Here is a 57,110-nt window from a genome sequence, read left to right on the forward strand (position 1 = left end):
TCGGTGAGCGTCATCGACATGACGTCCCGGCCGGTCTCCTCGTCCTTGTCCAGCCAGAACGGCCGGTCCACGGGGACGAAGAGCTTGCTCGACTCCATGTAGTGGGTGCGCTCGATCGCGGTCCAGTGGTCGATCGGGAACAGCGAGTCGTCGCAGGCGATCTTGGACAGCAGCATCCAGGACTGGGCGGTGAAGATGGCCGCCTGGTAGGTGCGGATGTCACCGTTCGCGTCGGTCACGGTGATCTGGTTGCCCGCGGTGCGGTGCAGCCGGGTCACGGCCGGGCGCGGCTCGCCGTCCATGTGCAGCGACTTCAGCGAGGTGCCGTACGGCCAGTGGACGATCTTCTCCGGCTCGCGCTCCCACAGGCGCAGCGGCAGCTGCTGGGAGCCGCCGACGATGCCGCGGTGGTGGTCGTCGGCCTCGGTGTAGACGACGCGCAGGATCTCCAGGATGGAGTTCGGGAAGTCGGTGTCCCAGCCGCCGGTGCCGAAGCCGACCTGACCGAAGATCTCCCGGTGCCGGAAGGACTTGAACGCCTCGGAGTCGCAGAGGAAGCCGTAGAAGGTCTGGTTGTCGAGCTTCTCGACCAGCTTCGCCCAGATCTCGCGGATCCGCGGGACGTCCCGCTCGCGCAGGGCGCGGTTCATGTCGGAGAAGTCGGCGCCCTCCTCGAGGCACCGGCCCCATGCCTCGGCGACGTCCCGGTACACCTGGGGCAGGTCGTCGATGGTCTCGGCGTAGTGCGACTCGCCCTTGAGGTCCACGACGGTCGACGGGGTCGCCTCGGCCAGGGGGTTCGGGAACGGCCTGGTCTCCAGGCCCACCATGTCGATGTAGTGCTGGAGGGCGGTGGAGGACGGCGGGAAGCGCATCGCTCCCATCTCGGCGGTCAGCGACTCGTCGCAGCCCTCGAAGCCGACCGTGCGGAGCCGGCCACCGATCTCGTCGGCCTCGTAGACGACGGGCTTGAGGCCCATCTTCATCAGCTCGTACGCGGCCACGATGCCGGACAGACCGCCGCCGATGATCGCGACCTCGGTGCCGTGCTCGGTCGCCGGGACCTGGCCGAGGCCCGCCGGGTGGGCGAGGAAGTCGTCGTAGGCGTAGGGGAAGTCCGGGCCGAACATGGTGATCGGCGGCTGCTGCTCGTCGGTGTGCTCGACGGCGTTGGGCACCGTGGACGTCATGGGGTACGGACTCCTTGCGCGGGGGTGGATCGGGGAAAGCTCGGGGGGATCAGACGAGGGACCCGTACAGGCCGGGGCGGCGGTCCTTCAGGTACGGGTTGGCCTCGCGGGAGGCGGCCAGGAAGGCGGGGTCGACATCGGCGACGACCAGCTCCCCGCCGCGGCCTGCGCGGGTGCGGGCGATCCCGTCGGGGCCGGCCAGGGCGGAGAGCCCGAAGAACTCGAACTCGCCCTCCGTGCCGACCCGGTTGACGTACGCGACGTACATCTGGTTCTCCCAGGCACGCACCGGCACCACGGACTCGGCGACGAACTGGAACGGGTGCATGTTCGCCGTCGGCACGACGAGCAGGTCGGTGCCGGCCAGTGCGTGGGCGCGGGCGTTCTCCGGGAACTCGACGTCGTAGCAGATCATGATGCCGACGGTCAGGCCGCCCAGCCGGGCCTGGACGAGCGACTGCTCGCCGGGGGTGAAGTGCTCCCGCTCGGCGCAGCCGAAGAGGTGGGTCTTGCGGTAGTTCGCGAGCCGGGTGCCGTCGGCGGAGATCAGCTGGGCGGAGTTGTGGACGGTCTCGCCGACGCGCTCCGGGTAGCCGTAGGCGATGGCCAGGCCGTGCCGGGTGGCGATCGCGGCGATCGCGTCGGCGGAGTCGCCGTCGGCGGGCTCGGCGAGGCGCGCGATGTCGTCGCCGATCGCGTACCCGGTGAGGAACATCTCCGGCGCGGCCAGCAGATCCGCGCCCGCGCCGGCGGCCCGGCCCGCGGCCTCGTCGAGGACCTTGAGGTTCTCGACGACGGAGCCGGGGCGGCCGGAGCTCTGGAGCAGGGCGGTGCGCATGCGGGATCCTCACCGGTACGGGGGTTTGGGGGGCCGATTAGACCGTACGGTCGGCGCGCTCGGCCGGACAAGAAGGAGCCGTTGCGCGCGGGTGCGCGGTTCATTGCGTGGAAAGGGATGCGGGCGGAGATTCGTTGCGCGCCCCCGGGCGAGGTGCGGGCGCCGTCCCGGGCGCGGTGCGCCGGAGCGCCCGCCCCGGGAGCGTGCCGATTCGTTCGGTGCACGCCCTCCACCTGCGCGAAGGACCGTCATGAAGCGCCGTACGAAGATCCCTGCCGAAGCCGCCGCTGCGCTGAATGGCCGGGGCGGCCGAAGCGCTGCCCGTCGCCGGCCGGTGCGGGGAGCGGCGCCCGGGGGAACTCGATGACCACCTTCCCGAAGGGACGGGCCGTCTCGTAGTACCGATAGGCGGCAGGGGCCTCCTCGAACGGGAACACACGGTCGATGACCGGACGCAGCCGGTGCGTGGCGATCACGTCGTTCATGGCGCTGAACTGGGCCCGGCTGCCCACGGCCACCGCCCGCAGGGTCGCCGCGGCACCGAACAGCAGCCGGGGGTCGACGGGCGCCCAGTCTCCGGAGACGGACCCGACGAGCGCGACGTGCCCGTCGACGGCGACCGCCCGCAGCGACTGCTCCAGCGTTCCGGCGGTGTCCACGACCCGGTCGACCCCGAGCCCGCCGGTCAGCTCGCGGGCGGCGGTGTGCCAGTCGGGCACGGCCCGGTAGTCGACGACCTCGTCGGCGCCCGCCTCCCGCAGCCGGCGCTCCTTGGCCCGGTCGCCGGTCGTGGCGATCACGCGCGCGCCCAGCAGCTTCGCGAACTGCACCGCGAACAGCGACACCCCGCCCGAGCCGGTGGCCAGCACGGTCTGGCCCGGCCGGACTCCGCGGCCGTCGCCGGTCAGTGCGTTCCACGCGGTGACGGCGGCGCAGGGCAGGGTCGCCGCCTCGGCATAGGAGAGGTGCTCGGGGACCGGCACGAGGGCGTCGGCGGGCAGGATGGCCAGCTCGGTCAGCATGCCGTCGAGCGAGCCGCCGAGCTGCGCCAGCCGGTCCGGTTCCAGCGGGCCGTCCAGCCACTGCGGGAACAGGGCGGCGCTGACACGGTCGCCCGGGCGGACCCGGTGCACGTCCGGTCCGACGGCGACGACCTCACCGGCGCCGTCGGAGACCGGGATGACGTCCGGTGCGACCGGCAGGACGTACTGACGGCGCAGGACGAGCAGTTCCCGGTAGCTCAGGGAGGCGGCGCGGACCGCGACCGCCACCTCGCCGGGGCCCGGGCGGCGCGGTGCGCGGGTGCGCAGCGACAGTCTCGCGATCCCGTCGCCGGCGCCGAGGTGATAGCTGCGCACCGTGGTGGGGAGGGTGGTCGGCATCGCGCTCACCCCTCGATGAACTGGTAGTCGCCGGTGATCCGTCCGTCAGGGCCGAGGAGGAGGATCTCCAGGCCCACGGCGGCGACCTCGCCGCCGTCCCGGGACGTCATCTCCCAGTGGAACTTGACGACGTCGTGCAGCCGGTCGGCGTCGCCGCACGACCTGAAGACGTAGTCGCCGGGCGCGACGAACTCCTCGTGGGCGCGCGTCACCCGGACGTCCAGTGCGTCGTGTCCGCGGGCCTCCAGGACGAGCCGGCCGAAGCCCAGTCCCCGGGCGGTTCGCCGCAGTTCCTCGGGGGGCTGCAGCGCGTGGACCGCGTCGGCGGACCACAGCTCCCGGACCGCGGCGCGGCGGCGCTCCTCGTCGCCTTCGTTCCACACGGCGACGTACCGGTCGGTGAGGTCCTGGAGGTCGACAGCAACGGTCATGATCGCTCTTCTCCGTTTCGTTCCTGGTCGGAATCCACGGCCATGACCCTGCTGTGCCGTCCGTCGCGCGGCAATTCCCCCCAGGGAATGGCCGGACGGCGGTCCCGCGGGTTACACAGGAGCAGTGATCAGCGAATCGCCCGTCCGAGGGCTCGGAACCGCGCTGCGCGACTGGCGCACCCGCCGACGCGTCAGCCAGCTGGAACTGGCCACGCGTGCGGGAACCACCCAGCGGCATGTGAGTTTCATCGAGAGCGGCCGGTCCTCCCCCGGCCGATCCATGATCATCAGGCTCGCCGAGACCCTGGAGGTTCCGATCCGCGAGCGCAACGAGCTGCTGCTCGCGGCCGGATTCGCCCCGGCGTACCCGCGGAGCAGCCTGGACGACCCACGGCTCGCCCCGATCCGCACCGCGCTCCAGCAGATCCTGGACGGCCATCTGCCCTGCCCGGCGGTGGTCGTCGACCGGCACGGCGACCTCGTCTCGGCCAACGCGGGCTTCCACGCGCTCACCGCCGGCGTCGCCCCGTGGCTGCTGGCCCCGCCCGTGAGCGTCCCCCGGGTACTGCTGCACCCCGACGGCCTCGCGCCGCGCATCGTGAACCTGCGCGAGTGGGCGTGGCACATCATCGACCGGGTGCGGGCCGAGAGCGTACGCAACCCGGACGAACGCCTGGCGCGCCTGGCCGCCGGCCTCACCGCGCTGGCACCGCAACGGCCGCGCGACTCACCGGACCACCTCGGTTTCGCCGTGCCCCTGCGGCTGCGGGCCGCCGGGCCGGACGACGACCGGGTGCTGACGCTCATCACCACGCTGACCCACTTCAGCACGGCCACCGATGTCACCGTGGCCGAGCTGCGGCTGGAGGCGTTCCTGCCGGCCGACGAACCGACCGCCGCGCTGCTGGCGGACCTGGTGCGCCGCTGACCGCCCCCCTGAGGGCCACCTGAGGACTACAGCTGTTTCAGCCGGGTCACGATCTCCCGGAGCAGTTCGGGGGCGGCGGGGCCCGCGACTGCCGTACGGCGGGGCGCGTCGATGCGGATCAGTCCGGCGTCGGCCAGATCGCCGAGCAGCACCCGTACGACGGTCAGCGGCAGGTCGGCGTCCGCGGCCAGCTCGACCACGGGGCGGGGGCCACGGCGGATCAGGTCGAGCAGGGCGGCGGGGGCATGGTCGAGGTCGGGGCCCGCCGTCCTGGCGAGGGCCGCCGCTCCCAGCACGGCCGCCGGTCGATCCGGGCCCGCCGGTTGGTCCGGGCCCGCCGGTTGGTCCACGCCTGCCTGGCGGTCGCGGTTCACCGGTCGATCCGGGGCTGCCTGGCGGTCGCAGTTCGCCGGTCGATCCGGGGCTGCCTGGCGGTCCCGGTTGGCCGGTTGATCCGGGGCTTCCTGCCGGTCCCGGTTGGCCGGTTGATCCGGGGCTTCCTGCCGGTCCGGGCCCCCACCCTCCTGCGGGCCCGCCGGATCGTTCGGGCGCACCGGCTCGTTCGGGTCCAGGGCGGTGACCCGGGACATCAGGTCGATGGCGTGCCGGCCCGCGGGGCGGGTACGGCCCCGGGTCACGGTGTAGGGGCGCACCATCGACCCGGTCTCGTCCTCGTACCAGTGCTCGTCGCTCACCGCGGGATCATGAGGTGCTACGGGCCGCGGCGTCCAGGTGGGTGCCGAGGCGGCGGACCAGGAGCGCCATCTCGTGGGCGAGCTGACCGACGTCGGTGCCGGCCTCACTGAGCACGGCGAGCCGGCTGCCGTGACCGGCCGGGCTGATGAAGAGGTACGCGTCGTCCAGCATCACCATCGTCTGCCGCACCTCGCCCGCGGCGAACCGTTCCCCCGCCGACCGGGCGAGGCCGTGGAAGCCGGAGCAGACGGCGGCCAGATGCTCGATGTCCCGCCGGCGCATGCCGTCCGAGCTGCTCAGCGGCAGACCGTCGGCGGTCAGCAGCACGGCCTGGCGGACATGCTCGGTACGGGCCACGAGGTCGTCCAGCAGCCAGCCGAGATCCGTACCGGGCGGTCCGGTGGGCGCTGCGGGTCGCAACGGGATCTGCTCGTTCTGCTCGTCACGGTGCATCGTCGGTGTCCGTCCCTTCGTCGGTGGGGGTGGTCGCGGCGTCGGCGCCCGCGGCACGAACGTGACGGGGCGCGGGCAGGGCCTGCCGGCCACGGTCCAGCGCGGACAAGCCCTCGCCGCCACGGTCCTGCGCGGGCAAGCCCTCGCCGCCACGGTCCTGCGCGGGCAAGCCCTTGCGGCCACGGTCCAGCGCGGACAAGCCCTCGCCACCACGGTCCAGCGCGGACAAGCCCTCGCCACCACGGTCCAGCGCGGACAAGCCCTCGCCGCCACGGTCCTGCGCGGGCAAGCCCTTGCGGCCACGGTCCAGGCCGCGCTGGAAGGCACCGAAGATCGCCCTCATCTCCTCGGCGTCGAGTTCACGCCCTGGGCCACACTCCGGCGGCTCCGGCGGATCGTCCCGCAGCTCCGGGGCGATTGATGCCTGCCGGGTACGGGTGGGCAGGGCGGGAACGGGCACAACGCCACGCACGGACAGGCCCCGCGCCGCACCGGACACCTCGCCCCGCACCTCCGCCGCACCCGCCACCTCGCCCACCGCACCCGCCGCATCGACCCGCGACCCCGCCGCCTCGCCCACCGCCCCCACCGCACCCGACACCTCGGCCCGCGACTCCGCCGCGCCCGACCCATCGGCCCGCGACCCCGCTGCGCCCGACCCATCGGCCCGCAGCGACACCTCGCCCCGCACCCCGGCCGCACCCGCCACCTCGACCACCGCACCCGACGCCCCGGCCGCATCCCGCGCCTGCGGCGTCCCGGTGTCCCGTGCGCCTACGCCTGTCCACGCCCGCTCCGACTCCGGCTCCGTCCGCATCCGCTCCGGCTCCCGCTCCGTCCGCGCCCGCTCCGACCCCGGCTCCGTCCGCATCCGCTCCGGCTCCCGCTCTGTCGGCGTGCGCTCCGGCTCGGGCTGCGCCAGCACGCCCGCCGGCAGCCGGACCACCGCCGTCGTACCCCCGTAGGGGGAGTCCCCGAGGCTGACCTCGATGCCGTGCCGGGCGGCGAGGCGGCCGACGACGTACAGGCCGAGCCGGTCGTGCCGGGTGGGGTCGAAGGCGTCCGGGTCGGTGAGGGTACGCAGGGCCGCGGCGCGCGCCTCGGCGTCGAGGCCGATCCCACGGTCGTCGATCTCCACCACGAACCCACCGCCGACCCGCCCGGTGCGCAGCGTGACCTGGGTGTGCGGCGGCGAGAACACCGTGGCGTTCTCCAGCAGTTCGGCGATCAGGTGGACGACGTCGGCGACCGCGTCCGCCGCCACCCCCACCTCGGGCATCGGCGGCACCACCACGCGCGCGTAGTCCTCGATCTCGCCGACGGCCGAGGCGATGACGTTCGCCACCGGCACGGGCCGGCGCCAACGGCGGCCGGGCGCGGCCCCGGAGAGGATGATCAGGCTCTCGGCGTGCCGCCGCATGCGCGTGGTCAGGTGGTCGATGCGGAACAGCTCGCGCAGCACGTCCGGGTCGTCGGTGCGCCGCTCCAGCGTGTCGACGAGCTTCAACTGCCGGTGCACCAACGCCTGGTTGCGGCGCGCGATGGTGAGCAGTACCGCGAACTGCCCCCGGCGCAGGGTCGCCTGCCGGACGGCGGCCTCCACGGCGGCCAGCCGCGCGGTGTTGAAGGACCGGCCCACCTGTCCGATCTCGTCGTCACGGACCTCGTCGGCGGCGAGCGGCGGCGCCTCGGTCACCGCGTCCACCTCCTCGCCCGCGCTCAGCCGTCGCATGACGTCGGGCAGCCGGCGCTTCGCCAGCAGGTCGGCGGCGTCCCGCAACGTCTCCAGTCGGCGCGAGATGCGCCGGGCGCCCCGGACGGCGAACCACAGGGACAGCCCCACGGCGGCCAGTCCGACGGCGCCCACGACGGCCGCCTCGGTGAGTTCCCGGTAGGCGAAGCTCCGCCCACGGGCCGCCGAGTTCTCCGCCGAGCGTGTGCACAGCCGCATGTACCGCTTGACGGCCCGGTCGGTGGTCGACCGCCAGGTGTCCGCCGCGACGGCCCTGCCGGCCCCGTCGGCCCCGGCCCGCAGCAGCGCGTCCTCACCCCGCACCAGCGAGCGGTGCAGCTCGTCGCGCCGGAACTCGTCGAACAGGGCGCGTGAGTCGGCGGGCAGGTCGGGCACATAGGTCCGCTCGAAGACGCGCCGGTCCTCGATGGTCGCGGTGAGGGCGTCGTACTGCCGGTCGGTCAGCGTGCCGGCCGCCCGCGCCCCGGCGACCAGGGCGTCCTCGCGGGAGACGAACTCGCGCACCCGGACCAGTTCGACGACGACCTGTGCCTCACGGGCGAGCTGCCCGGCCTGGAGGGCGGTCAGCGTGGACTGCACGTCGAAGCCGGGCTCCACGAGCGCGCTGTACTCGTCGACGGCCCGGTCCCAGGAGATGTGCCGGGCCAGCACGAGCGAGCGCAGCCTCTCCAGCTTGTCCGTCGCGCCGGCCATGGTGTCCAGGGCCTGCCGCTGCCGGTGGGTGAGCCGGTCCCGGTCGCCGTCCCGGATCGCCTGCCGCATCGCGTCGACGGCCCGGTCGGTGCGACGCTGCTGGCCGAGCAGGCCCCCGGCGGCGGCCGGGTCGGGGCGGGCGCCGAGGTAGGCGGCGGACATCCGGCGCTCGATCTGGATCTGCCCGACCGCGGTGTCCACGGGGGTGCCGAACTCCTCGTACACCCCCTGGAGCCGGACCAGCGCGCGCAGTTCGGCGGTGACGGACACCATGGCGAAGCTCCACAGGGCCATCAGGGTGAGCGCCGGGGCGAGCGCGAGCGCCACGATCCGCGCCCGAACGGTGGTGGGACGGCCGAGGGGCCAGCGCATGGGTACCTGCCGGTGTTACCAGTCGGTAGAGAGTGCGGGACAACCTACGGGACGGTCACCCCGTACCGCAATGGTGACCTGCGGTAACCCCGAGTCACGCAGGCAGGGTGAAGGTGGTGAGCACCGCCGCGTGGTCGGAGGGCCAGTCGTTGTCCGCCACGTCCGGCCAAGGCCGTGGGCTGCCGGTGACGAGGGTCCGCGCGTCCCGCACGGTCAGGCCCCGGTGCAGCACGTAGTCGATCCGGTCCTGCGGCTCGGGCCGTCCGCTGCCGTCCTCGTGCACGGGGTGGACCGGCGACCAGGTGTGCCCGGGCGCGGCGACCGGGTCGGGGTGGGCCTCGCGGTAGGAGTCCCGCAGGCCCGCCTCCTCGGCGGCCTTCGTCACCGGCCACTCGACGTCCGGCCGGTCCAGGTGCGAGGGGCAGTTGAAGTCGCCGACGAGGACGACCGGCACGCCCTCGCCCGAGACTTCGGCGAGCCGGTGCAGTGCGTCCCGCAGCTGCGCGAGCCGCACCTCCTCGTGGGCGATCAGCCCGGCCGCGGGCAGCCCGTCGAAGGCGGCTTCGTAGGGGCCGTACGGCGTGTGGTGCAGATGCGCGGTCCACACGTCGACCTCGCGGCCGGGTGCCGCCTCGATCCGCACGCCCGCGGCGCCGTAGAAGCCGACGTCCGGGTCGCCGAACCGGGCGGTGATCGGATGGCGGCTGAGCACGCCCAGGTTCTCGCCCGCCCGGTGGTGGTGCCAGCCGAGGGCCTCGGCCAGCTCCTGGGTGGCGGTGCCGGCGGTCTCCTGGAGTCCGACGACGTCGGCGCCGCTGTCCAGGATCACCTTGAGCTGCTTGGAGCGGTGGTCGTCCACCTGGCTGCCGCCGAGCCAGAGGTTCCAGCTCATGACCGTCAGTTCGGGCGCCACCATGCGGCTCAGCTCCTCGGCCGTGACCCCGGCCAGGCTCTCCCGCACGGTCCGGCCGGGAGCCGCACCGATCGGCGCGAGGGACGGTACGGCGAGTACGGCGCACCCGGCGGCCTCGGCGGAGGCCACCCCGGTCTCGGTGTCCTCGACGGCCACACACGCGGCCGGCTCGACGCCGAGGACGCGGCAGGCGGCGAGGTAGGGGTCGGGGGCGGGCTTGGTGCGGGCGGTGTCGTCGGCGGTGACGGAGGCCGCGAACCGTCCGGCGCCGAGTGCGTCGAGGACGACGTCGGCGACCGCGCGCGGGGACGCGGTGACCAGGGCGGTGGGGATGCCGGCGGCGGCCAGCGCGTCCAGCAGGTCCAGGGCGCCGGGGCGGGGCACGGTCCCGGTGCGGACGCGCTCGGCGAACTCGCGGTGCAGCCCGGCGGCGAGGTCCGCGGCCGGGCGGCCGGTGCGCGCGCCGAGCCAGGCGGCGGTGTGCTCGACCGGGCGGCCGAGCACGTCCGGCTGGTCGGCCTCGGTCAGCGGACGCCCGGCGACCTGCTCGACGGCCTCCCACCACAGGCGCTCGGTGTCCACGAGCGTGCCGTCCATGTCGAACAGCACGGCCTGGAGCGGACGGTGGGGGCGGTCGGGGGTGTGGGGGGCCACGTTCGTCTCGTTCCTCACTTCTGGATACGTTCGGCGACCAGCACGGGGCGCTCGGGCAGCGACACACTGACAGCCGCCCCGGCGCCGAGCCCGGCGGCCTCGTGCGCGGGCAGGTCGGCCTTGGCCTCGGTGCCGTCGGCGAGCCGTACGGTGACCCGGACGACCGCGCCGAGGAAGGCGGTGGCGACCACCCGGGCGCCGCCCTGGTCGTCGGCGCGCACCCGGACGGCCTCGGGCCGCACCAGCACGTCCACGGTCCCGTCCGGCACCTCGCCGTCGGCCGGCAGCCGCTGTCCGAGCACCTCGACCGTGCCGTCCTTCAGCGTGCCCGGGATCCGGCTCATGGTGCCGACGAACTCGGCGACGAAGGCGGTGGCGGGGCGGCCGTACAGCTCGGCCGGTTCGGCGCACTGTTCGAGGCGGCCGGCGCGCATCACGGCGACCCGGTCGGCGACGGACAGCGCCTCCTCCTGATCGTGGGTCACGAACAGGGTGGTGATGCCCAGTTCCTGCTGGAGCCTGCGGATCTCCTCGCGCAGGGTGAGCCGGACCTTGGCGTCCAGCGCGGACAGCGGCTCGTCGAGCAGGAGCACGCGCGGGCGCAGGGCGAGGGCGCGGGCCAGCGCGATGCGCTGCTGCTGTCCGCCGGAGAGCTGGTGCGGATACCGCTCGCCCTTGTCGCCAAGGCCGACCAGTTCCAGCAACTCGGCCGCCCGGGAGCGGCGTTCGGCCGTACGAACCTTGCGCATGCGCAGCCCGAAGGCGACGTTGTCGACGGCGTTCAGGTGCGGGAAGAGGCTGTACGACTGGAAGACCATGCCGGCGTCGCGGCGGTGGGCGGGGACGTGCGTGACGTCCTCGCCGTCCACCAGTACGGCGCCGGAGTCGGGGTGTTCGAACCCGGCGAGCATGCGCAGCGCGGTGGTCTTGCCGCAGCCGGAGGGGCCGAGCAGAGCCAGGAACTCGCCCGGGCGGACGGTCAGGTCGAGGCCGTCGAGCGCGACGGTGGAACCGAACTCCCGTCGCAGTGAACGGAACTCGGCGGTCGCGGCCTTTCGGTGGGTGGCCTTCTCGAGCGTGGTGGCGGTCATGGAGTCATCCCCGGGAGGAAGCGGTTCGGGCACGTCCGCCGGCACCGGCGAGCGCGAGGAGCAGGGCCCAGGTGACAAGCAGGCTGAGCACGGAGACGGCGACGGACATCTGGGCCTGCGAGCCGCCGATGGTGTAGATCCACACGGCGAAGGGCCGGAAACCGAGCAGCTGGGCGACGGTGAACTCGCCGAGGACCAGGGCCAGCGTGAGGAAGGCCGCGTTCAGCAGGGCGCCGCGCAGGTTGGGCAGCACGGCCCGGACGAGTGCCTGCGGCCAGGAGGCACCGCAGCTGCGGGCGGCCTCGACGAGGGTGCGCACGTCGACGGCGCGCAGTCCCGCGTCCAGGGCGCGGTGGACGAAGGGCAGGGCCATCACGACGTACGCCAGGACGAGCACGACGGGGAAGTTCTCGTCCTGGATCGCCACGAACGTCTGGAACAGCGGGGTCCGCGACAGGTGCTCCGGGCCCCACTTCAGGACGTTGACGATGCCGGCGACGAAGGCGATCGGCGGCACCACCAGCGGCAGCGAGCACACCACCTCCACCAGGGGCCGCATCCGGGGCGCGCCCAGCCTGAGCGCGACCACGGCGGGCACCATCAGCAGCAGCACGATCGCGATGGTGGCCACGGCCAGCTCCAGCGAGAGCAGCAGGCTGGGGACGAACCCTTCGGTGGAGAGGATCTCGCCGTAGGCGTCGAGGGTGATGCCCTGGCCGGGCACGTCGATGGTGAAGATCACGGAGGCGGCGAGCGGCACCAGGAAGTACAGGGCGGCGAGGCCGAGGACGACCCACCGCCACAGGGTCAGGCGTCGAGCCATCGGGCACTCCGGCGTTGCAGGGGCAGGTACACGGCCATCACCAGACCGGCCACGAGGACCATGTCGAGGCTGAGCGCGAGGGCGACGTTCTCCTGGCCGACCAGCACGTTGCCGGACAGGGCGTCGGCGATCTGGAGGGTGACCAGCGGAACGGCGCTGCCGACCATGGCGGCGGCGGTCGCGTAGGCGGCGAAGGCGCTGCCGAAGAGCAGGACCAGACCGCCGAGCAGGGACGGCGCGAGCACGGGCAGGGCCACGTGCCGCCAGTACTGGACACCGGTGGCGCCGTTGTTCAGCGCGGCCTCCCGCCACTGGGTGCGCAGACCGTCCAGCGCGGGGGTGATGGTGAGGACCATGAGCGGGATCAGGAAGTACAGGTAGACGAGGACCAGACCCCAGAAGCTGTAGAGGTCCCAGCCGCTGTCCCGCAGGCCCAGGTGCACGGTCAGGACACCCGCGTTGCCGAGGGTCGCGACGAAGGCGAAGGCGAGCGGCACCCCGCCGAAGTTGGCGAGCACCCCGGAGGCGGTCAGCACGGCCTCGCGCAGCGCGCGGGAGCGGGAGCCGGCCACGGCCTGGGCGAGCGGCAGTCCGAGCAGGGCGGCGAGCACGGCGGAGACCGCGGACAGCTTGACGCTGCCGAGCAGCGCGGTGAGGTACGGCCCCTGGAGCGAGGTCGTCAGATTGGCGCCGGTGTACGAGGTGGCGCCCGTGGTGGCGTCCTTGACCGTGACGGCGCCGTCCACGATGGCCGCGGCGGGCAGCCCGAAGGCGATCGCCGTGAACACCAGCAGCGGCACCACGGCCAGCCAGCCGGGGGCGCGGCGCCGCCGCTTCGCCGAAGCGACGGGCGCCACGTCCGCGCGCGTGAGGGCGGCGGTCATCCGGAGACGGCCTTCCCCCAGCCCTGCGCGAGGACCGTCTTGGCCTTGCTCTGCTGGTCCTCGCTCGGGAAGGCGGGGGTGCCGGTGACCTTCGGAAGCTTGCCGGCGGCGGTCTTGTCCAGGGTGCCGGCCTTGTCCATGGCGGTCATCAGGGCCGGGCGGGCGTAGCCCTTGAGCCACAGGTTCTGGCCCTCGGCGCTGTAGAGGTACTCCTGCCACAGGCGGGCGGCGGCCGGGTGCGAGGCATCCTTGTTGATGGCCTGGGAGTAGTACTGGGCGTACTTGCCGTCGGCCGGGATGGCGACCTTCCAGTCGACGCCCTTGGACTTGAACTCGTCGGCGTAGCCGGCGTTCAGGTAGTCCCAGTCGATCGAGATCGGCGTCTCGCCCTTCTCGACGGTGGCCGGGGTGGACTCGACCGGCGTGTAGTTGCCGTTCTTCTTCAGCTCGGCGAAGAAGTCGAGGCCGGGCTGGATGTCGTCGAAGGAGCCGCCGTTCGCGAGGGCCGCCGCGTAGACGCCGCCGAAGGCGGAGCCGGACTTGGTCGGGTTGCCGTTGAGGGCGACCTGGCCCTTGTACTGCGGCTTGAGGAGGTCCTTGAAGCTGGACGGGCAGGTCTTCACCCGCTCGGCGTCGCAGCCGATGGAGATGTAGCCGCCGTAGTCGTTGTACCAGCGGGCCCGCGGGTCCTTCTGGCCCTCGGGGATGTCGGCGAAGGCGGCCACCTTGTAGGGCGCGAGGAGGCCCTGCCGGGCGGCGCTCAGCGCGAACGAGCTGCCGAGGTCGAGCACGTCGGGGGCGCGGTCCTGGCCCTTGCGGGAGGTGACGGCGTTGATCTCGTCCTGGCTGGAGCCGTCGGGGCTCTCCACCTCGATCTTGATGCCGTACTTCTTCTGGAAACCGTCGATGAGGGCGCCGTAGTCGGCCCAGTCACGCGGCAGCGCGATCGCGTGCAGCGTGCCCTCCTTCTTGGCCGCCTCGACCAGGGCGTCGAGACCGCCGAGGTCGGCGGCCGACGTCGCGGTGGCGGCGCTCTTTCCGCCGTTGGTGGTGGCCGACGCGTTGTCGGGAGCGGCACCACAGGCGCTCAGCGCGAGCGCGGCGACGACGGCGAGGGAACCGCCGAGGACGGCGTTTCTCGGGGACACGGTCACGGTCTCTCCAGGGGGACACATGATGCGGGAGGGAGAACTTGTCTGAACAAGTTGGCCTCAGTACGCCCGGTCCCGGTGTCCCGTTCATGAACGGCGGCGAAACGCAGGCCCCTGTTTCCCTGCACACTTCCGGTTGACACGGATCACCCGGGGACGTGGATTACGCTGGTCACGCTGTGCACAGTCGCCTACGCAGAGGGGAAGCATGACGGCGCGACACGAGGAGATCGCCGGCGAGCTGCGGCGCGCGATCGACCGCGAGGAGTACACGGTCGGCAGCCGGCTGCCCTCGGAGTCGGAGCTGGCCGCGCACTACGGCGTCTCACGCGGCACGGTCCGCCAGGCCGTCGCGGCCCTGACCGCCGAGGGGCTCATCGGCTCCCGCCAGGGCGCCCGACGGGTCGTGCTCGCCAGCCGCCGCAGCCAGAGCTTCGCGGAACTGCGCAGCTTCGCCCAGTGGGCCCGCGCCATGGGTCGCGAGGCCACCGGCCATGTGGTGTCCCAGGAGCACCGCCCGGCGACTGCCGAGGACGCGGTACGCCTCCAACTGGCCGCGGGCACACCGGTGTTGCACGTCCTGCGAGTCCGCGGCCTGGACGGCGAGCCGGTGCTGCTGGAACGTACGGTGTACGCCGACTGGATCGCCCCGGCGGTGGAGTCCATCGAGTCCGACTGCCCGTCCGTCACCCAGCGCCTGTACGACATGACGGGCCTGGTCTTCGCGTACGGCGAGCATGTCATCGACGCGGTCGCCTGCGGTGCGCTGGACGCCGAGCTGCTCGGGGTGCGCCGGACGAGTCCGCTGCTGCGGGTGCGCCGGGTGACCACGACGCCCGAGGGCCGCCCGGTGGAGTGGTCGGACGACCGCTACCGCTCGGACGCGGTGAGCTTCAGTGTGCACAACTCGATCGGCAACAATCCGCTGGCGCGCAAGACCGCGGAATAGAACTCGGGGCGCCCTGTGGTCCGCCGGGTGCCGGCCGCATGTGGCTGACCGCGCAGTTCCCCGCGCCCCTTCGGGGCGCTCAGCCGCAGCGCCCCGAAGGGGCGCGGGGAACTGCGCGAGAAACCACGACGGACCCGCACCCGGCACACCGCACGGCGCCCTGACCCAAGCCCCCCGAAGGGGCGCGGGGAACTGCGCGAGAAACCACGACGGACCCGCACCCGGCACACCACACGGCGCCCTGACCCAAGCCCCCCGAAGGGGCGCGGGGAACTGCGCGAGAAACCACGACGGACCCGCAGCCGGCACACCGCACGGCGTCCCGAGCCGGGCTGCGTCCCTTACCCCGGCGCCCCGGAGGAGAAGCGCCGCAGCAGCGGGGACAGCACCAGCACGGACTTGGTCCGCTCCACGAACGGCTCGCCCGCGATCCGCTCCAGCACCCGCTCGAAGTGACGCATGTCGGAGGCGTAGACCTGGGCGATCGCGTCCGCGTCGCCGGTGACGGTCGACGCGGCCACGACCTCCTGGTACCGCTCAAGACCCCGCTGGATGGTGTCCGGCGAGGTGTTGCGCCGGCAGTAGATCTCGATGTATCCCTCGGTCTCCCAGCCGAGCGCCGCCGGATCCACCCGGACGGTGAATCCGGTGATGGCTCCGGTGGCCCGCAGCCGGTCCACGCGCCGCTTCACCGCGGGCGCGGACAGGCCGACCATCTGCCCGATGTCCGCGTAGGAGCGGCGGGCGTCCTCGGCGAGGGCGTGCACGATGCGTTCGTCGAGATCGTTCAGCACTGGGGGTGGTTCACTTCTTCGGTCCGGTCACTTCTCTGCCGTCACCGCGAGGTCCTCACCGGTCGCGAGACGGGAACGGCGATGGCCGTAGAGGAAGTAGAACACGAGCCCGGCGGCCATCCAGCATCCGAAGACGACCCAGGTGACGGTGTCGAGGCTGAACATGTTGTACGCGCAGAACAGGAAGCCCAGCACGGGCAGGACCGGGCCGAACGGCACCTTGAACGTGCGCTCCAGCTCCGGGCGCCGGTACCGCAGCACGACCACCGCGATGTTGACCAGGCCGAAGGCGAACAGCGTGCCGATGCTGGTGGCGTCGACGAGCTTGCCCAGCGGGATGAGGGCGGCGAGCACACCGCAGAAGAGGGACACGATCACCGTGTTGAGGCGGGGGGCGCCGGTCTTCTGGTGGACCTTGCCGAGCGCCTTGGGCACCAGGCCGTCGCGGGACATCGCGAAGAGGATGCGGGTCTGGCCGTAGAGCACGGTGAGGACCACGCTCGCGATGGAGATGACCGCGCCCAGCGCCAGCAGGGTGCCCCAGAAGGTCTGGCCGGTGACGTCGTCCATGATCGCGGCGAGGGTGGCCTCCGAGCCGTCGAACTTCTTCCAGTTCCAGGCGCCGACGGCGACGCCAGCGACGAGCACGTACAGCGCGGTCACGATGATCAGCGAGAGCATGATCGCCCGCGGCAGGTCCCGCTTGGGGTTCTTCGCCTCCTCGCCGGCGGTCGAGGCGGCGTCGAAGCCGATGTACGAGAAGAACAGCGTGGCACCGGCGGCGCTGACGCCCGACATGCCGAGCGGCATGAAGTCGCGGTAGTTGCCCGACTTGAAGCCCATGAAGCCGACCGTGCAGAACAGCACGAGGGCGGCGATCTTCACGCAGACCATGATCGTGTTGGCGCGGGCGGACTCCCGCGCACCACCGAGCAGGAACACCATCGCCAGCAGGACGACGATCAGGGCGGGCAGGTTGATGATGCCGCCCTCGCCCGGCGCCGAGGACAGGGCGGCGGGGATCGTGACTCCGATGGTGCCGTCGAGCAGCTCGTTCAGGTACTCGCCCCAGCCGACCGCGACGGCGGCCACCGACACGCCGTACTCCAGCACGAGGCACCAGCCGCAGACCCAGGCCACCAGCTCGCCCAGCGTTGCGTACGCATATGAGTAGGAGGAGCCGGCGACGGGGATGCTGCCCGCCAGTTCGGCGTACGACAGGGCCGAGAACAGCGCCGTGAGACCGGCGATCACGAAGGCCAGGGTGACCGCGGGGCCGGCCTCCGGCACAGCGTCACCGAGGACGACGAAGATACCGGTGCCGAGCGTGGCACCAATGCTGATCATGGTCAGCTGCCACAGCCCGAGAGAGCGCCGAAGCTGCCCTCCCTCGCCCTGGCCGCCCTCGGCGACCAGGTGTTCCACGGGCTTGCGACGCATCAGGCGCGCGGCGACGCCCGGGGACGCGGGGGCGGCCGGTATCTGGTTGTGCGGGGGTGCGCCTTGGTCGAGCACGCGCTGGCTCCTATCGCTGCCGGTCGGTTGTGGTCGTGGACCGGCATGACCGCCGGCCCATGTGGAGGGGGACCGGTGGACCTGCGAGGGCAGGAACCCACCGAGCGGGGTCCCCGCCACACCACGTACTAGCGCAGCACCCTATGAGGCGGGCCTTCACGGGCGTAATGCAGCAACCTTGCGCATCCCCGCATGATCATTGCGTTCATCGGGCCCGAATGACAAATCGTTGCGCCCGGGCTTTCGACCGTTGCACACGACCCTCACAGGACCCTGCCACGGGCGCTTGCCGGTCCTTTTCGGGCCCTTCACCGCACCCCCCGGGATCCGCGCGGGCCCGGCTCGGCGCGGACCTCCGGCCCGCGGTACGCCGACGGCCCCCGTTCTTCCCGGGTGCGGGAACAACGGGGGCCGTACGGGCGCGACGTGAGGGTCAGCTCCAGCTGGCGTGCAGCGGCTTGCCCTCGGCGTAGCCGGCGGCGCTCTGGATGCCGACGATCGCCTTCTCGGCGAACTCCTCCAGGGAGCCGGCACCGGCGTAGGTGCAGGAGGAGCGCACGCCCGCGATGATCGAGTCGATCAGGTCCTCGACGCCCGGGCGGGTCGGGTCGAGGAACATGCGGGAGGTGGAGATGCCCTCCTCGAACAGCGCCTTGCGGGCGCGGTCGTACGCCGACTCCTCCGACGTGCGGTTGGCCACCGCACGCGCGGACGCCATGCCGAAGGACTCCTTGTAGGCGCGCCCCTGGGCGTCGTGCTGGAGGTCGCCCGGCGACTCGTACGTCCCGGCGAACCACGAGCCGACCATCACGTTGGACGCACCGGCGGCGAGGGCCATCGCCACGTCACGCGGGTGCCGCACGCCGCCGTCGGCCCACACGTGCTTGCCGTACTTCTTCGCCTCGGCGGCGCACTCGAGGACGGCGGAGAACTGCGGGCGGCCCACGCCGGTCATCATGCGGGTGGTGCACATGGCACCGGGTCCGACACCGACCTTGATGATGTCCGCGCCGGCGTCGATGAGGTCCTTGACGCCCTCGGCGGAGACGATGTTGCCCGCGGCGATCGGCACCTGCGGGTCGAGGGCGCGCACCAGCTTGATGGCGCTGATCATCGACTCCTGGTGGCCGTGCGCGGTGTCGATGACGAGCGTGTCCACGCCCGCGTCGAGCAGCTGCTTGGCCTTGCCCGCCACATCGCCGTTGATGCCGACGGCGGCGGCGATCCGCAGCTTGCCCTGGGCGTCGACGGCCGGGGTGTACAGCGTGGCGCGCAGGGCGCCCTTGCGGGTCAGGATGCCGGCGAGCTTGCCGTCCTTGTCGACGGCCGGGGCGTAGCGGCGGTTGTGCTGGTCGAGGGTGTTGAACGCCTCGCGCGGGTCGATGTCGGCGTCCAGCAGGAGCAGGTCCTTGGACATGACCACTTCGAGCTGGGTGAAGCGGTCGACGCCGGAGAGGTCGGCGTCGGTGACGACACCGACGGGCCGCTGGTTCTCGTCCACGACCACACCGGCGTTGTGCGCCCGCTTGGGCAGCAGCGCCAGGGCGTCGGCGACGGTCTGGTGCGGGGCCAGCACGATCGGGGTGTCCAGCACCAGATGGCGGCTCTTCACCCAGGAGACCACGTCGGTGACGACGTCGATCGGGATGTCCTGCGGGATGACCACGAGGCCGCCGCGGCGGGCCATCGTCTCGGCCATGCGGCGGCCGGCGATGGCGGTCATGTTGGCGACGACGAGCGGGATGGTGGTGCCCGTGCCGTCCGGCGAGCTGAGGTCCACGCCCTGACGCGAGCCCACCGCGGAGCGGCTCGGCACCATGAACACGTCGTCGTACGTCAGGTCGTACGGGGGCTGGAGGTCATTGAGGAAACGCACGTGCCGCACATCCCAGTCGATCAGAGGTGACCCCCGGACAGGTGTGCCAGGGGGAAAGAGCACGTACTTCATTCTCCCATGTCGCCGCCGGTGCCCGGCCCTGACAGAACCTCCAGGGTGGCAGTCGATCACCTAGGATGATCCTCCAAGGGCGAGGACCACGGTGAGGGCGGGGGTCCGGTCCACCGCCTCGGCGAAGACCTCCTCGGCGGTCCGCCACTCGTCCGGCCGCGTCTCGGCGTACGGCCGCCAGCGCCGTACGACGATCAGCAGGCCCCGCTCCACCGCGCCCTCGGGCCAGACCGTGTGATCGGCGAGGGAATCGGCCAGCGCGTCCCAGTTCCGGCCGAACCAGTCGGGCAGCGCCAGCGCCCCGGAGACGCGCTCCATCAGCGCCGCCTTGCCCGTGACGCCGTCCAGGTCCAGGGTGACGGTGTACCGGCCGCCCAGGTCTTCCGTCATCTCAGCACCGCCCGGAACGATTCGTAGTGATCATCGGTGTAGTAGGTCTCGCCACCCTGTCCGGTGACGATGCGCCGGGCCCCGCGGTCGCGCGATCCGGGCGTCCGGACGGTGTACTCGTGGTAGTAGCCGCGCCGGTGCTCGGGCAGACGCCCCTCGAGGTTCCCGAAGACGACCCCGTCCCTGGCGTACGGGTACGGGCCGCCCCGGTCGATGAGGGTGAGCGTGCGGCGCGCCTCGGCGGGCAGCCGGGTCTCCCGGACGGTGCCCATGCCCTTGGCCCACGCCGGGGCGGACCCGCCGGGGGCGGGAGCGGTGCCCGTGCCGGACGAGCATCCCGTCAGCAGGACACAGAGACAGACCAGCAGTCCTACGAGCGCACGGGACACGGACGGTCCGGGCGGGACACGGAGGACGAACCGCAGCAGCATGCCACCGATGCTGCCACGGCCGTCCCGTCACGACGGTGCCGCGACCCGCGGTCAGACCCCGTCCGGGTCCGCGCGGCTGAGCGCCGGCTTCGGCGTCGGACCCGACGTCATCAGGTAGTCGGCGGCCGAGGTGTCCGTCACCAGGCTGGTGACCAGCCCGGAACGCAGCACCGCGTCGATCGCGGACGCCTTGCGCTGCCCGCCCGCGATGGCCACGACCTCCGGGATACGGCGCAGCTGGTCGGTCTTGACCGTGATGCACCGCTCCCCCAGGTCGCGTCCGATCCGGCGCCCGTCGGCGTCGAAGAGGTGCGCCGACATCTCGGCGGCGACACCGAGCGAGGCGTAGTGCGCGCGCTCCTCGTCGCTGAGCATGTCGTGCACGGTCGAGATGCCCGGCTCCCAGGAGCCGATGGAGACACACGCGACCGTGACCTTGTCGAAGTACTCGAAGGCCCGGGCGATACCGGTCTGGTGGCGCAGCGCCGCCGCGGTCGCCTCGTCCGGCAGCAGCATCGGCGCGTAGATCGGGTGCGCGTCCCCACCCGACACCTGGGCGGCCCGGCGGACCGCCTCCACCGAGCCGCGCTCGGCGGTCCCGGCGTCGTACACGCCGGTCAGCTGCACCACCGTGCACGGCGGCAGCCGGTCGAGCGCCGCCGCCATGTGAATGGTGGACCGGCCCCAGGCCAGTCCGAGCACATCCCCCTCGTTGACCAGCTCGCCGAGCAGGTCGGCGGCGACCTCGCCGAGGTTCTCCGGGTCGGGGGTCTCCTCGGCCTCGGCCGGGGACTCCACCACGACGGCGTGCCTCAGGCCGTACCGGGCGCGGAGCGCGTCGGAGCGCTCGGCGTCCAGCTCGGCCGGCACACGGATCTCGATGCGTACGAGATCCCGTTCGAGGGCCGTCTCCAGGACCCGGGCCACCTTGAAGCGGCTGACGCCGAACTCCTCGGCGATCTGGATCTTGGATTTGCCCTCGAGGTAGAAGCGGCGGGCCATGGCCGCCGCCTGCACCAGCTCAGCGGGTCCCATCCGCATGGCTGACCGGCCCGCCGACATACCCGACACGGCGATCTCCTCACTGCTGTTCACACTCTGGATTCGCCGTTCATCCTTGCAGATTCGGGGCGACTGATCCGCCCTGATGGGCGCCGTTCATTCAAGCGTTCACTTCGCCGTGGCTCAGTGGTCGCATGCCCAGGACGCCTGGGCGGTGGCCTTCTCCGCCTGGGCCCGCAGGGCACGCACCGCCTCGGCCGGGTCCTGCGCGCCGTAGACGGCCGAGCCGGCGACGAACACGTCCGCTCCCGCGTCCGCGCACCGCTCGATCGTCGAGGCCGAGACACCTCCGTCGACCTGCAGCCACAGCTGAAGACCGTGCTTGCCGATCAGCTCCCGGGTACGGCGGATCTTCGGCAGCATGATGTCGAGGAACGCCTGGCCGCCGAAGCCGGGCTCGACCGTCATGATCAGCAGCATGTCGAGTTCCGGCAGCAGGTCCTCGTACGGCTCGATCGGCGTGGCGGGCTTGAGCGCCATCGAGGCGCGAGCGCCCTTGGCGCGGATCTCCCGGGCGAGCCGCACCGGGGCTGCGGCGGCCTCCACATGGAAGGTGACCGACGACGCCCCCGCCTCCACGTACTGAGGCGCCCACCGGTCGGGGTCCTCGATCATCAGATGGCAGTCCAGCGGGGTGTCCGTCGCACGGGCCAGGGACTCCACGACCGGCACGCCGAGCGTGAGGTTCGGGACGAAGTGGTTGTCCATGACGTCGACATGGAGCCAGTCGGCGCCTTGCACCGCCTTGGCCTCCTCCGCGAGGCGGGCGAAGTCGGCGGACAAAATGCTGGGGTTGATCTGCACGGCCATGACCCAAGCCTGCCATGCCCGGGGCACTGATGTTCGCAACGGTCCGCAGCCAAGGCCGTTCATCCCATTGGTCGGACGATGTGCCCATCACCTGCGGGCACCGCCGCCCGCCGCCGCCCGGTCAGCCGGTACGCCGGATCAGGGCCAGGTACATCGCGTCCGTGCCGTGCACATGCGGCCACAGCTGCACATCCGGCCCCTCGCCCAGCGCGGGCACGCCGGGCAGCAGCGGGCGGGCGTCGATCAGCTCGGCCTCGGGGCGCTGCTTGAGCACGTCGGCCACCACCGCCCGGGTCTCGGCCAGGTGCGGGGAGCACGTCGCGTACCCGACGACACCGCCGACCCGTACCGAGTCCAGCGCGGTGCCCAGGAGCCCGCGCTGGAGGGGAGCGAAGTCGTCCAGGTCCTCGGGGCGCCGCCGCCAGCGGGCCTCGGGGCGCCGGCGCAGCGCGCCGAGCCCGGTGCACGGCACGTCCATCAGCACCCGGTCGAAGCTGCCCGGCCGCCACGGCGGCCGGGTCCCGTCTGCGGCGATGACCTGGTACGGCCCGGGGTTGCCGTGCAGTGCCCTGGCCACCAGTCCCGCCCGGTGCGGCTGCTTCTCGGAGGCGAGCAGCGCGGCCCCGCGCTCGGCGGCGAGAGCGGCCAGCAGCGCGGCCTTGCCACCCGGCCCGGCGCACCCGTCGAGCCACTTCTCGTCCGGCCCGTCCAGCGGGGCGTTCGCCAGCGCGAGGGCGACCAGCTGGCTGCCCTCGTCCTGCACGCCGGCCCGCCCCTCGCGCACGGCCTCGACCGCGCCCGGCTCACCGCCCTCGGTGAGCCGCACGGCGTACGGCGACCAACGGCCCGGTACGGCGGCGTCCTCGCGGAGCAGTTCGTCGGTGGTGGCCCGTCCGGGCCGGGCGACGAGCGTCACCTCGGGCCGCTCGTTGTCCGCCGCCAGCAGCTCCTCGATGCCTGCCCGGCCGCCGCCCAGGGAGTCCCAGAGCGCGGAGACGACCCAGCGCGGATGCGAGTGCACGACGGCCAGGTTGTCCTCGGGATCCTCGTCGTAGGGCGGCGCGACCTTCTCGATCCAGCCCTGGAGGTCGTCCTGCGCGATCTTGCGGAGCACGGCGTTGACGAACTTGGCCCGTCCGTCGCCGAGCACCACCCGCGCCAGCTCGACGGACGCGGAGACGGCGGCGTGCGTCGGGATGCGCGTACCGAGCAACTGGTGCGCGCCCAGGCTCAGCACGTCCAGTACCGGCGGGTCGACCTCGCGCAGCGGCCGGTCGACACAGGCGGCGATGACGGCGTCGTACGTGCCCTGCCGGCGCAGCGTGCCGTAGACCAGCTCCGTGGCGAGGGCGGCGTCCCTGGCGTCGAAGTCGCCCTTCTCGCGGGCCTTCCGCAGCAGCGGGGGCAGCACGAGGTTGGCGTACGCGTCCCGCTCGTCCACCGCGCGCAGCGCCTCGAAGGCCAGGAAGCGGACGGGGTCCTTCTGGGGACGGCGGTAGGGCTTGGCGGGCTTGCGGGGCCGCCGGGAGGGCTCGCTCACGAAAAAGGTGCTCCGGGTGTGAAGAATGAGGATGCGCCTCCAGCCTACGTCGGCGCGCCATCGCCCCCGCCGCCCGGGGCACCGGCCGGCACCGGGATCCGGCGCGCCGGCGGGCCGCCGTCGGGACACCGCCACCGCCGGGGCCGGCGCTCCAGTGGACCCACCGTCGAGACACCGGCCACCGCCGCGGTCGGGGCCGGCGCGTCGGTGACCGCGCCGTCGAGTCACCGGCCTTCGCCCCCGTCCGGGTCGGCGCGTCAGTGACCCCACCGTCGAGACACCGGCCCCGCCGCCGCACGGTGCGTCGGCGGCGCCGTCGTGCGGGCGTCAGCCGCCGAGCGTCTCGCCCTCCGTGATGCGCGTCCCGCGTGCCCAGTCGGCGGCGCGCATCGGCTTCTTGCCCTGGGCCTGCACCCACAGCAGCTCGACGGCGTACGAACCGGTGCCCACGTGCACGCTGTTCTTCCCCACGGCGAGCCGGCCCGGAGCCAGGTCCGTCCGCTCGGGCACCGGCGTGACCTGGATGAGCTTGAGCCGCTCACCGCGGAAGGTGGTCCAGGCGCCGGGCGCCGGAGTGCAGCCGCGCACGACCCGGTCGACGTGCAGCGCGGGCGTGGCCCAGTCCACCTGGGCGTCCTCGACCGTGATCTTCGGCGCCACGGTGATGCCCTCGGCGGGCTGCGGTACGGCCTTCAGGGTGCCGTCCTCGATGCCGTCCATGGTCGCGGCGAGCAGCCCTGCCCCGGCGAAGGCGAGCCGGGTCAGCAGGTCACCGCTGGTGTCGGTGGGGCGGATCCGCTCGGTCACGGTCCCGTAGACGGGCCCGGAGTCGAGTCCTTCCTCGATGAGGAAGGTGGAGGCGCCCGTGATCTCGTCGCCCGCCATGATGGAGTGCTGCACGGGCGCGGCGCCGCGCCAGGCGGGCAGCAGCGAGAAGTGCAGGTTGACCCAGCCGTGGGCCGGGATGTCCAGGGCGGACTTCGGCAGCAGGGCGCCGTAGGCGACGACCGGGCAGCAGTCCGGGGCGATCTGCCTGAGCCGCTCCTGGAACTCCGGGTCCCGCGGCTTCAGAGGCTTGAGCACCTCGATGCCGGCCTCCTCCGCCCGCTCGGCCACGGGCGACGCGACCAGCCTGCGTCCGCGCCCGGCCGGCGCGTCGGGCCGCGTGACGACGGCGGCCACCTCGTGCCGCCCGGAGGCGAGCAGAGCGTCCAGAGCGGGAACGGCGACCTCGGGGGTACCGGCGAAGACGAGCTTCATGGGCGGGATCGGGCCTCTCGGGCGGGGGCGGGCGAGCAGCGCACCAGTCTATGACCACGGGCGGCGCGGGGGCGGGCGGGCGGCGTACGCATATGCCCGTACGCCCCCACCCCGTGACCAGCGGAGCGCACACGCGTTGGTCAAGAAAGAGTTGACCACACAGGGCCGCCTACGCGGCCCGATTCCTTTCAACGCCGGTTCGAGAGGCTTGTTCATGGCCGACCACGCAACCCACGACGCCCAGGCCCGGGCCAGCCTGCACTTGCTGGTGCGGGACATCGAGCGGGTCCGCCGGCAGGTGGACGCGCTGCGTACGCTCACCGCCCAGTTGGGCAACGTCTACCGTCCGCGCCGCTCCGGCCCGTCCACGGGCTTCGTCGTCTACGGACGTGCCCCCGCCCCGACGGTGCGCCTCGCCCAGGAACTCCGGGACAGCGTCGAAACCCTGGTCACGGCCGCCGTGGACTTCGACCGCTCACTCGGCTTCTCGTGGGACGCGGTGGGCTCGGCGCTCGGGGTCACCAAGCAGGCGGTGCACCGCCGGTACGGCGCCCGCCGCGCCGCGACCCAGGCCGCCGCCGAGGCGGAGCGCGCGCCGGAGCCGACCGGCACCCGCACGCTCAACGTGACCACGACACTGCCCACGGTGCCGACGGTGCCCGCGGCCCGCTCCATGCCCACCCAGCCGACCGCGGGCAGCCCGACACTGCGCGACGACGCCTGGCCGGCGGCCTTTCCCGGTCCGCGCAACGGCTGACGGCACCGGCCCTGTTCGCTCTGTTCCCCACCCCGTTCCGCGCCGCTCCGTTCCGTGCCGCCCTCCCGGGCTGCCTCCGGGAGGGCAGCCGTATGCCGGGGCACCCATGAAAGCGGCTGTCTCCGGAGAGGACGCCCCAGGGCAATTCCCGGCGGCGACAGCAGTGCGGGGCACCCTCGACCACGACGTCTCAGCCGACGCCCGGCGGGCGGCGGGCCCCCGCGACGTCTCAACCGGGACCGGGCGGGTGACGGGCGCCCTCGACAGCGACGTCTCAAGCGGACGCCCGGCGAGCGGCGGGCCCGCTCGACAGCCACTTTTCCACCGATACCCGGCGGCGACAGCAGTGCGGGGCCCCTTCGGCAGGGACGTCTCAGCCGATGTCCGGCGGGTCGATCCGGACCCGCACCGCCTCACCGCTCCCCCGGGCCATGCGCGCGGCCTGCGCGGCCTTCAGTGCGGCCGCCAGCCCCGCGCCGCTGCCCGGCGGCACCCGGACGAGTGCCCGCTCCCAGTGCTCGCCGGGCGGGGGCGCGCCGGGCCTGCGCGGCCGGCCGGGCGGCGGGGGCGGCAGCGGTACCGGCCCCAGCACCTCGGCGTCCGGCGGCAGTTCGGCCGCGGCCAGGAACTCGGCCACGGCCGCCGGCGGACCGGACACGGCCGCCATCCGGGACACCGGCGGGAAACCCAGCTCGGCCCGCTCGGCCAGCTCCCGCACGGCATGCCCCACGGGGTCCCAGCGCACGAGGGCCTGCACGGGCCGCAGGGTCGGCTCGGCCACCACGACCACGGTCCCTCCCTCGGTCTGGGGCCGTACCAGCGCACCGGCCGCGATCCACCGGCGCAGCGCGTCCTCGCCGGCCCGCAGGTCGGGTCGTACGACCATGGCCCAGCCGTCCAGCAGCAGGGCCGCCGCGTATCCGCCCTCGGCCACCGGTTCGGCACCCGGGGTGCTGACGACCAGCGCGGGCGTGTCGGGGACGGTGTCCAGCACGTGCTCGCGCCCCGAGGTGCGCACCGGTACGGCGGGGAAGGCCCGCCCCAGCTCCTCGGCGGTGCGGCGCGCGCCGACGACCTGGGCGCGGAGCCGGAAACCTCCGCACTCAGGGCAGTGCCAGGCGCTCTCCTCCCGCCCGCACCACCCGCAGCGCAGGGCGCCCCCGTCCTGCCCTTCGAGGGGGCCGGAACAGTGCCGGCACCGGGCGGGCGCCCGGCACTGGGCGCAGGCCATCCGCGGGGCGTAACCGCGCCGGGGCACCTGCACCAGCACGGGACCGTGCCGCAGCCCCTCGCGGGCCGCCTGCCAGGCGAGCGTGGGCAGCCGGGCGGCGCGGGCGGCCTCGTCGCGCGCGAGGTCGTCGTCCCCGACCGTCCGGACGAGGGGCGCGGTGCGGCGCACCTGCTCCCGCCCGGCGACCAGCGGCCGGGCCCAGCCGCTCTCGACGAGCTGGGCGGCCTCCACGGTGCAGCCCCAACTGCCCAGCAGAAAGGCGCACTTGTCCAGTGCGGCCCGCAGCAGGAGCACATCGCGGGTGTGCGGCTGCGGGGCGTGCTGCTCGCTGTGGCTGTCGTCCCCGTCGTCCCAGACGGCGACGAGCCCCAGATCCTGTACGGGTGCGAACATCGCCGCCCGCGTCCCGACGACGGCACGCACGGAACCGCGCCGCACCGCCAGCCACTGCGCGTACCGCTTCTCGGGGCCCGCGTCGGCGGTGAGCAGCGCGTGCCGGCCGGTGCCGAGCAGCGCGGTCAGCGCGGCGTCCACGCGCGCGGCGGCCCGTCCGTCCGGTACGACGACGAGGGCGCCGCGCCCGGAGGCGAGAGTGGCGGCGACGGCCCGGGCCAGCTCCTCGCTCCACAGGGGTCCGGGCAGCGCGTTCCACACGGCTCGGGGCGTCCCGTCGGAGGCCAGCGCGTCGAGGAAGGCACCCCCGTGCTCGTACCGCGTCCAGGAACCGGGTTCCGGCGCCCTCGGCGGGGGCAGCGGCTCGGGGGACGGCCGCCGCTCGGCGCGCGCGTTGCGCGGCGGGACGGCCAGCTGCAGCACGTCGGCGAGGCTGCCCGCATACCGGTCGGCGACGGCCCGGGCGAGACCGAGCAGTTCCTCGCTCAGCACCCGCTCCGGCGACACGACCTGGGCGAGCGCGGCCAGTGGTCCGGAGTAGTCGGAGTCGGCCAGCCGCTCGACGAGGAAGCCGTCGATGAGACCGCCGCCCTCCCGGCGCCCCTCGCGCACCCGGTGCCGCCCGGCCCCGAACCGCACCCGCACCCGCACGCCGGGCTGCGCCTCCGCGTCCAGCTCCTCGGGCACGGCGTAGTCGAAGTACCGGTCGAGGTGCAGGACACCCTTGTCGACCAGCACCCGCGCGACGGGCAGCTCCTTGGCGAGCGCGGCGCCCCGCCAGGTCCGCGGCTTGGCGCGGGGCACCTTGGCCTTGCGCACGCTCTCCCGGATGAGCGCGAGCTGCTCCGGCGGCGCCTCCTCGGCCCCGCCGTCCCCTTCTCCCCGGGGCGCCCCGTTCTCGCTGCTCACGCTTGCATTCTTACCAAACGTGACTGACAACGCCGCCAGTCACCCGGCACCCACCGAACCTGCGCCCCCTGCGACCCGGCCCGGGACGTGTGGCGGCCGGTTCCGCCCGGCGCCGGCCGGCCGCCCCGGACACGCCGAGGCCCGGCACCCCGGAGGGGAAGCCGGGCCTCGGCGAGAAAGAGGTGCGGGGCTTACAGGCCCACGGCGGCGCGCAGGGCGTCCACGCGGTCCGTGCGCTCCCAGGTGAAGTCGGGCAGCTCACGGCCGAAGTGGCCGTACGCCGCGGTCTGGGCGTAGATCGGGCGGAGCAGGTCGAGGTCGCGGATGATCGCGGCCGGGCGGAGGTCGAAGACCTCGTCGATCGCCCTCTCGATCTTCTCGGCGTCGACCTTGGCGGTGCCGAAGGTCTCCACGAACAGGCCGACCGGCTCGGCCTTGCCGATCGCGTAGGCGACCTGGACCTCGCAGCGGGAGGCCAGGCCGGCCGCCACGACGTTCTTGGCGACCCAGCGCATCGCGTACGCCGCCGAGCGGTCCACCTTGGACGGGTCCTTGCCGGAGAAGGCGCCGCCGCCGTGACGGGCCATGCCGCCGTAGGTGTCGATGATGATCTTGCGGCCGGTCAGGCCGGCGTCGCCCATCGGGCCGCCGATCTCGAAGCGGCCGGTCGGGTTGACCAGCAGGCGGTAGCCCTCGGTGTCCAGCTTGATGCCCTCGTCCAGGAGCGCCTTCAGCTCCGGCTCCACGACGAACTCGCGGATGTCGGGGGCGAGCAGCGACTCCAGGTCGATGTCGGAGGCGTGCTGCGAGGAGACGACCACCGTGTCCAGGCGGATGGCCTTGTCGCCGTCGTACTCGATGGTGACCTGCGTCTTGCCGTCCGGGCGCAGGTAGGGGATGGTGCCGTTCTTGCGGACCTCGGAGAGGCGCTTGGACAGGCGGTGCGCCAGGAAGATCGGCAGCGGCATCAGGGTCGGCGTCTCGTCGGACGCGTAGCCGAACATCAGGCCCTGGTCGCCCGCGCCCTGCCGGTCCAGCTCGTCCTCGTCACCCTCGACCCGGGCCTCGTAGGCCGCGTCCACGCCCTGCGCGATGTCCGGGGACTGCGCGCCGATGGACACCGACACGCCGCAGGAGGCGCCGTCGAAGCCCTTCTTGGAGGAGTCGTAGCCGATCTCGAGGATCTTGCCGCGGACGAGGGTCGCGATGTCCGCGTAGGTCTTGGTCGTGACCTCGCCGGCCACGTGGACCAGGCCGGTGGTGATCAGGGTCTCGACCGCGACCCGGGAGGTCGGGTCCTCGCGCAGAAGCGCGTCGAGAATGGTGTCGCTGATCTGGTCAGCGATCTTGTCGGGGTGACCCTCGGTCACGGACTCCGAGGTGAACAGGCGACGGGACACAACGCTCCCTGTGGTTGCAGCGGCTGCTGGCTGATCATTTGCGGAGGACACGGGGGCTGCCCCCGACGTCGACCGCGAACAGTTTATCGGTCGCACTCGGCCGACGGGCCACCGTCTCGCCTCTCGGGAGCGCTGTCACCTGCGGCACGGGCATTCTGCACAATGGCGAGCGGCCTTGGCCAGAGCCGCCACACCCGATTTGAGCCGGGTCCGGCCTGACGTCGAGTCCGCCCGGTCGCACGCCGGACGTCAGCCCAGTCGCTCCACGACCAGGTCCCAGACGGTGTCGGCGAGTGCCTCCTTGGGGCCGTGCGGCACCGGGGTCTCGCTGCCGTCGGTGCCCAGCACGACGGCCTCGTTCTCCTCGGAGCCGAAGGTCTTGCGCTCCCCCACCTCGTTGATCACGAGCAGGTCGCAGCCCTTGCGGGCGAGCTTGGCGCGGCCGTTGGCGAGGACGTCGTCGGTCTCGGCGGCGAAGCCCACGATCACCTGTCCGGGCCGGGACCGATCGGCGGAAAGCTCCGCGAGGATGTCTGGATTTCGCACCAGGACGATGGGGTCGGGGTCCTGACCGTCCTTCTTCTTGATCTTCCCGGCGGCGTAGGCGGCCGGGCGGAAGTCGGCGACGGCGGCGGCCATGACCACGGCGTCGGCGTCCGCCGCGGCCTTCAGGACGGCTTCGCGCAGCTGCACGGCGGTCCCGGCCCGGACGACATCCACGCCCGCGGGGTCGGGCAGGGTGGTGTTGGCCGAGACGAGGGTCACACGGGCGCCCCGGGCGGCGGCGGTCCGGGCGAGGGCGTAGCCCTGCTTGCCGGAGGAGCGGTTGCCGAGGAAACGGACCGGGTCGAGCGGCTCGCGGGTGCCGCCCGCGGAGACGACGACGTGCCGCCCCGCCAGGTCGGGCTCCGTGGCGCCACGGGTCAGCACCCGGCGGCAGACCTCGAAGATCTCCGTGGGGTCGGGCAGCCGCCCCTTGCCGGTGTCGACGCCGGTGAGACGCCCGACGGCGGGCTCTACGACGACGGCGCCGCGGCGGCGCAGCGTGGCCACGTTCTCCTGGGTGGCCGGGTGCTCCCACATCTCGGTGTGCATCGCCGGGGCGAAGACCACCGGACAGCGGGCGGTGAGGAGCGTGTTGGTCAGCAGGTCGTCGGCCAGCCCGTGGGCGGCCTTGGCGAGCATGTCGGCGGTGGCCGGGGCCACGACCACCAGGTCGGCGTGCTGGCCGATGCGGACGTGCGGGACCTCGTGGACGTCGTCCCAGACCTCGGTGGCGACCGGATTGCCGGACAGCGCGGACCAGGTGGCGGCGCCGACGAAGTGCAGCGCGGAGGCGGTGGGCACCACCCGGACGTCGTGCCCCGACTCCGTGAACCTTCTCAGCAGCTCACATGCCTTGTAGGCGGCGATGCCACCGCTGACCCCCAGCACGACCCTCGGCTTGTCCACCGTGTCTCCCCGGACTCGACAACGTACGACGCGAGCGTACGGCTCCATGACACACCACAGGCCCGGCAGCAGATCCCCCGGCGTTGGCTGGGAGAAGTGACTGCCGGGCCTGTGGCTAAGTCAACCGCAATCGAAAAGTACTACTGCGCCGGGCCCTCGACGGCCTCTGAGGTCAGCAGACCGGCGTTGATCTCGCGCAGGGCGATCGAGAGCGGCTTCTCGTGCACGTGGGTGTCGACGAGCGGACCGACGTACTCAAGGAGGCCCTCACCGAGCTGCGAGTAGTACGCGTTGATCTGGCGGGCACGCTTGGCCGCGTAGATCACGAGGCTGTACTTCGAGTCGGTCGCCTCGAGGAGCTCGTCGATCGGCGGGTTGATGATGCCCTCGGGCGCGGTGATGGAAGAGGACACGCTCTACCTTCCGATGGATGGGTAAGAATCAGAAATCGTGATCACAGTCACGATCACACAACGTCCATCAAGGCTAGCAGCTCGCGGGCCACGTCCTCGACGGAGGTGTTGACCAGGGTGGTATCGAACTCCGGCTCGGCCGCCAGCTCGGTCCGCGCCGCCGCCAGGCGGCGCTCGATGACCTCGGGCGGCTCGGTCCCCCGGCCGGTCAGCCTGCGCACCAGCTCCTCCCACGAGGGCGGAGCCAGGAACACCAGCTGGGCGTCGGACATGGACTCGCGGACCTGCCGGGCGCCCTGGAGGTCGATCTCCAGCAGGACGGGCTCGCCGTTCTCCAGCCGCTCCAGCACGGCCGCGCGGGGCGTGCCGTAACGGTTGCCGGCGAACTCGGCCCACTCCAGCAGCTCGCCGTTGGCGATCAGCTTGTCCATCTCCTCGTCGGTGACGAAGAAGTAGTGGACTCCGTGCTGCTCACCGGGGCGCGGCTTGCGGGTGGTCGCCGAGACCGAGAGCCAGACCTCGGGGTGCTGCTTGCGCATATGGGCGACGACCGTGCTCTTGCCGACCCCGGAGGGGCCGGAGAGCACGGTCAGCCGCGGACGTGCGTCCGGGGGTTCGGGGGTCGTCCCCCGGAGTGTTACTGCCATGCAGCGATTATTCCAGCAATCCCGGAGTGCCCGGGACTCCCCTGTCCGCCCGGGAGGCGGACTCAGGAGCCGGTGCTGCCGAACTCACGCTCCAGGGAAGCGATCTGGTTGGACCCGAGACCACGCACACGGCGGCTCTCGGAGATGCCCAGACGCTCCATGATCTGCTTGGCGCGGACCTTGCCCACGCCCGGCAGGGACTCCAGCAGGGCGGAGACCTTCATCTTGCCGATGACGTCGTTTTCCTGGCCCTGCTTGATGACCTCGTGCAGGGAGGCGCCGGAGTGCTTGAGTCGATTCTTGACCTCGGCCCGCTCCCGGCGAGCCGCGGCGGCCTTTTCGAGCGCGGCTGCGCGCTGTTCAGGGGTAAGGGGCGGAAGAGCCACGCCTACGTCACCTCGGATGTCGAACTGTCGGATACGGACCGGTGAGGAACCTAGTCGCCCCACACCTGGGGAGCTACGAGCAACACGCTGCCCGTTCTCCCCCACTGCCTGAGGGGCGAGGGAGGTGCCCCCACTGCTCGGAGACTAGCGGGCAAGTCCGCCAGAGTCAGCGAGAACAGCGGAAAAGTCCTGGTCAGCCTCCGTCAGGCCGGACATTTCAGACATACTGCCCTCGATTTGAGAATGTATTCATGCTCAAGTCGGCGCGATACCGCTCAGCCGAGCACTCGGCAGGGGACTCAGGCCGCGCCGACGGCCTCCCGGATCTCCGTCGCGAACCGCTCGGCCGCCCTCCGCAGCGCGCCGACGTCGGGACCGTGACGCAGAACACCCCGGCTGACGTTGGGCACGACATTGCGGACGGCCGCGCCGAAGACCCCGGGGAGATCGGCCGGGGTCGCGCCCTGGGCGCCGATGCCGGGGGCGAGGAGCGGCCCGTCGATGTCCAGGTCGTACGAGGACAGGTCGCCGAGCGTGGCGCCGACCACCGCGCCGAAGGAGCCCAGCGGCTCCTCCCCGGCGTTCTCGGCCGCCAGGTGGGCCAGCATGGTCGCGCCGATGGTTCTGCCGTCCGCGCGGACCGCGTGCTGCACCTCGCCGCCCTCCGGGTTCGAGGTCAGCGCCAGCACGAACAGACCGGTGCCGCTCTCCCGGGCCAGGGCGACGGCCGGGCTGAGCGAGCCGTAGCCGAGGTACGGCGAGACGGTCAGGGCGTCGGAGAACAGGGGGGCGTCCGGGTGCAGGAAGGACTCGGCGTAGGCGGCCATCGTCGAGCCGATGTCGCCGCGCTTGGCGTCCATCACGACCAGGGCACCGGCCGCGCGCGCCTCCTGGACCGAGTTCTCCAGGACGGCGAGGCCGCGCGAGCCGAACCGCTCGAAGAAGGCGCTCTGCGGCTTCAGCACGGCGACCCGGTCGGCCATGGCCTCGACGACCGTACGGCTGAACCGCTCCAGGCCGGCCACGTCGTCGTCCAGGCCCCACTCGGCGAGCAGGGAGGAGTGCGGGTCGATGCCGACGCACAGCGGGCCGCGCTCGTCCATGGCGCGGCGCAGCCGGGCGCCGAAGGGCTCCAACGGGCTCATGCGGGCTTCCTCACATCGGCGCCGACCGCGTCGGCGAGGGTGGCGTACGGGCTGGTGCGCAGACGGGCGGCGAGGCCCTTGTGGATGGACCGGCACCAGAAGGGGCCCTCGTAGATGAAGGCGCTGTAGCCCTGGACCAGCGTGGCACCGGCCAGGATGCGCTGCCAGGCGTCCTCTGCGGTCTCGATGCCGCCGACCCCCACCAGGGTGATCCGGTCGCCCACGCGCGCGTACAGGCGGCGCAGGACCTCCAGTGAGCGCGCCTTGAGCGGGGCCCCGGACAGGCCGCCGGTCTCCTTCACCAGCGCGGGGGCGGACCGCAGACCGAGGCCCTCCCGGGCGATGGTGGTGTTGGTGGCGATGATGCCGTCCAGGCCCAGCTCCACGGCGAGGTCGGCGACCGCGTCGACGTCCTCGTCGGCCAGGTCCGGGGCGATCTTCACCAGCAGCGGGACGCGCCGGTTCGCGACCGTGCGGTCGGCGGCCTCGCGCACGGCGCTGAGCAGCGGGCGCAGGTGGTCGACCGCCTGGAGACTGCGCAGGCCGGGTGTGTTGGGCGAGGAGACGTTGACGACCAGGTAGTCCGCGTACGGCGCGAGCCGCTCGGCGGACTTCACGTAGTCGCCGACGGCCTCCGCCTCCGGGACGAGCTTGGTCTTGCCGATGTTGACGCCGACGACGGTCCCGAAGACCGGCCGGCGGGTGGCCAGGCGGGCCGCCACGGCGAGCGAGCCGTCGTTGTTGAAGCCCATGCGGTTGATGAGCGCGCGGTCCGCGACGAGCCGGAACAGCCGCTTCCTGGGGTTGCCCGGCTGCGGCTCACCGGTGACCGTGCCGATCTCGACGTGGTCGAAGCCCAGCATCGACATCCCGTCGATCGCGACGGCGTTCTTGTCGAAGCCGGCCGCCAGTCCGAAGGGGCCATGCATGCGCAGCCCGAACGCCTCGGTGCGCAGCTCCTTGAAGCGGGGCGCGAGCGCGGCGGCGGCGAAGGTGCGCAGCACCGGGACGCGGACGGCGAGGCGGATCCAGCGGAAGGCGAGGTGGTGGGCCTGCTCGGGGTCCATCCGCCGGAAGACCAGGCGGAAGAAGAGGTGATACATCAGGTGTCCTCACACGGAGGGGGGACACCGTTTCCGGAGTCCCCCCTCATCGGCGGCTAAGGGCCCGCGCCCCCGAAGGGGCGCGGGGCATTGACGTGCGGCTCCTCCGCGTGGGCGCGACCCGCCGCGGGCGGTCCCGCGGCGTGGGCACGGCCCCTTCGCGGAGCGCTAGTCGCGGGCCGCGGTCAGGTGCTCCGCGTGTTCCTGGAGCGAGCGGACGCCCACGTCACCGTGGTTGAGGGCGTCGATGCCCTGGACCGCCGCCGCGAGCGCCTGCACGGTCGTCAGGCACGGCACGGAGCGGGCCACCGCGGCCGTACGGATGTCGTAGCCGTCGAGCCGGCCGCCGGTGCCGTACGGGGTGTTGACGATGAGGTCGACCTCGCCGTCGTGGATGAGCTGGACGATGGTCCGCTCGCCGTTCGGGCCGGTGCCCTCGGACTGCTTGCGCACGACCGTGGCGTTGATGCCGTTGCGCTTGAGGACCTCGGCGGTGCCGGAGGTGGCGAGCAGCTCGAAGCCGTGGGCGACCAGCTCGCGCGCCGGGAAGATCATCGAGCGCTTGTCCCGGTTGGCGACCGAGATGAAGGCGCGGCCCTTGGTGGGCAGCGGGCCGTACGCGCCCGCCTGCGACTTGGCGTACGCCGTGCCGAAGACGGAGTCGATGCCCATGACCTCGCCGGTGGAGCGCATCTCCGGGCCGAGGACCGTGTCGACACCGCGGCCGTGGATGTCGCGGAAGCGCGACCACGGCATGACGGCCTCCTTGACGGAGATCGGCGCGTCCAGGGGCAGCTCGCCGCCGTCGCCGTTGGCCGGGAGCAGGCCCTCGGCGCGCAGCTCGGCGACGGTCGCGCCCAGCGAGATCCGGGCGGCGGCCTTGGCGAGCGGCACCGCGGTCGCCTTCGAGGTGAAGGGGACCGTACGGGAGGCGCGCGGGTTCGCCTCCAGGACGTAGAGGATGTCACCCGCCATCGCGAACTGGATGTTGATCAGACCGCGCACGCCGACGCCCTTGGCGATCGCCTCGGTGGAGGCGCGCAGGCGCTTGATGTCGAAGCCGCCGAGGGTGATCGGGGGCAGGGCGCACGCCGAGTCGCCGGAGTGGATGCCGGCCTCCTCGATGTGCTCCATGACGCCGCCGAGGTACAGCTCCTCGCCGTCGTAGAGGGCGTCGACGTCGATCTCGATGGCGTCGTCCAGGAAGCGGTCGACGAGGACCGGCCGGGAGGGGCTGATCTCGGTCGACTCGGCGATGTAGGCGGCGAGGCGGGTCTCGTCGTAGACGATCTCCATGCCGCGCCCGCCGAGGACGTACGAGGGCCGGACCAGGACCGGGTAGCCGATCTCGTCGGCGATGGCCTTGGCCTCGGCGAAGGTGGTGGCCGTGCCGTGCTTCGGGGCCGGCAGGCCCGCTTCGGCGAGGACCCGGCCGAAGGCGCCCCGGTCCTCGGCCGCGTGGATGGCCTCGGGGGAGGTGCCGACGATCGGCACGCCGTTGTCCTTCAGGGCCTGCGCCAGGCCGAGCGGGGTCTGGCCGCCCAGCTGTACGATCACGCCCGCGACCGGACCGGCCTGCTGCTCCGCGTGGACGATCTCCAGCACGTCCTCCAGCGTGAGCGGCTCGAAGTACAGCCGGTCGGAGGTGTCGTAGTCGGTGGAGACGGTCTCCGGGTTGCAGTTGACCATCACGGTCTCGTACCCGGCGTCGGACAGCGCGAAGGAGGCGTGGACGCAGGAGTAGTCGAACTCGATGCCCTGGCCGATGCGGTTCGGGCCGGAGCCCAGGATGATGACGGCCGGCTTCTCGCGGGTGGCGACCTCGGACTCCTCGTCGTACGCGGAGTAGAAGTACGGCGTCTTCGCGGCGAACTCGGCGGCACAGGTGTCGACCGTCTTGTAGACCGGCCGGATGCCGAGGGCGTGCCGGACCTCGCGGACGACGTCCTCGCGCAGGCCGCGGATCTCGGCGATCTGCTGGTCGGAGAAGCCGTGCCGCTTGGCCTCGGCGAGCAGGTCGGCGGTCAGCTCGGGGGCCTCGGCCAGCTCGTCCGCGATCTCCTTGATCAGGAAGAGCTGGTCCACGAACCACGGGTCGATCTTCGTGTACTCGAAGACCTCCTCGGGCGTGGCACCCGCGCGGATGGCCTGCATGACCGTGTTGATCCGGCCGTCGGTGGGCCGGACGGCCTCACGCAGCAGCGCTTCCTTGTCGCCCGTCTCGCCGGTGAAGGCGAACTGGCTGCCCTTCTTCTCCAGCGAGCGCAGCGCCTTCTGGAACGCCTCGGGGAAGTTCCGGCCGATGGCCATGGCCTCGCCGACCGACTTCATGGTGGTGGTCAGCGTGGAGTCGGCCTGCGGGAACTTCTCGAAGGCGAACCGCGGGGCCTTGACGACCACGTAGTCGAGCGTGGGCTCGAAGGAGGCCGGGGTCTCCTGCGTGATGTCGTTCGGGATCTCGTCCAGCGTGTAGCCGACGGCCAGCTTGGCGGCGATCTTGGCGATCGGGAAGCCGGTCGCCTTGGAAGCGAGCGCCGAGGAACGGGAGACGCGCGGGTTCATCTCGATGACGATCACACGACCGTCCTCGGGGTTCACCGCGAACTGGATGTTGCAGCCGCCGGTGTCGACGCCGACCTCGCGGATGACGGCGATGCCGACGTCGCGCAGGATCTGGTACTCGCGGTCGGTCAGCGTCATCGCGGGCGCGACGGTGATCGAGTCACCGGTGTGCACGCCCATCGGGTCGAAGTTCTCGATGGAGCAGACGACCACGACGTTGTCGTGCTTGTCGCGCATCAGCTCCAGCTCGTACTCCTTCCAGCCGAGGATGGACTCCTCCAGGAGCACCTCGGTGGTCGGGGAGAGCGTGAGGCCCTGGCCGGCGATGCGGCGCAGCTCCTCCTCGTCGTGCGCGAAGCCGGAGCCGGCGCCGCCCATGGTGAAGGACGGACGGACGACGACCGGGTAGCCGCCGAGGGTCTCGACGCCCTGGATGACGTCGTCCATGGAGTGGCAGATCACCGAGCGGGCGGACTCGCCGTGCCCGATCTTGCGGCGGACCTCCTCCACGACGCCCTTGAACAGGTCGCGGTCCTCGCCCTTGTGGATCGCCTCGGGCTTGGCGCCGATCAGCTCGACGCCGTACTTCTCCAGGACCCCGTTGTCGTGCAGCGAGATGGCGGTGTTCAGGGCCGTCTGGCCGCCCAGGGTGGGCAGCAGGGCGTCGGGGCGCTCCTTGGCGATGATCTTCTCGACGAACTCGGGGGTGATCGGCTCGACGTAGGTGGCGTCGGCGATCTCCGGGTCGGTCATGATCGTCGCTGGGTTGGAGTTGACCAGGACGACACGCAGGCCCTCGGCCTTGAGTACGCGGCACGCCTGGGTGCCGGAGTAGTCGAACTCGGCGGCCTGGCCGATGACGATCGGGCCGGAGCCGATGACCAGGACGGACTGGATATCGGTGCGCTTAGGCACGCTGGCCCTCCATCAGGGAAACGAAGCGGTCGAACAGGTAGGCGGCGTCGTGCGGGCCCGCTGCCGCTTCAGGGTGGTACTGGACGGAGAAGGCCGGCTGGTCGAGCAGCTGCAGCCCCTCCACGACGTCGTCGTTCAGGCAGACGTGCGAGACCTCGGCGCGGCCGAACGCGGTCTCGCTGACCTTGTCGAGCGGCGCGTCGACGGCGAAGCCGTGGTTGTGCGCCGTGACCTCGACCTTGCCGGTCGTACGGTCCTGGACGGGCTGGTTGATGCCCCGGTGGCCGTACTTCAGCTTGTAGGTGCCGAAGCCGAGGGCGCGGCCGAGGATCTGGTTGCCGAAGCAGATGCCGAACAGCGGCGTCCTGCGCTCCAGGACGGCGGTCATGAGCGCGACCGGGCCGTCGGCGGTCGCCGGGTCGCCGGGGCCGTTGGAGAAGAACACGCCGTCCGGGTTGACGGCGTAGACCTCGTCGGCGGTGGCGGTGGCGGGCAGCACGTGCACCTCGATGCCGCGCTCGGCCATGCGGTGCGGGGTCATGCCCTTGATGCCGAGGTCGATGGCGGCGACCGTGAAGCGCTTCTCACCGATCGCCGGGACGACGTACGCCTCCTTGGTCGCGACCTCCTCGTAGAGGCTCGCGCCCTTCATGTGCGGCTGGGCCTGCACCCGCGCGAGGAGCTCGGACTCGGCGGCGATCGCCTCGCCGGAGAAGATGCCGGCGCGCATCGAGCCGCGCTCGCGCAGGTGGCGGGTGAGGGCTCGGGTGTCGATGCCGGAGATGCCGACCACGTCCTGCCGCTCCAGCTCGTCGTCCAGGGAGCGCTTGGCCCGCCAGTTCGACGGCACGCGCGCGGGGTCGCGCACGACGTAGCCGGAGACCCAGATGCGGCCCGACTCGTCGTCCTCGTCGTTCCAGCCGGTGTTGCCGATCTGGGGGGCGGTCGCGACGACGATCTGGCGGTCGTACGACGGGTCGGTGAGGGTTTCCTGGTAGCCGGTCATGCCGGTGGAGAACACGGCCTCGCCGAAGGTCTCCCCCACGGCCCCGTAGGCGCGGCCGCGGAAGGTGCGGCCGTCCTCCAGGACGAGTACGGCGGGAAGCACCTTGTTCCTCTGAGAGGAGCTTCCCCTGGTGGAGGTCGTCATCGTGCGCCTTCCGTGTCGTTGGTCATCTGGGTCAGGGTGGCGACCCACTCGGTGTGCTCGGCCGCGTGGTCGGAGCGGAAGCCGGAGTCGATCAGCTTGTCGCCGAGCGCCCAGGTCACCACCAGCAGTCCGCCCTCGGTGAGGACCTTGCCGGCGATGCCCTTGTCCAGCCGGGCCCCGCGCAGCGCGGCCGCGGGGACGAAGAAGTCGCTCGCTCCGGGGCGCTCGACCTCCAGGCCCGCGTCGGTCAGGGTGAGCTCGGCCCGGCTGCGGGTGCCCAGGCCGTGGGCCACGATGCGGTCCAGCCACTGCCCGGCGGTGGTGGAGCCGTGGTAGCGGCCGCTCAGCTTCAGTTTCGCCGGGCCGGTCTGCTCCGGCGCGGTGGACGGCGCGGGCAGGTCGCTCTGCAGCGTGCCGCGCCACTTCCAGCCCTCGCGCATCAGCCAGTAGACGAGCGCGATGAAGAGGGCCAGTCCGACGAGCCAGCCGATGCGGGCCCCCCAGTCGGTGACCTCGGCCGACCTCTTCGCCTCGGCCAGCAGGATTACAGATGTCACGTGAGCTTCCCGTCGACGAGCGTGGCCTTGCCCCGCAGCCACGTGTGCGTCACACGGCCCGGCAGCTCGCGCCCCTGGTAGGGGGTGTTGCGGCTGCGCGAGGCGAAGCCCGCGGGGTCCACCTGACCACGGTATTCCGTGTCGACGAGGGTGAGGTTGGCGGGCTCACCAGCCGAGACGGGACGGCCGTGCCCGGTGGCCTGTCCGATCTGCGCGGGCTTGACGGACATGCGGTCGGCGACGCCGGCCCAGTCCAGCAGACCCGTGTGGACCATGGTCTCCTGGACCACTGACAGCGCGGTCTCCAGGCCCACCATGCCCATGGCGGCGGCGGCCCACTCGCAGTCCTTGTCCTCGTGCGGGTGCGGGGCGTGGTCGGTGGCGACGATGTCGATCGTGCCGTCGGCGAGCGCCTCGCGCAGGGCCATGACGTCGCGCTCGGTGCGCAGCGGCGGATTGACCTTGTAGACGGGGTTGTAGGTGCGCACCAGTTCGTCGGTGAGCAGCAGGTGGTGCGGGGTGACCTCGGCAGTGACCTGGATGCCCCGGGACTTGGCCCAGCGGACGATCTCCACGGAGCCGGCCGTCGACAGGTGGCAGATGTGGACGCGGGAGCCGACGTGCTCGGCCAGCAGCACGTCCCGCGCGATGATCGACTCCTCCGCGACGGACGGCCAGCCGCCCAGACCCAGTTCGGCGGAGACGGTGCCCTCGTTCATCTGGGCGCCCTCGGTGAGCCGGGGCTCCTGCGCGTGCTGGGCGACGACGCCGCCGAACGCCTTCACGTACTCCAGCGCGCGGCGCATGATCACGGCGTCGTCGACGCACTTGCCGTCGTCGGAGAAGACGGTGACGCCGGCGGCGGACTCGTGCATCGCGCCCAGCTCGGCGAGCTTGCGGCCCTCCAGTCCGACCGTGACGGCGCCGATGGGCTGCACATCGCAGTAGCCGTGCTCCCGGCCGAGGCGGTAGACCTGCTCGACCACGCCGGCGGTGTCGGCGACGGGGAAGGTGTTGGCCATGGCGAAGACGGTCGTGTAGCCACCGCTCGCCGCCGCGCGGGTACCGGTGAGGACGGTCTCGGAGTCCTCACGGCCCGGCTCGCGCAGGTGGGTGTGGAGGTCGACCAGGCCCGGCAGCAGCACCTTGCCGCCGGCCTCGACGACCTCGGCGCCCTCGGCGGACAGCCCGTCGCCCACTTCGGCGATGGTCTCCCCGTCGATCAGGACGTCCTGCGGCTCGCCGCCGAGCACCTTCGCACCACGGATCAGGATCTTGCTCATGGTTCTTACTTCTCCTCGGTACGGGCGTGGGTGACGGCGGGCTCGTTGCCGCCGAGCAGCAGGTACAGGACGGCCATCCGGATGGAGACGCCGTTGGCGACCTGCTCGACGGCGGTGCAGCGGTCGGAGTCGGCGACCTCGGCGGTGATCTCCATACCGCGGACCATGGGGCCGGGGTGCATCACGATGGCGTGCTCGGGCAGCTTGGCCATGCGGTCGCCGTCGAGGCCGTAGCGGCGGGAGTACTCGCGCTCGGTGGGGAAGAAGGCCGCGTTCATGCGCTCACGCTGGACGCGGAGCATCATCACGGCGTCGCACTTGGGCAGCGTGCTGTCGAGGTCGTACGACACCTCGCAGGGCCACCTCTCGACGCCGACGGGGACGAGGGTGGGCGGGGCGACCAGGGTGACCTCGGCGCCGAGGGTGTGCAGCAGGTCGACGTTGGAGCGGGCGACCCGGCTGTGCAGGACGTCGCCGACGACGGTGATCCGCTTGCCGGACAGGTCCTGGCCGAGCCCGGCGTCGCGGCCGATCAGCCGGCGGCGCACGGTGAAGGCGTCCAGCAGGGCCTGGGTGGGGTGCTGGTGGGTGCCGTCGCCGGCGTTGATGACGGCCGCGTCGATCCAGCCGGAGTTGGCGAGCCGGTAGGGGGCTCCGGAGGCGCCGTGCCGGATGACCACGGCGTCGACGCCCATGGCCTCCAGGGTCTGCGCGGTGTCCTTCAGGGACTCGCCCTTGGACACCGACGAGCCCTTGGCGGAGAAGTTGATCACGTCCGCGGACAGCCGCTTCTCGGCGGCCTCGAAGGAGATACGCGTGCGCGTGGAGTCCTCGAAGAAGAGGTTGACGATCGTCCGGCCGCGCAGGGTCGGCAGCTTCTTGATCGGCCGGTCGGCGACCCGGGCCATCTCCTCGGCGGTGTCGAGGATCAGGACGGCGTCGTCACGGGTGAGATCGGCGGCCGAGATGAGATGACGCTGCATCTGTCAGGCTCCGTAAGGCAGTTCATTCGGGAGAATTAGGGCAAACCGGGCATCTGTCGGCGCGCCGAAGCGGCCGGGCGCGCGGCTTGCTAGTGGTCGGCCGGCTTCGCACCGAGCAGCACGGTGTCGCGACCGTCCTCCTCGGCGAGCTGGACCTTGACCGTCTCCCGCAACGACGTGGGGAGGTTCTTGCCGACGTAGTCGGCACGGATGGGCAGTTCGCGGTGGCCGCGGTCGACCAGGACCGCGAGCTGCACCGCGCGCGGGCGCCCGATGTCGTTCAGGGCGTCGAGGGCGGCGCGGATGGTGCGCCCGGAGAAGAGCACGTCGTCGACGAGGACGACCAGCCGGCCGTCGATGCCGTCACCGGGGATGTCGGTGCGGGCCAGCGCACGCGGGGGGTGCATGCGCAGGTCGTCGCGGTACATGGTGATGTCGAGCGAGCCGACCGGGATCTTGCGGTCGGTGACCTGCGCCAGCTTGGCGGCGAGCCGCTGGGCGAGGAAGACACCCCGGGTCGGAATGCCGAGGAGCACCACGTCGTCGGCGCCCTTGGCGCGCTCGACGATCTCGTGGGCGATGCGGGTCAGTACCCGCGCGATGTCGGGGCCTTCGAGAACGGGCCGCGCATCGGACGTCTGCGGATGCCTGTCGTGCTTGTCCATACGAAACGGACCTCCTTCTCCGCCTCACGGGACGGACCTTAAAGGACGTCGGATTTGCGCCATCCACGGTAGCAGGTCACCGCACGCCCCCCGTCACCCCCCTGTCACCCGCTTGGCCTAATCAGTCGTCGCTACCACGGAAGAGTCGGTGTGGACCATTCGGCTTGACGCATGAGAGTCACGCTGCGTAACCTCACAGTGAGTTACCAGCCGCGCGGCGGGAAGACAGCCGGCCGCGTCGACACAGTGTCCGGGGAGCCATATGTCCAGCGAATACGCCAAACAGCTCGGGGCCAAGCTCCGGGCCATCCGCACCCAGCAGGGCCTTTCCCTCCACGGTGTCGAGGAGAAGTCCCAGGGGCGCTGGAAGGCCGTGGTGGTCGGTTCGTACGAGCGTGGCGACCGTGCCGTGACCGTACAGCGTCTTGCCGAGCTGGCCGATTTCTATGGTGTCCCCGTGCAGGAGCTCCTGCCGGGCACCACGCCCGGCGGTGCCGCCGAGCCGCCGCCGAAGCTGGTCCTGGACCTGGAGCGGCTGGCCACCGTGCCGGCCGAGAAGGCGGGCCCCCTGCAGCGCTACGCGGCGACGATCCAGTCCCAGCGCGGTGACTACAACGGCAAGGTGCTCTCCATCCGCCAGGACGATCTGCGCACCCTTGCCGTCATCTACGACCAGTCCCCCTCGGTCCTCACCGAGCAGCTGATCAGCTGGGGCGTGCTGGACGCGGACGCGCGCCGCGCGGTGGCCACGCACGAAGAGGCGTAACCCCTCCCAGGGCCCAGCAGAAACGTGCCGCCGGGGGGGGGGGGGGGGGGGGGGGGGGGGGGGGGGCCCCGCGGGGGGGGGGGGGGGGGGGGGCGGGCGGGCGGGGGGGGGGGGGCGGGGGGGGGGGGGCGGGGGGGGGGGGGGGGCGGGGGGGCGGGGGGGGGGCGGGGGGCCGCGGGCGGGGGGGGCCCCCCCCCCCCCCGCCCCCCCCCCCCCCCCCCCCCCCCCCCCCCCCGGGGGGGGGGGGGGCCCCCCCGCCGGGGCCCCCCCCCCCCCCCCCGGCGGTGTTTTGCGACAGTGAGGGCGCGCCCTCGGTACCGCGAGGGCGGGCATGCCTGAGGGGCGCGAGGAACTGCGCGACGAGCCACGGAACGACCCGCAGCCGCCGTACAGCGGTCCCTCTGCGCCCCTCTGGCGGCCTGGGCGCTACGCGCGCCGCAGCGTCGGCTTGAGCTCCTTCAGCCGGCCCAGCAGGCCGTTGACGAACGAGGGCGACTCATCCGTCGAGAACTCCTTCGCCAGCTGCACCATCTCGTCCAGGACGACGGCGTCGGGGGTCTCGTCGACCCAGATCAGCTCGTACGCGCCCAGCCGCAGGATGTTGCGGTCGACGACCGGCATGCGGTCCAGCGTCCACCCCACCGCGTACTGGGCGATCAGCTCGTCGATCCGCCTCGCGTGCTCCGCGTAGCCCTCGACCAGCTGCATCGTGTACTCGCTGACCGGCGGCTGCCGGGTGTCGGACCGGGACAGCCGGACCCAGTCCGCGAGGACCGTCAGGACGTCGGCGTCGCGCTGGTCGCCCTCGAAGAGGATCTGGAAGGCGCGCTTGCGGGCCGTGTTGCGGGCAGCCACGGTTAGCTGTTCACCCGGCCGAGGTAGTCGCTGGTGCGGGTGTCGACCTTGATCTTCTCACCGGTGGTGATGAAGAGCGGGACCTGGATCTGGTGGCCGGTCTCCAGGGTGGCGGGCTTGGTGCCACCGGTGGAGCGGTCGCCCTGCACGCCCGGCTCGGTCTCCTGGACGACCAGCTCGACGGCGGCCGGCAGCTCGACGAAGAGCACCTCGCCCTCGTGCTGCGCCACGGTCGCCGTGAAGCCCTCGATGAGGAAGTTGGCGGCGTCGCCGACGGCCTTGCGGTCGACCATCAGCTGGTCGTACGTCTCCATGTCCATGAAGACGAAGTACTCGCCGTCCATGTACGAGAACTGCATGTCGCGCTTGTCGACAGTGGCCGTCTCGACCTTGACACCGGCGTTGAAGGTCTTGTCGACGACCTTGCCGGAGAGCACGTTCTTGAGCTTGGTGCGCACGAAAGCCGGGCCCTTGCCGGGCTTGACGTGCTGGAACTCGACGACGGACCAGAGCTGGCCGCCTTCGAGCTTGAGTACCAGGCCGTTCTTGAGGTCGTTCGTGGAAGCCACGGTTGCGGAATCTCCTGGACTTGACGTACGACCCCGGGGTCACGCGCTACAGCGCGAGCAGCTCCTTGGTCGTGATGGTGAGTAGCTCGGGTCCGCCGTCCGCCTCGGGGCGGACGACGAGCGTGTCATCGATCCGGACACCGCCCCGGCCCGGGAGGTGGACCCCCGGTTCGACGGTGACCGGCACGCAAGCGTCCAGTTTACCCATTGCCGCGGGCGCCAACTGCGGGTCCTCGTCGATTTCGAGTCCGACGCCGTGTCCGATCAACGGTGGCAGCGCCTCCGCATAGCCCGCGGCGTCCAGCACCTGCCGTGCCGCGCGGTCCACGTCACGGTAGGCGGCACCGGGTGCGAGGAACTCGCGTCCGGCTCGCTGGGCAGCGAAGACGAGGTCGTAGAGCTCGATCTGCCAGTCGGCGGGCGAGGTGCCGATGACGAACGTACGGCCGATCTCGCAGCGGTAGCCGCGGTAGGTGGCGCCGAGGCAGACGGACAGGAAGTTTCCCTCTTCCACGCGCCGGTCGGTGGGCCGGTGGCCTCGGCGGCCGGCGTGCGGCCCGGTGGCCACGGAGGTGGGGAACGCCGGGCCGTCGGCGCCGTGGTCGACCAGACGCCGCTCCAGCTCCAGCGCGAGGTGCCGTTCGGTGCGGCCGACCAGGATGGATTCCAGCAGCTCGCCGAGAGCCTGGTCGGCGATCTCCGCGCCGATGCGGAGGCAGGAGATCTCCTCCTCGTCCTTGACCACCCTGAGCTGCTCGACGGCGCCGCCGAGGTCGGTGAGGCGGAGTTTCGGGACGACGGAGGCGAGGGCTCTGTGCCGGGCCACGGTGAGGTGGTGTTCCTCGACCGCCAGGGAGTCGGCGCCCTGGGCCGCGGCGAGGCCGGCCGCCGCGACAGCGGCGTCACCGCCGTTCGGCGGCAGGACATGCAGGCGCACGTGCTCGTCGGGCCTGCCTTCGTTGGGACGGTCCTCCGGCGGGCCGGAGCACACCAGGAGGTCCTCGCGCCGGCCGAGCAGCAGGACGGAGTCCTGCGGGGCTGCGGCGGCGAGGTAGCGGACGTTGGCCGGACGGGTGACGAGCGCTGCCGCGGTGCCGGCCGCGTTGACGTGGTCCCTCAGCCGGGATCGGCGGTTCGCGTACACCTCTGACATGAGATGAGCGTAGGAGTTTTGTGCGGTTTGTGCTGATTGAGAGGGGCCGAGTGGGGTTCGCATGAGGTGGTGCGGGTGGCGGCCGGGTGCGGGGCCCGGGTGGCCGGTCGCCCGGGTCCCCCCGCCCGTGGCTGGGACGCTCCTGTCCGTCCGCCTACCAGCTCGGCGGGCTCGCGATGGCTCTGGCCAGGACCTCGTCCAGGACATGGGCCGTGGCCGGGACGTCCAGCTGGGAGTTGTCGATGATCGGAAGGCCCGAGCCGTACCAGCCGGCCATGCGTCCGTGGATGCGGGCCACCTCCTCGTCACTGAGGCGGCGGTTGCCGGTGCGTTCGGCGTTGCGCTCCAGGACGATGTCCAGGCCCGGGAGCAGGACCACCGGGAGCAGGCCGGGGCCCACGTGACGCTTCCAGCCGCCGAGCCCCACCACCGGGCGGTCCGGGAAGACGGCGTCGTCCAGGATGCAGGAGATGCCGTTGGCCAGGAAGTTGCGGGCGGCGAATCCGCAGGTGCGGCGGGCCAGGCGGTACTGGGCCTCCGAGTTGTCGTTCCAGCCGGACTGGGGGTCGGCGAAGCCCGAGCGGACCCATTCGCGGACGTCGTCCAGGCTGATGTGGGCCGTGGGGACGCGGCGGCGGTCCGCCCAGTACTTGGCGACGCTGGTCTTGCCAGCGCCGGCCGGGCCGATGAGCAGGACGGCGAGAGTGGTGGCCGCCGGGTCGGGGACCGCGGCGGTGGCGGGCGGCACCGCGGGGACGCCGACCGGACCGCCGGGTGGCAGCGGCACGTGTCCGGTGGTATCAGGGGCCGGCGGGCCGGAGACATGCTGCGGGAGCGCCGGGGGCGGCACCGGGCCGGAGGGGCCGGGAGGCTGGTGCTGGGGCGGCGGCACCGGGCCGGAAGGGGCGGGAGGCTGGTGCTGGGGCGGCGGCACGGGGCCCGACGGGGCCGGGAAGCCCGGCGGCGGGGGCACGGGGGCGGACCCCTGGGAGGCTCCCGGGTGCGGACCCGCGTGGTGTGCGGCCGACGCCCAGCCGGCGTGCGGCCCCTGCCCCGGCTGGTGGGGCGGCGGCAGCGGAGACCCCACTGCGTGCTGCATCCGTTGCCACTCCGTCTCGTACAGGCACTGTGGTGCTGGCAGCGGGGGCACACCCCCGCTGCCTACCGAACGGTACCGTCCCCGGCCGTCGTTTGGTGAAACGGCCGGGGGCGGCCCGAAGTGCCCGGTCCGGGAAGGAAATCGGACGGACGGAACAGTCGGGGACTTACTGTCCGACCTCGCCGTACGCGGCGAGCAGGACCGCCGGGTCCGGGCCCTCCAGCACGGTCGGCTTGGCCAGGCCGTCCAGGACGATGAAGCGCAGCAGGTCGCCACGGGACTTCTTGTCGACCTTCATCGTCTCCAGCAGCTTGGGCCACTGGTCGTAGCGGTAGTGCAGCGGCAGGCCGACGGCTTCGAGGATGCTGCGGTGCCGGTCGGCCGTCGCGTCGTCCAGGCGGCCCGCCAGCCTGCCCAGTTCGGCGGCGAAGTGCATGCCGACCGAGACCGCGGCTCCGTGCCGCCACTTGTACCGCTCGTTCTTCTCGATGGCGTGCCCGAGCGTGTGGCCGTAGTTGAGGATCTCCCGCAGACCGGATTCCCTCAGGTCCGAGGAGACGACCTCGGCCTTGACCCGGATCGACCGCTCGATCAGCTCGGCCGTGTGCGGGCCCTGCGGCGTCCGGGCGGCCTCGGGGTCGGCCTCGATCAGGTCCAGGATCACCGGGTCGGCGATGAACCCCGCCTTGATGACCTCGGCCAGACCGGACACGTAGTCGTTCACCGGCAGGGAGTCCAGCGCGGCCAGGTCGCACAGGACACCGGCCGGCGGGTGGAAGGCGCCGACCAGGTTCTTGCCCTCCGCGGTGTTGATGCCGGTCTTGCCGCCGACCGCCGCGTCCACCATCGCCAGCACCGTGGTCGGGACGGCGACCCAGCGCACTCCGCGCAGCCAGGTCGCGGCGGCGAACCCGGCCAGGTCCGTGGTCGAGCCGCCGCCGACGCCGACGATGACGTCGGTGCGGGTGAACCCGCACTGGCCCAGCGCCTTCCAGCAGTAGGCGGCGACCTCGACGGTCTTGGCCTCCTCCGCGTTCGGCACCTGGATCGCGACGGCCTCGTACCCCTGCTCGGCCAGGTCGGTCCGCAGCGCCTCACCGGTCTCGGCCAGCGACTCCGGGTGGATCACCGCGACCCGCTTGGCCCGCGGCCCGATCAGCCCGGCCAGCTCGCCCAGCAGCTGCCGGCCCACCAGCACCTCGTACGCGTCCGTGCCGGCCGTGCCGCCGACCTGGATCCGGGTGACTGACTCGCTCATCCTTGCTTCAACTCCAGTGCGTCCAGCACGACGTGCGTGACCTCGTCGGGGCTGCGGCCGTCCGTCGCCACCATGACGGAGGCGACCTCCTCGTACAGGTGCCGGCGCGCCTCCATCAGCTCCCGCCACTGCTTGCGCGGGTTGACCGCCAGCAGCGGACGGGCCACGTTCAGACCGGTGCGCCTGACGGCCTCCTCGACGTCCATCGAGAGGTAGACCACCCGCTGCCCGGCCAGCAGGGCCCGGGTGTCCGGGTCCATGACCGCTCCACCGCCCAGCGCGACGACACCCTCGTGCGCGGCGAGCGCGTCCCGCACGGCCGCCTTCTCCCTCGCGCGGAAGGCGGGCTCGCCCTCGTCCACGAAGATCTCGGCGATGGTGCGGCCCTCGGCGGCGACGATGTCCTCGTCGGTGTCCCGGTAACCCACACCGAGGTGCTCGGCGAGCAGCCGCCCGACGGTGGACTTGCCCACTCCCATCGGGCCGATCAGGACGACCGCCGGCCCGACGCTCACCTGATCTCCAGGCCGTCGAGGTACGACCGCACGTTGCGGCGGGTCTCCGGGACGGAGTCACCGCCGAACTTCTCCGCGACCGCGTCGGCCAGCACCAGCGCGACCATGGCCTCGGCCACGATGCCGGCGGCCGGCACCGCGCACACGTCGGAGCGCTGGTGGTGGGCCTGCGCGGGCTCGCCGGTGGCGACGTCCACCGTCCGCAGCGCCCGGGGCACCGTCGCGATCGGCTTCATCGCCGCCCGCACCCGCAGCAGCTCGCCCGTGCTCAGACCGCCCTCGGTACCGCCGGAGCGGCCGGTGGCGCGCTTGATGCCGTCGGGGGTGGTGAGGATCTCGTCGTGGGCCTGGGAACCGGGCACCCGGGCCAGATCGAAGCCGTCACCGACCTCGACGCCCTTGATCGCCTGGATGCCCATGAGGGCGGCGGCCAGGCGCGCGTCCAGGCGCCGGTCCCAGTGCACATGGGAGCCCAGGCCGACCGGGACGCCGTAGGCCAGCACCTCCACCACACCACCGAGCGTGTCGCCATCCTTGTGGGCCTGGTCGATCTCGGCGACCATCGCCTTCGAGGCGTCGGAGTCGAGGCAGCGCACCGGGTCGGCGTCGAGCTTCTCGACGTCGGCGGGGGTGGGGTGGACGCCGTAGGGCGCCTTGGCCGAGGCCAGCTCCACGACGTGGGAGACGATCTCGATGCCGGCCGTCTCCTTCAGGTACGACCGGGCCACCGCGCCCAGCGCCACGCGGGCGGCGGTCTCGCGGGCGGAGGCGCGCTCCAGGATCGGGCGGGCCTCGTCGAAGCCGTACTTCTGCATGCCGGCGAGGTCGGCGTGGCCGGGCCGGGGCCGGGTCAGCGGCGCGCTGCGGGCGAGGCCCGCGAGCACCTCCGGGTCGACCGGGTCGGCCGCCATGACCTGCTCCCACTTGGGCCACTCGGTGTTGCCCACCATGATCGCCACGGGTGAGCCCATGGTCAGCCCGTGCCGGACACCGCCCAGGAAGGTGACCTCGTCGCGCTCGAACTTCATCCGCGCACCGCGGCCATAGCCGAGCCGCCGCCGCGCCAGGTGATCCGCCACCATCTCCGTGGTGATCGGCACGCCGGCGGGAAGACCCTCCAGCGTCGCGACGAGTGCGGGACCGTGGGACTCCCCCGCGGTCAGCCAACGCAGCCTGCTCAACGGTGCTCCTCAGTGCTCGCGCCCGGTACTGCCCTGCGTACGCACGTCCTCGCGTACGGCGACGGCGCCACCGGGTGCGCGACCCCGGTACGCCACCTCTGATCCTCCCACGTCCGGCGGCGGGACCCGGTCGCCGGTCCAGCAGGCGGACGGGTGCGGGGCGTCAACGGGCCGCGAGCGCCTTCTCCCCGGCGTGGCGCATGGCGTCCACCGGGCCCGGCACGTACCCGGTCATCTGCTCGAACTGGAGCACCGCCTGGTGGACCAGCAGGTCGAGACCGCTGACCACGGCGCCGCCGAACATGGACCAGCGGGCCGCCAGCTCGGTGGGCCAGGGGTCGTACAGGACGTCGAAGAGGGTGGCGGGGCACTCGGGCACGGCCGTGGCGAGGGCGTCGGTCGCACCGGCGGGCGTGGTGGCGATCACCAGCGGGGCCCGCAGCGCCTCGGCGGCGTCGGACCAGTCCGCCGTACGGACCTCCACGTCGAGCCGCTCGCCCCACTGCCGCATCTCGGCGGCGCGGGCCTCGCTGCGGACGTAGGCGACGACCTCCCCGGCGCAGATCCGGGAGAGCGCGGCGAGCGCGGAGGACGCGGTGGCACCGGCACCCAGGATGGCTGCGGAGTCGACCTGCTCGATGCCGTGCTCGCGCAGGGCCGCGACCATGCCCGGGATGTCGGTGTTGTCGCCGCGGCGCCGTCCGTCCTCGGTGAAGACGAGCGTGTTGACGGCGTCGACCGAGGCCGCGGTGTCGCTGATCTCGTCCACCAGTGGGATGACGGCCCGCTTCAGCGGCATGGTCAGCGACAGCCCCGCCCACTGCGGCCCGAGCTCGTCCAGGAAGCCGGGCAGGGCGGCCTCGTCGACGTCGAAGCTGTCGTACGACCAGCCGGTGAGTCCGGTGGCGTCGTACGCGGCCCGGTGCAGCACCGGGGAGAGGGAGTGGGCGATCGGCGAACCGAGCACGGCGGCACGGCGGCCGTCAGTTGCCCGAGTTGGCATTGAACTTGTCCTTGAGCTCTTGGAATTCGGCGTAGGTCTTGGCGAACTCGGTGTTGTTCGTGCCGTCGGTCGCCACGAAGTAGATCCAGCCGTCGTCGGTCGGATTCAGCGTCGCCTTCAGCGCGTCCTCGCCGGGGTTGCCGATCGGGCCGGGCGGAAGCCCCTTGTGGGTGTAGGTGTTGTACGGGCTCGGGTTGCTGTTGATCTCCTTCTCGGAGATGTGGATGTTGCTCGTGCCCTTGAGGTAGTTGTAGGTCGAGTCGAACTGAAGCAGCCGGTTGGTCTCGGTGTTGGTGGGTTTGAGGCGGTTGAAGACCACCTCGGCCATCTTGCGGAAGTCGTCGTGCGTCTTGCCCTCGGCCTGGACCAGGCTCGCGACCGTGACGAGCTCGAACGCGTTGTCGAGGCCGAGCGCCCTGGCCTTGTCGTCGAGGCCGTAGGCGGCGTACTTCTGCTTGGCCTGGGTGACCATCTGCTTCAGGACGGCCTCGGGCTTCATGCCCTTCGCGGCCGGATACGTGGCCGGCCAGAGGAAGCCCTCCAGCGGGTCCATGATGTCGCTGTTGTTCTCCGCCCAGGCCGGCAGGCCGAGGCTCTTGTACTGCTTCCGGGCGACCTTCTTGGTGGTACCGGCGGACAGTTCCAGCTTCTTGTCGATGGCCGCGTAGACGCCCGAATTGCGCTCGCCCGGGGTGACCACCACGTTGTTCTGGCTGCGCGGGTCCATCATCAGCTTGACGGCGCTGCCGGCGGACATCTCCTTCTTCAGGAGGTACGCGCCGGCCTGGATCCCGTCGCCGCCCGGCGTCTGGCTCTGGGCATGGACGAAAGCGTCGGCGCTCTTGACGACCCCGGCCTCCTTCAGGCGGCGGCCGATCTCCCAGCCGCCCGCGCCCTTCGGGATCTCGACGGTCACCGTCTCGTTGATGCCCTCGCCCGCGTAGTCCGGAGCCGTGCCGAAACGATTTTGGTAGAACTTGTAGCCGAAATACCCGACACCGCCGAGGCCGCCACCGAACACCAGGACGACGACCATGCAGGCGCAGCCGGTGCGCCGCTTCTTGCTCTTGACGGGCTTGCGGCCCTTGCCGCGTCGCTCGCGTCGGCTCTGGAGCTCGTGCTCCTGGTCGTCCCCGCCGCCTCCCGCGAAGAAGGCGTGCTCCTCCTCGCCCGTCGGCTCCGGCTCCGGCTCCGGCTCCGGCTCCGGATCGGGCTCGGGGCGCCTGCGGCCGGGCGGCTCCGGCGGCGGGTAGGCGTCCTCGGTGCCGTAGAAGTCGGGCTGCTCCCCGCCGTAGGCCACCGGCTGCTGGCCGTACGGGTCGCCGGGGTCGGCGGCGTAGGGGACCTGGCCGTGGGTGCCGGTGGCGTCCCAGCCGCCCTGGTGGAACTGCTGCTGGGTGTGACCGGCGAACTGCTGATCCTGTCGCGGCTGACCGGACTCGTCGAAGTGCTGGTGCTGCCCGTCGTACCCGGGCTGCTGCTCCTGACTCCAGTCGCCGTACTGCGGCGTCTGCGGATAGTGCTGAGGCCGGCCGTCGTAGGGGGACTGCTGACCCGCGTGGGTCTGCTGTCCTCCCCATCCGCCGTCCCCGTACAACGGGTCCTCCGGATGCCACGGTTCGGAGCCTTGGCCCCGGCCATACTCAGTCATCGATCCCCTAGAGCCGCGAGGCCGACGGTCCCGCGGCCGGTGGGCCTGTTTCCGTTCCGCCTCTTGCTGTGCCCCGGCTGTTCGAACACCGGCGCATCGCGCGGAACGTTACCGTATCGCGATCAGATGACCACTTCGACGCCCTCGCCGGGTGCTCCGCCTGACACCCGTTCGGATTCCAGGGCCTGCTGCAGAATGACGACGGCCGCCGCCTGGTCGATGACCGCGCGGCCCTTCTTGGACCGCACGCCCGAGGCACGCAGCCCCTGACTGGCCGTCACGGTCGTCATCCGCTCGTCCACCAGGCGCACCGGCACCGGCTCGATGCCCTTGGCCAGCTCCTGGGCGAAGGCGCGGACCTTGACCGCGGCCGGGCCCTCGCCCCCCTTGAGGGAGCGAGGGAGTCCGACGACGACCTCGATCGGTTCGTACTCCTCCACCAGTTGACGCAACCGGCGGTGGGCGGCGGGGACGTCCCGGCCGGGGACGGTCTCCACCGGGGTGGCGAGGATCCCGTCGGGGTCGCACGAGGCGACCCCGATCCGGGCGTCCCCGACGTCGATCGCGAGCCGGCGTCCTCTGCGCATGGTCCTCGACCGTTCCCTTACTTGGCGGTCTCGGCGACGAGCCGCTCGACGGCCTCGACGGCCTCACCGACGGCGGCCGGGTTCTGGCCGCCGCCCTGGGCGACGTCCGGCTTGCCGCCACCGCCGCCGCCGAGGGTCTTGGCCGCGGCGCGGACCAGCTCACCGGCCTTCAGGCCCCGGTCGCGGGCGGCGTCGTTGGTGGCGATGACCGTCAGCGGCTTGCCGTTGTTGACCGTGAAGAGGGCGACCACGGCGGCCCGGCCGCCCTGGATGCGACCGCGCACGTCGAGCACGAGCCTGCGCAGGTCGTCCGGGGTGGTGCCGTCCGGCACCTGGCCGGTGACCAGCGCGACGCCCTTGACGTCCTTGGCGGACTCGACGAGACCCGCGGCGGCCTGGAGCACCTTCTCGGCGCGGAACTTCTCGATCTCCTTCTCGGCGTCCTTCAGCTTGCCGAGCATGGCGGAGACCTTCTCCGGCAGCTCCTCCGGACGCCCCTTGATCAGCTCCTGGAGCTGGGCGACGACCGTGTGCTCACGGGCGAGGAAGTTGTAGGCGTCGACGCCGACGAGGGCCTCGATACGGCGGACACCCGAGCCGATGGAGGACTCGCCGAGCAGCTTCACCAGGCCCAGCTGGGCGGTGTTGTGCACGTGCGTGCCACCGCACAGTTCCTTGGAGAAGTCGCCGATGGTGACCACGCGGACGCGCTCGCCGTACTTCTCGCCGAACTCGGCGATGGCGCCCTGCTTCTTGGCCTCGTCGATGCCCATGACCTCGGCCTGCACGTCGAGGTCGCGGGCGAGCACCTCGTTGATCTTCTGCTCGACGTCGGTCATCACGGCCGTCGGCACGGCGGAGGGGGAGCCGAAGTCGAAGCGGAAGCGGCCCGGCTGGTTCTCGGAACCGGCCTGGGCGGCCGTCGGGCCGAGGGCGTCGCGCAGGGCCTGGTGGGTCAGGTGGGTGGCCGAGTGGGCGCGGGCGATGGCGTGGCGGCGGCGGGCGTCGATCGAGGCGTGGGCCCTGGCACCGACGGTCACCTCGCCGACCTGGACGACGCCCTTGTGGACGTACACGCCCGGGACCGGCTTCTGGCAGTCGCGGATCTCGATGACGGCACCGGAGTCGACCCTGATCCGGCCGGTGTCGCCGATCTGGCCACCGCCCTCGGCGTAGAACGGGGTGCGGTCCAGGACGACCTCGACCTCGTCGCCCTCGGTGGCGGCGGGTGAGGACACTCCGTCGACCAGGATGCCGACGATCGTGGACTCGCCCTCGGTGTCGGTGTAGCCGATGAAGTCGGTGGCACCGGCGGCGTCCGCGATCTCGCGGTAGGCGCCCATGTCGGCGTGGCCGGTCTTCTTGGCCTGGGCGTCGGCCTTGGCGCGCTCCCGCTGCTCCTTCATCAGACGGCGGAAGCCGTCCTCGTCCACGGAGAGGCCCTGCTCGGCGGCCATCTCCAGGGTGAGGTCGATCGGGAAGCCCCAGGTGTCGTGGAGCAGGAAGGCCCGGTCGCCGGAGAGGACCGTGCCACCGGCCTGCTTGGTCTCGGTGACGGCGGTGTCGAGGATGTTGGTGCCGGCCTTCAGCGTCTTGAGGAAGGCGTTCTCCTCGGCGATCGCCACCTTCTCGATCCGCTCGCGGTCGGTGATCAGCTCGGGGTACTGCCGGCCCATCATGCCGATCACGGTGTCGATCAGGTCCTTGACGACCGGACCGGTCGCACCGAGCAGGCGCATGTTGCGGATGGCGCGGCGCATGATGCGCCGCAGGACATAGCCGCGGCCCTCGTTGCCGGGGGTGACACCGTCGCCGATGAGCATCACGGACGTACGCATGTGGTCGGTGACCACGCGCAGCGACACGTCCGACTCGTGGGCGTCGCCGTAGCGCACGCCGGTCAGCTCGGTGGCCTTGTCGATGACGGTCATGGAGGTGTCGATCTCGTACATGTTCTGCACGCCCTGCAGAATCATGGCGAGGCGCTCCAGGCCGAGGCCCGTGTCGATGTTCTTGCTGGGGAGTTCGCCGAGGATCTCGAAGTTGTCCTTGCCGATGCCCTCGCCCCGCTCGTACTGCATGAAGACGAGGTTCCAGATCTCCACGTACCGCTCGTCGTTGACGGCGGGGCCGCCCTCGACGCCGAACTCGGGGCCGCGGTCGTAGTTGATCTCGGAGCACGGGCCGCACGGGCCGGGGACGCCCATCGACCAGTAGTTGTCCTTCATGCCCAGGCGCTGGATGCGCTCCCGGGGCACGCCGACGACCTCGTGCCAGATGCGCTCGGCCTCGTCGTCGTCCTTGTAGACGGTGATCCACAGGCGCTCGGGGTCGAGACCGTAACCGCCCTTGTCCTGGGGGCTGGTGAGCAGCTCCCAGGCGAGCTTGATGGCGCCTTCCTTGAAGTAGTCGCCGAAGGAGAAGTTGCCGCACATCTGGAAGAACGTGCCGTGGCGCGTGGTCTTGCCGACCTCTTCGATGTCGGGCGTGCGCACGCACTTCTGCACGCTGGTGGCGCGCGGGAAGGGCGGCTTGACCTCACCCAGGAAGTAGGGCTTGAAGGGCACCATGCCGGCGGGGACGAGGAGCAGAGTCGGGTCGTCCGCGATGAGCGACGCCGAAGGGACGACGGTGTGCCCGCGCTCCTCGAAGAAGCTCAGCCAGCGGCGGCGAATCTCGGCCGACTCCATCAGTGGTCCTCATTCCGGTTGTACGAGTGCTTCGTGTGCGAAGACATCGGGGCCTCGATGTACTTCTGGTCACTGGGGTTGTTCTCGATGGCGGCGTACCGCCGGGGCGCCGGGAGTTCGGGGTCCTCGTGCATGCCGAGGGCCTCCCCCAGCTCGGCCTCCCGCTGGGCCATGTTGTCGCGGACGTCGAGCGCGAAGCCGACCGCGCGGTCCTTCAGGCGCTGGCCGGCCTCCAGGGCCTTGTTCGCCGCGGTGGCGGCCAGGCTCTCCGGAGTCAGCTGCTTGAGCTTGCGGTTGACCTTGGTGGTGGCCCACACGCCGGCGGCGACACCGGAGGTGAACCAGAACGTTCGGCGGAACATCGCTCGGTCTCAGTCCTTACTTCCGCTTGCGTCGTGCGGCGGGGACCGTCCGGCCCACGATCACGGTACGCCGGGCCGACTTCCCGGGCACGTCCTCCTCCTTGCGTGCGCCGAGCGCCCGGCGGACGCCGTAGCCGAAGGCCGCGACCTTGACCAGCGGGCCGCCGAAGGTGGAGGCGACGGTGGTCGACAGCGCGGAGGCGTTCGAGGTGACCTCCTGGACGTCGGAGGCGATCGCGTCGACCCGGTCGATCTGGGTCTGCGCGGAGCGCACCGCCTGGGAGGCGTCGGCGAGCAGGGGGACCGCCTGGTCCGTCACGTCCGCGACGAGTTTGGTGGTCGCCTTGAGCGTCTGGGCCAGCCTCGCCAGTGCGACCGCGAGGAAGGAGACCAGGATCGCCCAGAAGACGGCCACCAGAATCCCGGCCACCTCTCCACCGGACACTGTGCGCACCCGCTCCCTGAAACGTGCTCTGAACATCGGAACCATGAAAAAGCAGTGTCCCGAGCCTATCGCGC

Annotated in this window: 52 protein-coding genes (1 of these 52 cut by a window edge); 4 read left to right on the forward strand and 48 right to left on the reverse strand. The window is 72.2% G+C overall.

Features of this window, described 5'->3' with window-relative positions; translation table 11 throughout:
* From ACIGYR_RS22040 to ACIGYR_RS22055, 4 genes are all read right to left on the reverse strand, one after another.
* On the reverse strand, window positions 1–1,190 hold the 5' portion of the coding sequence (locus ACIGYR_RS22040; RefSeq protein WP_391844767.1) for a flavin monoamine oxidase family protein. Its footprint begins 508 nt before the window's first position; only the first 1,190 of its 1,698 coding nucleotides appear in the window; its start codon is at window positions 1,188–1,190; its stop codon lies off the left edge, out of view.
* 49 nt (window positions 1,191–1,239) lie between these two features.
* The gene (locus ACIGYR_RS22045) at window positions 1,240–2,028 is read right to left on the reverse strand and encodes a carbon-nitrogen hydrolase family protein (protein WP_399600684.1); all 789 of its coding nucleotides are present in this window, start codon (window positions 2,026–2,028) and stop codon (window positions 1,240–1,242) included.
* 248 nt (window positions 2,029–2,276) lie between these two features.
* Window positions 2,277–3,410 carry an NAD(P)-dependent alcohol dehydrogenase gene (locus ACIGYR_RS22050; RefSeq protein ID WP_399600686.1) on the reverse strand — a complete coding sequence of 378 codons (1,134 nt, stop codon included), beginning with the start codon at window positions 3,408–3,410 and terminating at the stop codon, window positions 2,277–2,279.
* A gap of 5 nt (window positions 3,411–3,415) precedes the next feature.
* Complete coding sequence (locus ACIGYR_RS22055; RefSeq protein WP_391844762.1) at window positions 3,416–3,841, reverse strand: hypothetical protein; 426 nt, start codon at window positions 3,839–3,841, stop codon at window positions 3,416–3,418.
* 124 nt (window positions 3,842–3,965) lie between these two features.
* Between ACIGYR_RS22055 and ACIGYR_RS22060 the strand changes: the two genes are divergently transcribed.
* The gene (locus ACIGYR_RS22060) at window positions 3,966–4,769 is read left to right on the forward strand and encodes a helix-turn-helix domain-containing protein (RefSeq protein WP_399600689.1); all 804 of its coding nucleotides are present in this window, start codon (window positions 3,966–3,968) and stop codon (window positions 4,767–4,769) included.
* Between the two features lie 26 nt (window positions 4,770–4,795).
* Here the strand turns inward: ACIGYR_RS22060 and ACIGYR_RS22065 are convergent, their stop codons facing one another.
* The 8 genes from ACIGYR_RS22065 to ACIGYR_RS22100 all read right to left on the reverse strand — a co-directional run bounded on the left by ACIGYR_RS22065 (window position 4,796) and on the right by ACIGYR_RS22100 (window position 14,276).
* Entirely contained in the window at window positions 4,796–5,464 is a 669-nt protein-coding gene (locus tag ACIGYR_RS22065; protein WP_399600692.1) for a DUF742 domain-containing protein, read from the reverse strand.
* Between the two features lie 7 nt (window positions 5,465–5,471).
* A complete protein-coding gene (locus tag ACIGYR_RS22070; protein WP_399600695.1) occupies window positions 5,472–5,918 on the reverse strand; it encodes a roadblock/LC7 domain-containing protein in 447 nt (148 codons plus the stop codon).
* Window positions 5,908–8,736, reverse strand: a complete 2,829-nt coding sequence (locus ACIGYR_RS22075) for a nitrate- and nitrite sensing domain-containing protein (RefSeq protein WP_399600698.1) — start codon at window positions 8,734–8,736, stop codon at window positions 5,908–5,910. Before ACIGYR_RS22075 ends, ACIGYR_RS22070 begins: the two co-directional genes overlap by 11 nt.
* A 94-nt stretch (window positions 8,737–8,830) precedes the next feature.
* Window positions 8,831–10,303, reverse strand: coding sequence for an HAD-IA family hydrolase (locus ACIGYR_RS22080; protein WP_399600701.1), 1,473 nt, complete (start codon window positions 10,301–10,303; stop codon window positions 8,831–8,833).
* A gap of 14 nt (window positions 10,304–10,317) precedes the next feature.
* A complete protein-coding gene (locus ACIGYR_RS22085; protein ID WP_399600704.1) occupies window positions 10,318–11,394 on the reverse strand; it encodes an ABC transporter ATP-binding protein in 1,077 nt (358 codons plus the stop codon).
* Window positions 11,395–11,398: 4 nt separating this feature from the next.
* Complete coding sequence (locus tag ACIGYR_RS22090) at window positions 11,399–12,217, reverse strand: ABC transporter permease (protein ID WP_399600707.1); 819 nt, start codon at window positions 12,215–12,217, stop codon at window positions 11,399–11,401.
* Window positions 12,202–13,101, reverse strand: a complete 900-nt coding sequence (locus ACIGYR_RS22095; RefSeq protein ID WP_399600709.1) for an ABC transporter permease — start codon at window positions 13,099–13,101, stop codon at window positions 12,202–12,204. Before ACIGYR_RS22095 ends, ACIGYR_RS22090 begins: the two co-directional genes overlap by 16 nt.
* Window positions 13,098–14,276 (reverse strand): ABC transporter substrate-binding protein, encoded by a 1,179-nt coding sequence (locus tag ACIGYR_RS22100; protein WP_399600711.1) that lies wholly within the window; start codon window positions 14,274–14,276, stop codon window positions 13,098–13,100. Before ACIGYR_RS22100 ends, ACIGYR_RS22095 begins: the two co-directional genes overlap by 4 nt.
* Window positions 14,277–14,460: 184 nt before the next feature.
* Between ACIGYR_RS22100 and ACIGYR_RS22105 the strand changes: the two genes are divergently transcribed.
* Window positions 14,461–15,201 carry a GntR family transcriptional regulator gene (locus ACIGYR_RS22105; protein WP_399600714.1) on the forward strand — a complete coding sequence of 247 codons (741 nt, stop codon included), beginning with the start codon at window positions 14,461–14,463 and terminating at the stop codon, window positions 15,199–15,201.
* 341 nt (window positions 15,202–15,542) lie between these two features.
* On the opposite strand, the gene ACIGYR_RS22110 is transcribed toward ACIGYR_RS22105, so the two are convergent.
* The 9 genes from ACIGYR_RS22110 to fmt form a co-directional block, all read right to left on the reverse strand.
* A complete protein-coding gene (locus ACIGYR_RS22110) occupies window positions 15,543–15,995 on the reverse strand; it encodes an Lrp/AsnC family transcriptional regulator (protein ID WP_391844750.1) in 453 nt (150 codons plus the stop codon).
* A 27-nt stretch (window positions 15,996–16,022) separates the two neighbouring features.
* Entirely contained in the window at window positions 16,023–17,510 is a 1,488-nt protein-coding gene (locus ACIGYR_RS22115; RefSeq protein ID WP_391844748.1) for an amino acid permease, read from the reverse strand.
* A 433-nt stretch (window positions 17,511–17,943) separates the two neighbouring features.
* Window positions 17,944–19,386: a GuaB1 family IMP dehydrogenase-related protein gene (locus tag ACIGYR_RS22120; RefSeq protein ID WP_391844746.1), complete on the reverse strand. Its 1,443-nt coding sequence runs from the start codon at window positions 19,384–19,386 to the stop codon at window positions 17,944–17,946.
* 132 nt (window positions 19,387–19,518) lie between these two features.
* Window positions 19,519–19,848 carry a barstar family protein gene (locus ACIGYR_RS22125; protein WP_391844744.1) on the reverse strand — a complete coding sequence of 110 codons (330 nt, stop codon included), beginning with the start codon at window positions 19,846–19,848 and terminating at the stop codon, window positions 19,519–19,521.
* Entirely contained in the window at window positions 19,845–20,279 is a 435-nt protein-coding gene (locus ACIGYR_RS22130) for a ribonuclease domain-containing protein (RefSeq protein ID WP_391844742.1), read from the reverse strand. The genes ACIGYR_RS22125 and ACIGYR_RS22130 overlap by 4 nt, the downstream gene beginning before the upstream one ends.
* 51 nt (window positions 20,280–20,330) lie before the next feature.
* Window positions 20,331–21,374 (reverse strand): sugar-binding transcriptional regulator, encoded by a 1,044-nt coding sequence (locus ACIGYR_RS22135; protein WP_391844740.1) that lies wholly within the window; start codon window positions 21,372–21,374, stop codon window positions 20,331–20,333.
* A gap of 90 nt (window positions 21,375–21,464) precedes the next feature.
* Entirely contained in the window at window positions 21,465–22,151 is a 687-nt protein-coding gene (gene rpe / locus ACIGYR_RS22140) for a ribulose-phosphate 3-epimerase (protein WP_399600720.1), read from the reverse strand.
* 121 nt (window positions 22,152–22,272) lie between these two features.
* On the reverse strand, window positions 22,273–23,691 hold the full coding sequence (locus ACIGYR_RS22145; RefSeq protein WP_391844736.1) for an RsmB/NOP family class I SAM-dependent RNA methyltransferase: 1,419 nt from the start codon (window positions 23,689–23,691) through the stop codon (window positions 22,273–22,275).
* Window positions 23,692–24,018: 327 nt separating this feature from the next.
* Window positions 24,019–24,951, reverse strand: coding sequence for a methionyl-tRNA formyltransferase (fmt, locus tag ACIGYR_RS22150; protein WP_399600723.1), 933 nt, complete (start codon window positions 24,949–24,951; stop codon window positions 24,019–24,021).
* A 214-nt stretch (window positions 24,952–25,165) separates the two neighbouring features.
* On the opposite strand from fmt, the gene ACIGYR_RS22155 reads away from it, so the two are divergent.
* Window positions 25,166–25,708, forward strand: a complete 543-nt coding sequence (locus ACIGYR_RS22155) for a hypothetical protein (RefSeq protein ID WP_399600726.1) — start codon at window positions 25,166–25,168, stop codon at window positions 25,706–25,708.
* A gap of 373 nt (window positions 25,709–26,081) precedes the next feature.
* On the opposite strand, the gene ACIGYR_RS22160 is transcribed toward ACIGYR_RS22155, so the two are convergent.
* The 14 genes from ACIGYR_RS22160 to pyrR form a co-directional block, all read right to left on the reverse strand.
* A complete protein-coding gene (locus ACIGYR_RS22160) occupies window positions 26,082–28,241 on the reverse strand; it encodes a primosomal protein N' (RefSeq protein WP_399600729.1) in 2,160 nt (719 codons plus the stop codon).
* A 191-nt stretch (window positions 28,242–28,432) separates the two neighbouring features.
* On the reverse strand, window positions 28,433–29,641 hold the full coding sequence (metK, locus tag ACIGYR_RS22165; protein WP_391844729.1) for a methionine adenosyltransferase: 1,209 nt from the start codon (window positions 29,639–29,641) through the stop codon (window positions 28,433–28,435).
* Window positions 29,642–29,890: 249 nt separating this feature from the next.
* Window positions 29,891–31,093, reverse strand: coding sequence for a bifunctional phosphopantothenoylcysteine decarboxylase/phosphopantothenate--cysteine ligase CoaBC (coaBC, locus tag ACIGYR_RS22170; protein ID WP_391844727.1), 1,203 nt, complete (start codon window positions 31,091–31,093; stop codon window positions 29,891–29,893).
* 140 nt (window positions 31,094–31,233) lie between these two features.
* Window positions 31,234–31,506 (reverse strand): DNA-directed RNA polymerase subunit omega, encoded by a 273-nt coding sequence (rpoZ, locus tag ACIGYR_RS22175; protein ID WP_003982715.1) that lies wholly within the window; start codon window positions 31,504–31,506, stop codon window positions 31,234–31,236.
* A 53-nt stretch (window positions 31,507–31,559) separates the two neighbouring features.
* Window positions 31,560–32,153, reverse strand: a complete 594-nt coding sequence (gene gmk / locus ACIGYR_RS22180; protein WP_391844725.1) for a guanylate kinase — start codon at window positions 32,151–32,153, stop codon at window positions 31,560–31,562.
* A 62-nt stretch (window positions 32,154–32,215) separates the two neighbouring features.
* Complete coding sequence (locus tag ACIGYR_RS22185) at window positions 32,216–32,539, reverse strand: integration host factor (protein WP_003977346.1); 324 nt, start codon at window positions 32,537–32,539, stop codon at window positions 32,216–32,218.
* A 299-nt stretch (window positions 32,540–32,838) separates the two neighbouring features.
* A complete protein-coding gene (gene pyrF / locus ACIGYR_RS22190; protein WP_399600735.1) occupies window positions 32,839–33,684 on the reverse strand; it encodes an orotidine-5'-phosphate decarboxylase in 846 nt (281 codons plus the stop codon).
* Window positions 33,681–34,787 (reverse strand): quinone-dependent dihydroorotate dehydrogenase, encoded by a 1,107-nt coding sequence (locus ACIGYR_RS22195; protein WP_399600738.1) that lies wholly within the window; start codon window positions 34,785–34,787, stop codon window positions 33,681–33,683. The genes pyrF and ACIGYR_RS22195 overlap by 4 nt, the downstream gene beginning before the upstream one ends.
* Window positions 34,788–34,955: 168 nt before the next feature.
* The gene (gene carB / locus ACIGYR_RS22200; protein ID WP_399600741.1) at window positions 34,956–38,264 is read right to left on the reverse strand and encodes a carbamoyl-phosphate synthase large subunit; all 3,309 of its coding nucleotides are present in this window, start codon (window positions 38,262–38,264) and stop codon (window positions 34,956–34,958) included.
* Window positions 38,257–39,414 carry a glutamine-hydrolyzing carbamoyl-phosphate synthase small subunit gene (gene carA, locus ACIGYR_RS22205; protein ID WP_399600743.1) on the reverse strand — a complete coding sequence of 386 codons (1,158 nt, stop codon included), beginning with the start codon at window positions 39,412–39,414 and terminating at the stop codon, window positions 38,257–38,259. The genes carB and carA overlap by 8 nt, the downstream gene beginning before the upstream one ends.
* A complete protein-coding gene (locus ACIGYR_RS22210) occupies window positions 39,411–39,971 on the reverse strand; it encodes a hypothetical protein (protein WP_399600746.1) in 561 nt (186 codons plus the stop codon). Before ACIGYR_RS22210 ends, carA begins: the two co-directional genes overlap by 4 nt.
* The gene (locus tag ACIGYR_RS22215; RefSeq protein ID WP_399600748.1) at window positions 39,968–41,254 is read right to left on the reverse strand and encodes a dihydroorotase; all 1,287 of its coding nucleotides are present in this window, start codon (window positions 41,252–41,254) and stop codon (window positions 39,968–39,970) included. The genes ACIGYR_RS22210 and ACIGYR_RS22215 overlap by 4 nt, the downstream gene beginning before the upstream one ends.
* 5 nt (window positions 41,255–41,259) lie before the next feature.
* A complete protein-coding gene (locus ACIGYR_RS22220; RefSeq protein WP_391844712.1) occupies window positions 41,260–42,237 on the reverse strand; it encodes an aspartate carbamoyltransferase catalytic subunit in 978 nt (325 codons plus the stop codon).
* 89 nt (window positions 42,238–42,326) lie between these two features.
* Window positions 42,327–42,902, reverse strand: coding sequence for a bifunctional pyr operon transcriptional regulator/uracil phosphoribosyltransferase PyrR (gene pyrR / locus ACIGYR_RS22225; protein WP_391844710.1), 576 nt, complete (start codon window positions 42,900–42,902; stop codon window positions 42,327–42,329).
* Between the two features lie 262 nt (window positions 42,903–43,164).
* Here pyrR and bldD point away from each other — a divergent pair, with 262 nt between their 5' ends.
* On the forward strand, window positions 43,165–43,668 hold the full coding sequence (gene bldD / locus ACIGYR_RS22230) for a transcriptional regulator BldD (RefSeq protein ID WP_014671524.1): 504 nt from the start codon (window positions 43,165–43,167) through the stop codon (window positions 43,666–43,668).
* Window positions 43,669–44,094: 426 nt separating this feature from the next.
* Here bldD and nusB read toward each other — a convergent pair whose 3' ends face one another.
* The 13 genes from nusB to ACIGYR_RS22295 all read right to left on the reverse strand — a co-directional run bounded on the left by nusB (window position 44,095) and on the right by ACIGYR_RS22295 (window position 57,045).
* Window positions 44,095–44,523: a transcription antitermination factor NusB gene (gene nusB, locus ACIGYR_RS22235; protein WP_399600757.1), complete on the reverse strand. Its 429-nt coding sequence runs from the start codon at window positions 44,521–44,523 to the stop codon at window positions 44,095–44,097.
* A 2-nt stretch (window positions 44,524–44,525) separates the two neighbouring features.
* Window positions 44,526–45,092 carry an elongation factor P gene (gene efp, locus ACIGYR_RS22240; protein WP_037742222.1) on the reverse strand — a complete coding sequence of 189 codons (567 nt, stop codon included), beginning with the start codon at window positions 45,090–45,092 and terminating at the stop codon, window positions 44,526–44,528.
* A 46-nt stretch (window positions 45,093–45,138) separates the two neighbouring features.
* Complete coding sequence (locus tag ACIGYR_RS22245) at window positions 45,139–46,245, reverse strand: aminopeptidase P family protein (RefSeq protein WP_399600762.1); 1,107 nt, start codon at window positions 46,243–46,245, stop codon at window positions 45,139–45,141.
* Between the two features lie 154 nt (window positions 46,246–46,399).
* Entirely contained in the window at window positions 46,400–47,344 is a 945-nt protein-coding gene (locus ACIGYR_RS22250) for a Pro-rich N-terminal domain-containing protein (RefSeq protein WP_399600764.1), read from the reverse strand.
* A gap of 166 nt (window positions 47,345–47,510) precedes the next feature.
* The gene (gene aroB, locus ACIGYR_RS22255) at window positions 47,511–48,602 is read right to left on the reverse strand and encodes a 3-dehydroquinate synthase (RefSeq protein ID WP_399600767.1); all 1,092 of its coding nucleotides are present in this window, start codon (window positions 48,600–48,602) and stop codon (window positions 47,511–47,513) included.
* Entirely contained in the window at window positions 48,599–49,081 is a 483-nt protein-coding gene (locus ACIGYR_RS22260; protein WP_399601344.1) for a shikimate kinase, read from the reverse strand. Before ACIGYR_RS22260 ends, aroB begins: the two co-directional genes overlap by 4 nt.
* Window positions 49,082–49,113: 32 nt before the next feature.
* Window positions 49,114–50,298 (reverse strand): chorismate synthase, encoded by a 1,185-nt coding sequence (gene aroC, locus ACIGYR_RS22265; protein WP_391844702.1) that lies wholly within the window; start codon window positions 50,296–50,298, stop codon window positions 49,114–49,116.
* A gap of 163 nt (window positions 50,299–50,461) precedes the next feature.
* Entirely contained in the window at window positions 50,462–51,301 is an 840-nt protein-coding gene (locus tag ACIGYR_RS22270; RefSeq protein WP_399600770.1) for a shikimate dehydrogenase, read from the reverse strand.
* On the reverse strand, window positions 51,282–52,952 hold the full coding sequence (mltG, locus tag ACIGYR_RS22275; protein ID WP_399600772.1) for an endolytic transglycosylase MltG: 1,671 nt from the start codon (window positions 52,950–52,952) through the stop codon (window positions 51,282–51,284). Before mltG ends, ACIGYR_RS22270 begins: the two co-directional genes overlap by 20 nt.
* Window positions 52,953–53,074: 122 nt before the next feature.
* A complete protein-coding gene (gene ruvX, locus ACIGYR_RS22280) occupies window positions 53,075–53,539 on the reverse strand; it encodes a Holliday junction resolvase RuvX (RefSeq protein ID WP_399600775.1) in 465 nt (154 codons plus the stop codon).
* A 17-nt stretch (window positions 53,540–53,556) separates the two neighbouring features.
* Entirely contained in the window at window positions 53,557–56,229 is a 2,673-nt protein-coding gene (gene alaS, locus ACIGYR_RS22285) for an alanine--tRNA ligase (protein WP_399600778.1), read from the reverse strand.
* Window positions 56,229–56,591 carry a hypothetical protein gene (locus tag ACIGYR_RS22290; RefSeq protein WP_391844694.1) on the reverse strand — a complete coding sequence of 121 codons (363 nt, stop codon included), beginning with the start codon at window positions 56,589–56,591 and terminating at the stop codon, window positions 56,229–56,231. Before ACIGYR_RS22290 ends, alaS begins: the two co-directional genes overlap by 1 nt.
* A gap of 16 nt (window positions 56,592–56,607) precedes the next feature.
* Window positions 56,608–57,045 (reverse strand): DUF948 domain-containing protein, encoded by a 438-nt coding sequence (locus ACIGYR_RS22295; protein WP_391844934.1) that lies wholly within the window; start codon window positions 57,043–57,045, stop codon window positions 56,608–56,610.
* Window positions 57,046–57,110 lie beyond the last annotated feature (65 nt).

The sequence above is a fragment of the Streptomyces sp. NPDC053076 genome (genome assembly GCF_044546845.1).
Lineage (GTDB): Bacteria > Actinomycetota > Actinomycetes > Streptomycetales > Streptomycetaceae > Streptomyces.

Coding starts and splice junctions, on each gene's coding strand:
- ACIGYR_RS22045 (WP_399600684.1), bottom strand. CDS start 2,028: ATGCGCACCGCCCTGCTCCAGAGCTCCGGCCGCCCCGGCTCCGTCGTC.
- ACIGYR_RS22050 (WP_399600686.1), bottom strand. CDS start 3,410: ATGCCGACCACCCTCCCCACCACGGTGCGCAGCTATCACCTCGGCGCC.
- ACIGYR_RS22055 (WP_391844762.1), bottom strand. CDS start 3,841: ATGACCGTTGCTGTCGACCTCCAGGACCTCACCGACCGGTACGTCGCC.
- ACIGYR_RS22070 (WP_399600695.1), bottom strand. CDS start 5,918: ATGCACCGTGACGAGCAGAACGAGCAGATCCCGTTGCGACCCGCAGCG.
- ACIGYR_RS22075 (WP_399600698.1), bottom strand. CDS start 8,736: ATGCGCTGGCCCCTCGGCCGTCCCACCACCGTTCGGGCGCGGATCGTG.
- ACIGYR_RS22085 (WP_399600704.1), bottom strand. CDS start 11,394: ATGACCGCCACCACGCTCGAGAAGGCCACCCACCGAAAGGCCGCGACC.
- ACIGYR_RS22090 (WP_399600707.1), bottom strand. CDS start 12,217: ATGGCTCGACGCCTGACCCTGTGGCGGTGGGTCGTCCTCGGCCTCGCC.
- ACIGYR_RS22095 (WP_399600709.1), bottom strand. CDS start 13,101: ATGACCGCCGCCCTCACGCGCGCGGACGTGGCGCCCGTCGCTTCGGCG.
- ACIGYR_RS22100 (WP_399600711.1), bottom strand. CDS start 14,276: ATGTGTCCCCCTGGAGAGACCGTGACCGTGTCCCCGAGAAACGCCGTC.
- ACIGYR_RS22105 (WP_399600714.1), top strand. CDS start 14,461: ATGACGGCGCGACACGAGGAGATCGCCGGCGAGCTGCGGCGCGCGATC.
- ACIGYR_RS22125 (WP_391844744.1), bottom strand. CDS start 19,848: ATGACGGAAGACCTGGGCGGCCGGTACACCGTCACCCTGGACCTGGAC.
- ACIGYR_RS22130 (WP_391844742.1), bottom strand. CDS start 20,279: ATGCTGCTGCGGTTCGTCCTCCGTGTCCCGCCCGGACCGTCCGTGTCC.
- rpe (WP_399600720.1), bottom strand. CDS start 22,151: ATGGCCGTGCAGATCAACCCCAGCATTTTGTCCGCCGACTTCGCCCGC.
- fmt (WP_399600723.1), bottom strand. CDS start 24,951: ATGAAGCTCGTCTTCGCCGGTACCCCCGAGGTCGCCGTTCCCGCTCTG.
- ACIGYR_RS22155 (WP_399600726.1), top strand. CDS start 25,166: ATGGCCGACCACGCAACCCACGACGCCCAGGCCCGGGCCAGCCTGCAC.
- gmk (WP_391844725.1), bottom strand. CDS start 32,153: ATGGCAGTAACACTCCGGGGGACGACCCCCGAACCCCCGGACGCACGT.
- pyrF (WP_399600735.1), bottom strand. CDS start 33,684: ATGAGCCCGTTGGAGCCCTTCGGCGCCCGGCTGCGCCGCGCCATGGAC.
- ACIGYR_RS22195 (WP_399600738.1), bottom strand. CDS start 34,787: ATGTATCACCTCTTCTTCCGCCTGGTCTTCCGGCGGATGGACCCCGAG.
- carA (WP_399600743.1), bottom strand. CDS start 39,414: ATGACGACCTCCACCAGGGGAAGCTCCTCTCAGAGGAACAAGGTGCTT.
- ACIGYR_RS22215 (WP_399600748.1), bottom strand. CDS start 41,254: ATGAGCAAGATCCTGATCCGTGGTGCGAAGGTGCTCGGCGGCGAGCCG.
- ACIGYR_RS22220 (WP_391844712.1), bottom strand. CDS start 42,237: ATGCAGCGTCATCTCATCTCGGCCGCCGATCTCACCCGTGACGACGCC.
- pyrR (WP_391844710.1), bottom strand. CDS start 42,902: ATGGACAAGCACGACAGGCATCCGCAGACGTCCGATGCGCGGCCCGTT.
- bldD (WP_014671524.1), top strand. CDS start 43,165: ATGTCCAGCGAATACGCCAAACAGCTCGGGGCCAAGCTCCGGGCCATC.
- ACIGYR_RS22245 (WP_399600762.1), bottom strand. CDS start 46,245: ATGTCAGAGGTGTACGCGAACCGCCGATCCCGGCTGAGGGACCACGTC.
- ACIGYR_RS22250 (WP_399600764.1), bottom strand. CDS start 47,344: ATGCAGCACGCAGTGGGGTCTCCGCTGCCGCCGCCCCACCAGCCGGGG.
- aroB (WP_399600767.1), bottom strand. CDS start 48,602: ATGAGCGAGTCAGTCACCCGGATCCAGGTCGGCGGCACGGCCGGCACG.
- ACIGYR_RS22260 (WP_399601344.1), bottom strand. CDS start 49,081: ATGGGAGTGGGCAAGTCCACCGTCGGGCGGCTGCTCGCCGAGCACCTC.
- ACIGYR_RS22270 (WP_399600770.1), bottom strand. CDS start 51,301: ATGCCAACTCGGGCAACTGACGGCCGCCGTGCCGCCGTGCTCGGTTCG.
- mltG (WP_399600772.1), bottom strand. CDS start 52,952: ATGACTGAGTATGGCCGGGGCCAAGGCTCCGAACCGTGGCATCCGGAG.
- ruvX (WP_399600775.1), bottom strand. CDS start 53,539: ATGCGCAGAGGACGCCGGCTCGCGATCGACGTCGGGGACGCCCGGATC.
- alaS (WP_399600778.1), bottom strand. CDS start 56,229: ATGGAGTCGGCCGAGATTCGCCGCCGCTGGCTGAGCTTCTTCGAGGAG.
- ACIGYR_RS22290 (WP_391844694.1), bottom strand. CDS start 56,591: ATGTTCCGCCGAACGTTCTGGTTCACCTCCGGTGTCGCCGCCGGCGTG.